The sequence below is a fragment of the Pseudidiomarina sp. genome, from assembly GCF_033722695.1.
Taxonomy (GTDB): Bacteria; Pseudomonadota; Gammaproteobacteria; order Enterobacterales; family Alteromonadaceae; genus Pseudidiomarina.
Map to the genome: position 1 here is coordinate 1 of NZ_JAWVYM010000013.1, position 56,004 is coordinate 56,004.

General features: G+C 51.7%; 61 protein-coding genes and 2 tRNA genes (1 of these 63 only partly in view). 54 read left to right on the forward strand and 9 right to left on the reverse strand.

Going from position 1 to position 56,004, the window contains the following annotated elements; translation table 11 throughout:
• Window positions 1-57: 57 nt before the first annotated feature.
• Complete coding sequence (locus R3196_RS06340; RefSeq protein ID WP_318935889.1) at window positions 58-543, reverse strand: DUF2165 domain-containing protein; 486 nt, start codon at window positions 541-543, stop codon at window positions 58-60.
• 138 nt (window positions 544-681) lie between these two features.
• Here R3196_RS06340 and rnr point away from each other — a divergent pair, with 138 nt between their 5' ends.
• The 11 genes from rnr (at window position 682) to dnaB (ending at window position 9,597) form a co-directional block, all read left to right on the forward strand.
• Entirely contained in the window at window positions 682-3,033 is a 2,352-nt protein-coding gene (gene rnr, locus R3196_RS06345) for a ribonuclease R (RefSeq protein ID WP_318935890.1), read from the forward strand.
• Window positions 3,030-3,794 carry a 23S rRNA (guanosine(2251)-2'-O)-methyltransferase RlmB gene (gene rlmB, locus R3196_RS06350; protein WP_318935892.1) on the forward strand — a complete coding sequence of 255 codons (765 nt, stop codon included), beginning with the start codon at window positions 3,030-3,032 and terminating at the stop codon, window positions 3,792-3,794. The genes rnr and rlmB overlap by 4 nt, the downstream gene beginning before the upstream one ends.
• Complete coding sequence (locus R3196_RS06355; RefSeq protein WP_318935893.1) at window positions 3,791-4,270, forward strand: hypothetical protein; 480 nt, start codon at window positions 3,791-3,793, stop codon at window positions 4,268-4,270. The genes rlmB and R3196_RS06355 overlap by 4 nt, the downstream gene beginning before the upstream one ends.
• A 144-nt stretch (window positions 4,271-4,414) precedes the next feature.
• On the forward strand, window positions 4,415-4,786 hold the full coding sequence (gene rpsF / locus R3196_RS06360) for a 30S ribosomal protein S6 (protein ID WP_318935894.1): 372 nt from the start codon (window positions 4,415-4,417) through the stop codon (window positions 4,784-4,786).
• 25 nt (window positions 4,787-4,811) lie between these two features.
• Window positions 4,812-5,123 (forward strand): primosomal replication protein N, encoded by a 312-nt coding sequence (gene priB / locus R3196_RS06365; protein ID WP_318935896.1) that lies wholly within the window; start codon window positions 4,812-4,814, stop codon window positions 5,121-5,123.
• Window positions 5,124-5,133: 10 nt separating this feature from the next.
• Window positions 5,134-5,361: a 30S ribosomal protein S18 gene (rpsR, locus tag R3196_RS06370; protein ID WP_034776657.1), complete on the forward strand. Its 228-nt coding sequence runs from the start codon at window positions 5,134-5,136 to the stop codon at window positions 5,359-5,361.
• 43 nt (window positions 5,362-5,404) lie between these two features.
• Entirely contained in the window at window positions 5,405-5,860 is a 456-nt protein-coding gene (gene rplI, locus R3196_RS06375; RefSeq protein ID WP_318935898.1) for a 50S ribosomal protein L9, read from the forward strand.
• A 157-nt stretch (window positions 5,861-6,017) separates the two neighbouring features.
• Complete coding sequence (locus R3196_RS06380; protein WP_318935899.1) at window positions 6,018-6,581, forward strand: RNA polymerase sigma factor; 564 nt, start codon at window positions 6,018-6,020, stop codon at window positions 6,579-6,581.
• Window positions 6,568-7,107: a hypothetical protein gene (locus R3196_RS06385; protein WP_318935900.1), complete on the forward strand. Its 540-nt coding sequence runs from the start codon at window positions 6,568-6,570 to the stop codon at window positions 7,105-7,107. The genes R3196_RS06380 and R3196_RS06385 overlap by 14 nt, the downstream gene beginning before the upstream one ends.
• 11 nt (window positions 7,108-7,118) lie before the next feature.
• Window positions 7,119-8,069: a DUF4097 family beta strand repeat-containing protein gene (locus R3196_RS06390; RefSeq protein ID WP_318935901.1), complete on the forward strand. Its 951-nt coding sequence runs from the start codon at window positions 7,119-7,121 to the stop codon at window positions 8,067-8,069.
• Between the two features lie 115 nt (window positions 8,070-8,184).
• The gene (dnaB, locus tag R3196_RS06395; protein WP_318935902.1) at window positions 8,185-9,597 is read left to right on the forward strand and encodes a replicative DNA helicase; all 1,413 of its coding nucleotides are present in this window, start codon (window positions 8,185-8,187) and stop codon (window positions 9,595-9,597) included.
• Window positions 9,598-9,605: 8 nt separating this feature from the next.
• Here dnaB and zur read toward each other — a convergent pair whose 3' ends face one another.
• Complete coding sequence (zur, locus tag R3196_RS06400) at window positions 9,606-10,049, reverse strand: zinc uptake transcriptional repressor Zur (RefSeq protein WP_318935904.1); 444 nt, start codon at window positions 10,047-10,049, stop codon at window positions 9,606-9,608.
• A 79-nt stretch (window positions 10,050-10,128) separates the two neighbouring features.
• Here zur and R3196_RS06405 point away from each other — a divergent pair, with 79 nt between their 5' ends.
• The 24 genes from R3196_RS06405 to R3196_RS06520 all read left to right on the forward strand — a co-directional run bounded on the left by R3196_RS06405 (window position 10,129) and on the right by R3196_RS06520 (window position 30,290).
• Complete coding sequence (locus R3196_RS06405) at window positions 10,129-11,619, forward strand: amidase (protein WP_318935906.1); 1,491 nt, start codon at window positions 10,129-10,131, stop codon at window positions 11,617-11,619.
• Between the two features lie 45 nt (window positions 11,620-11,664).
• Window positions 11,665-12,690, forward strand: a complete 1,026-nt coding sequence (gene dusA / locus R3196_RS06410) for a tRNA dihydrouridine(20/20a) synthase DusA (RefSeq protein ID WP_318935908.1) — start codon at window positions 11,665-11,667, stop codon at window positions 12,688-12,690.
• A gap of 177 nt (window positions 12,691-12,867) precedes the next feature.
• Window positions 12,868-13,146 carry a hypothetical protein gene (locus R3196_RS06415; RefSeq protein ID WP_318935909.1) on the forward strand — a complete coding sequence of 93 codons (279 nt, stop codon included), beginning with the start codon at window positions 12,868-12,870 and terminating at the stop codon, window positions 13,144-13,146.
• A 196-nt stretch (window positions 13,147-13,342) separates the two neighbouring features.
• On the forward strand, window positions 13,343-14,557 hold the full coding sequence (locus R3196_RS06420; protein WP_413242908.1) for a dipeptidase: 1,215 nt from the start codon (window positions 13,343-13,345) through the stop codon (window positions 14,555-14,557).
• 245 nt (window positions 14,558-14,802) lie between these two features.
• Complete coding sequence (gene rpsJ / locus R3196_RS06425) at window positions 14,803-15,114, forward strand: 30S ribosomal protein S10 (RefSeq protein ID WP_034776694.1); 312 nt, start codon at window positions 14,803-14,805, stop codon at window positions 15,112-15,114.
• Between the two features lie 38 nt (window positions 15,115-15,152).
• Window positions 15,153-15,797, forward strand: a complete 645-nt coding sequence (gene rplC / locus R3196_RS06430) for a 50S ribosomal protein L3 (protein ID WP_318935911.1) — start codon at window positions 15,153-15,155, stop codon at window positions 15,795-15,797.
• An 18-nt stretch (window positions 15,798-15,815) separates the two neighbouring features.
• Window positions 15,816-16,421: a 50S ribosomal protein L4 gene (gene rplD, locus R3196_RS06435; protein WP_318935913.1), complete on the forward strand. Its 606-nt coding sequence runs from the start codon at window positions 15,816-15,818 to the stop codon at window positions 16,419-16,421.
• The gene (gene rplW, locus R3196_RS06440; protein WP_034776700.1) at window positions 16,418-16,720 is read left to right on the forward strand and encodes a 50S ribosomal protein L23; all 303 of its coding nucleotides are present in this window, start codon (window positions 16,418-16,420) and stop codon (window positions 16,718-16,720) included. Before rplD ends, rplW begins: the two co-directional genes overlap by 4 nt.
• 14 nt (window positions 16,721-16,734) lie before the next feature.
• On the forward strand, window positions 16,735-17,559 hold the full coding sequence (rplB, locus tag R3196_RS06445; RefSeq protein ID WP_318935916.1) for a 50S ribosomal protein L2: 825 nt from the start codon (window positions 16,735-16,737) through the stop codon (window positions 17,557-17,559).
• A 16-nt stretch (window positions 17,560-17,575) separates the two neighbouring features.
• A complete protein-coding gene (rpsS, locus tag R3196_RS06450; RefSeq protein WP_026860408.1) occupies window positions 17,576-17,854 on the forward strand; it encodes a 30S ribosomal protein S19 in 279 nt (92 codons plus the stop codon).
• Between the two features lie 12 nt (window positions 17,855-17,866).
• A complete protein-coding gene (rplV, locus tag R3196_RS06455; RefSeq protein WP_318935931.1) occupies window positions 17,867-18,199 on the forward strand; it encodes a 50S ribosomal protein L22 in 333 nt (110 codons plus the stop codon).
• 10 nt (window positions 18,200-18,209) lie between these two features.
• The gene (gene rpsC / locus R3196_RS06460) at window positions 18,210-18,896 is read left to right on the forward strand and encodes a 30S ribosomal protein S3 (protein WP_034776707.1); all 687 of its coding nucleotides are present in this window, start codon (window positions 18,210-18,212) and stop codon (window positions 18,894-18,896) included.
• 11 nt (window positions 18,897-18,907) lie between these two features.
• A complete protein-coding gene (gene rplP / locus R3196_RS06465) occupies window positions 18,908-19,321 on the forward strand; it encodes a 50S ribosomal protein L16 (protein ID WP_034776709.1) in 414 nt (137 codons plus the stop codon).
• Window positions 19,321-19,512, forward strand: a complete 192-nt coding sequence (gene rpmC / locus R3196_RS06470) for a 50S ribosomal protein L29 (protein ID WP_034776711.1) — start codon at window positions 19,321-19,323, stop codon at window positions 19,510-19,512. Before rplP ends, rpmC begins: the two co-directional genes overlap by 1 nt.
• Window positions 19,512-19,775, forward strand: a complete 264-nt coding sequence (gene rpsQ, locus R3196_RS06475; RefSeq protein ID WP_318935934.1) for a 30S ribosomal protein S17 — start codon at window positions 19,512-19,514, stop codon at window positions 19,773-19,775. The genes rpmC and rpsQ overlap by 1 nt, the downstream gene beginning before the upstream one ends.
• A 131-nt stretch (window positions 19,776-19,906) precedes the next feature.
• Complete coding sequence (gene betT, locus R3196_RS06480) at window positions 19,907-21,877, forward strand: choline BCCT transporter BetT (RefSeq protein WP_318935935.1); 1,971 nt, start codon at window positions 19,907-19,909, stop codon at window positions 21,875-21,877.
• Between the two features lie 11 nt (window positions 21,878-21,888).
• Complete coding sequence (locus tag R3196_RS06485; RefSeq protein ID WP_318935936.1) at window positions 21,889-23,280, forward strand: porin; 1,392 nt, start codon at window positions 21,889-21,891, stop codon at window positions 23,278-23,280.
• Between the two features lie 74 nt (window positions 23,281-23,354).
• A complete protein-coding gene (locus R3196_RS06490) occupies window positions 23,355-25,376 on the forward strand; it encodes an NADPH-dependent 2,4-dienoyl-CoA reductase (RefSeq protein ID WP_318935937.1) in 2,022 nt (673 codons plus the stop codon).
• A 6-nt stretch (window positions 25,377-25,382) separates the two neighbouring features.
• Window positions 25,383-26,207, forward strand: coding sequence for a PHP domain-containing protein (locus R3196_RS06495; protein ID WP_318935938.1), 825 nt, complete (start codon window positions 25,383-25,385; stop codon window positions 26,205-26,207).
• 29 nt (window positions 26,208-26,236) lie between these two features.
• Window positions 26,237-26,863, forward strand: coding sequence for an L-threonylcarbamoyladenylate synthase (locus R3196_RS06500; protein WP_318935939.1), 627 nt, complete (start codon window positions 26,237-26,239; stop codon window positions 26,861-26,863).
• A gap of 6 nt (window positions 26,864-26,869) precedes the next feature.
• The gene (locus tag R3196_RS06505; protein WP_318935940.1) at window positions 26,870-27,706 is read left to right on the forward strand and encodes a ScpA family protein; all 837 of its coding nucleotides are present in this window, start codon (window positions 26,870-26,872) and stop codon (window positions 27,704-27,706) included.
• Window positions 27,687-28,268 carry an SMC-Scp complex subunit ScpB gene (gene scpB, locus R3196_RS06510; RefSeq protein WP_318935941.1) on the forward strand — a complete coding sequence of 194 codons (582 nt, stop codon included), beginning with the start codon at window positions 27,687-27,689 and terminating at the stop codon, window positions 28,266-28,268. The genes R3196_RS06505 and scpB overlap by 20 nt, the downstream gene beginning before the upstream one ends.
• Before the next feature lie 10 nt (window positions 28,269-28,278).
• Window positions 28,279-29,268 (forward strand): 23S rRNA pseudouridine(2605) synthase RluB, encoded by a 990-nt coding sequence (gene rluB, locus R3196_RS06515; protein WP_318935942.1) that lies wholly within the window; start codon window positions 28,279-28,281, stop codon window positions 29,266-29,268.
• Window positions 29,268-30,290 (forward strand): agmatine deiminase family protein, encoded by a 1,023-nt coding sequence (locus tag R3196_RS06520; protein ID WP_318935943.1) that lies wholly within the window; start codon window positions 29,268-29,270, stop codon window positions 30,288-30,290. Before rluB ends, R3196_RS06520 begins: the two co-directional genes overlap by 1 nt.
• Here the strand turns inward: R3196_RS06520 and R3196_RS06525 are convergent.
• Window positions 30,277-30,963: an SIMPL domain-containing protein gene (locus tag R3196_RS06525; protein WP_318935944.1), complete on the reverse strand. Its 687-nt coding sequence runs from the start codon at window positions 30,961-30,963 to the stop codon at window positions 30,277-30,279. The genes R3196_RS06520 and R3196_RS06525 overlap by 14 nt on opposite strands.
• Window positions 30,964-31,077: 114 nt before the next feature.
• Between R3196_RS06525 and R3196_RS06530 the strand changes: the two genes are divergently transcribed.
• The 8 genes from R3196_RS06530 to R3196_RS06565 all read left to right on the forward strand — a co-directional run bounded on the left by R3196_RS06530 (window position 31,078) and on the right by R3196_RS06565 (window position 38,352).
• Entirely contained in the window at window positions 31,078-31,548 is a 471-nt protein-coding gene (locus tag R3196_RS06530; RefSeq protein ID WP_318935945.1) for a regulatory protein RecX, read from the forward strand.
• Between the two features lie 79 nt (window positions 31,549-31,627).
• Window positions 31,628-34,231: an alanine--tRNA ligase gene (gene alaS / locus R3196_RS06535; RefSeq protein WP_318935946.1), complete on the forward strand. Its 2,604-nt coding sequence runs from the start codon at window positions 31,628-31,630 to the stop codon at window positions 34,229-34,231.
• 220 nt (window positions 34,232-34,451) lie between these two features.
• Window positions 34,452-34,670: a carbon storage regulator CsrA gene (gene csrA, locus R3196_RS06540; protein WP_318935947.1), complete on the forward strand. Its 219-nt coding sequence runs from the start codon at window positions 34,452-34,454 to the stop codon at window positions 34,668-34,670.
• 178 nt (window positions 34,671-34,848) lie between these two features.
• Window positions 34,849-34,941 (forward strand) — tRNA-Ser (locus R3196_RS06545).
• Between the two features lie 14 nt (window positions 34,942-34,955).
• A tRNA-Arg gene (locus R3196_RS06550) sits at window positions 34,956-35,032 on the forward strand.
• A gap of 127 nt (window positions 35,033-35,159) precedes the next feature.
• Window positions 35,160-35,390 carry an OadG family protein gene (locus R3196_RS06555; protein ID WP_318935949.1) on the forward strand — a complete coding sequence of 77 codons (231 nt, stop codon included), beginning with the start codon at window positions 35,160-35,162 and terminating at the stop codon, window positions 35,388-35,390.
• 25 nt (window positions 35,391-35,415) lie between these two features.
• Window positions 35,416-37,215, forward strand: coding sequence for a sodium-extruding oxaloacetate decarboxylase subunit alpha (gene oadA / locus R3196_RS06560; RefSeq protein WP_318935950.1), 1,800 nt, complete (start codon window positions 35,416-35,418; stop codon window positions 37,213-37,215).
• A 6-nt stretch (window positions 37,216-37,221) separates the two neighbouring features.
• Entirely contained in the window at window positions 37,222-38,352 is a 1,131-nt protein-coding gene (locus R3196_RS06565; RefSeq protein WP_318935952.1) for a sodium ion-translocating decarboxylase subunit beta, read from the forward strand.
• 9 nt (window positions 38,353-38,361) lie between these two features.
• Here R3196_RS06565 and R3196_RS06570 read toward each other — a convergent pair whose 3' ends face one another.
• Both R3196_RS06570 and R3196_RS06575 read right to left on the reverse strand, forming a co-directional pair.
• On the reverse strand, window positions 38,362-38,538 hold the full coding sequence (locus tag R3196_RS06570) for a hypothetical protein (RefSeq protein ID WP_318935953.1): 177 nt from the start codon (window positions 38,536-38,538) through the stop codon (window positions 38,362-38,364).
• Window positions 38,535-40,646, reverse strand: a complete 2,112-nt coding sequence (locus tag R3196_RS06575) for a response regulator (protein ID WP_318935955.1) — start codon at window positions 40,644-40,646, stop codon at window positions 38,535-38,537. The genes R3196_RS06570 and R3196_RS06575 overlap by 4 nt, the downstream gene beginning before the upstream one ends.
• Window positions 40,647-40,815: 169 nt before the next feature.
• Between R3196_RS06575 and gshA the strand changes: the two genes are divergently transcribed.
• Both gshA and R3196_RS06585 read left to right on the forward strand, forming a co-directional pair.
• The gene (gene gshA / locus R3196_RS06580; RefSeq protein WP_318935956.1) at window positions 40,816-42,411 is read left to right on the forward strand and encodes a glutamate--cysteine ligase; all 1,596 of its coding nucleotides are present in this window, start codon (window positions 40,816-40,818) and stop codon (window positions 42,409-42,411) included.
• Window positions 42,411-43,043, forward strand: coding sequence for a hypothetical protein (locus R3196_RS06585; protein WP_318935957.1), 633 nt, complete (start codon window positions 42,411-42,413; stop codon window positions 43,041-43,043). Before gshA ends, R3196_RS06585 begins: the two co-directional genes overlap by 1 nt.
• 4 nt (window positions 43,044-43,047) lie before the next feature.
• Here R3196_RS06585 and R3196_RS06590 read toward each other — a convergent pair whose 3' ends face one another.
• Together R3196_RS06590 and R3196_RS06595 are read right to left on the reverse strand one after the other, a co-directional pair.
• Complete coding sequence (locus R3196_RS06590; RefSeq protein ID WP_318935958.1) at window positions 43,048-44,334, reverse strand: HlyC/CorC family transporter; 1,287 nt, start codon at window positions 44,332-44,334, stop codon at window positions 43,048-43,050.
• An 88-nt stretch (window positions 44,335-44,422) separates the two neighbouring features.
• The gene (locus R3196_RS06595; RefSeq protein WP_318935959.1) at window positions 44,423-45,214 is read right to left on the reverse strand and encodes an inner membrane protein YpjD; all 792 of its coding nucleotides are present in this window, start codon (window positions 45,212-45,214) and stop codon (window positions 44,423-44,425) included.
• A gap of 146 nt (window positions 45,215-45,360) precedes the next feature.
• On the opposite strand from R3196_RS06595, the gene ffh reads away from it, so the two are divergent.
• The 6 genes from ffh (at window position 45,361) to tyrA (ending at window position 50,078) form a co-directional block, all read left to right on the forward strand.
• Window positions 45,361-46,734 (forward strand): signal recognition particle protein, encoded by a 1,374-nt coding sequence (ffh, locus tag R3196_RS06600; RefSeq protein ID WP_318935960.1) that lies wholly within the window; start codon window positions 45,361-45,363, stop codon window positions 46,732-46,734.
• Between the two features lie 150 nt (window positions 46,735-46,884).
• Window positions 46,885-47,133 carry a 30S ribosomal protein S16 gene (gene rpsP, locus R3196_RS06605; protein ID WP_034776758.1) on the forward strand — a complete coding sequence of 83 codons (249 nt, stop codon included), beginning with the start codon at window positions 46,885-46,887 and terminating at the stop codon, window positions 47,131-47,133.
• Between the two features lie 27 nt (window positions 47,134-47,160).
• On the forward strand, window positions 47,161-47,691 hold the full coding sequence (gene rimM, locus R3196_RS06610) for a ribosome maturation factor RimM (protein ID WP_318935961.1): 531 nt from the start codon (window positions 47,161-47,163) through the stop codon (window positions 47,689-47,691).
• Window positions 47,691-48,464, forward strand: coding sequence for a tRNA (guanosine(37)-N1)-methyltransferase TrmD (gene trmD, locus R3196_RS06615; RefSeq protein ID WP_318935962.1), 774 nt, complete (start codon window positions 47,691-47,693; stop codon window positions 48,462-48,464). The genes rimM and trmD overlap by 1 nt, the downstream gene beginning before the upstream one ends.
• A 20-nt stretch (window positions 48,465-48,484) precedes the next feature.
• Entirely contained in the window at window positions 48,485-48,847 is a 363-nt protein-coding gene (gene rplS, locus R3196_RS06620) for a 50S ribosomal protein L19 (RefSeq protein ID WP_318935963.1), read from the forward strand.
• A gap of 106 nt (window positions 48,848-48,953) precedes the next feature.
• Entirely contained in the window at window positions 48,954-50,078 is a 1,125-nt protein-coding gene (tyrA, locus tag R3196_RS06625) for a bifunctional chorismate mutase/prephenate dehydrogenase (RefSeq protein WP_318935964.1), read from the forward strand.
• On the opposite strand, the gene R3196_RS06630 is transcribed toward tyrA, so the two are convergent.
• A complete protein-coding gene (locus R3196_RS06630) occupies window positions 50,040-50,420 on the reverse strand; it encodes a response regulator (protein ID WP_318935966.1) in 381 nt (126 codons plus the stop codon). The two genes, tyrA and R3196_RS06630, sit on opposite strands and share 39 nt — an antisense overlap.
• A 73-nt stretch (window positions 50,421-50,493) precedes the next feature.
• Between R3196_RS06630 and R3196_RS06635 the strand changes: the two genes are divergently transcribed.
• On the forward strand, window positions 50,494-51,144 hold the full coding sequence (locus R3196_RS06635; RefSeq protein ID WP_318935967.1) for a cytochrome b/b6 domain-containing protein: 651 nt from the start codon (window positions 50,494-50,496) through the stop codon (window positions 51,142-51,144).
• On the opposite strand, the gene R3196_RS06640 is transcribed toward R3196_RS06635, so the two are convergent.
• Window positions 51,141-51,611 carry a cytochrome c gene (locus R3196_RS06640; protein ID WP_318935968.1) on the reverse strand — a complete coding sequence of 157 codons (471 nt, stop codon included), beginning with the start codon at window positions 51,609-51,611 and terminating at the stop codon, window positions 51,141-51,143. The genes R3196_RS06635 and R3196_RS06640 overlap by 4 nt on opposite strands.
• 147 nt (window positions 51,612-51,758) lie before the next feature.
• Here R3196_RS06640 and R3196_RS06645 point away from each other — a divergent pair, with 147 nt between their 5' ends.
• Together R3196_RS06645 and R3196_RS06650 are read left to right on the forward strand one after the other, a co-directional pair.
• Complete coding sequence (locus R3196_RS06645) at window positions 51,759-54,851, forward strand: amidohydrolase family protein (RefSeq protein WP_318935969.1); 3,093 nt, start codon at window positions 51,759-51,761, stop codon at window positions 54,849-54,851.
• Window positions 54,848-56,004, forward strand: the 5' portion of a protein-coding gene (locus R3196_RS06650; RefSeq protein WP_318935971.1) for an amidohydrolase family protein. The gene runs 127 nt beyond the window's last position; only the first 1,157 of its 1,284 coding nucleotides appear in the window; the start codon lies at window positions 54,848-54,850; its stop codon lies off the right edge, out of view. The genes R3196_RS06645 and R3196_RS06650 overlap by 4 nt, the downstream gene beginning before the upstream one ends.

Below are 56,004 nucleotides of genomic sequence, written 5' to 3' on the forward strand. Positions count from 1 at the left end.
ATTCAAAATCCGCCGCTGGTAACAGCGTGGGGGTTCAAGTCCCCCCTTCGGCACCATTTAATCCCGCATAGCAACAATCAGCATGACCAGTCCGCCGGTTATGGCATAAGCGAAAGCACCGTTAAACGAGTTTCCGCCCACTTGTGTTTGCCACATCTGAAACAGTGCGCCACCGATGACAATGAAGCCGCCAAACCAGACCACCATCGCCATACCCGGGCCGATCAGGGCAAAAGTCTTGGCTTGATTGAATACGTCTGCACTCGCGTTTCTGACCTTCCATAGATCCCATGCACCTTTAAACGAAAAAGCGCCGACCAGAAACTCACCGGTCAGGACGATCAGAAAGGCCGCCGTCACCAGCGCAGGATTGGTAACAGCAGGGAAAATCGCTGTACTGTAAACCTGATGATCCGCCATGCTCAGTACATAGCCAATGGCTCCTACTGCGGCATCCCAGTTAGCAATGTTGCCAGCTACATAGAGCCATCCCTGTAGACCAACAAAAATGACCAGAATAATCTTAATATAACGTACACCCATGACTCGCCCCTTATTTTTGGTTGTTATTTGACCAAGTCATTATAGTGCAGGAATCAAAAAGGCATTAACCCGAATTTCTGTTATTATTAGTGCTAATGAAAACAACACAATGGGGTGTTGTAAAGCCATTGAGGATTTATGACAGAACCGACTAAACCAGACACCAACGAACAGCCTGAATACGAGGTTGAAATTCCATCACGTGAAGAGCTGCTTGAAGCGGTGACCGCTCGCCTGAAGCCCATAACGTTCGAGGAGCTGGTTGAGCGCTTTGATTTGCAGGATGAACGTCAGCTGATTGGTCTGAAACGTCGGCTGCGCGCTATGGAGCGGGATGGTCAACTGATTTATACCAAAGCCAACGCTTATGGCCTGCCTGATCGGATGAACCTGATCAAGGGCCGTATTATTGGCCATCGCGATGGCTTTGGCTTTTGTAAGCCTGAGGAAGATGGTGACGATTTATTCATCCCTCATCACCAGATGTATAGTGTGCTTCATGGTGACCGGGTGTTGGTGCAGGAACATGGCACTGACGCCAAAGGGCGGCGCGAAGGGCGCATCGTCCGGGTTATCGAGCCAAACGAGAGCGACATCGTTGGGCGTTATTTTGTTGATCATGATATTGGTATGGTGGTTCCCGACGACAGCCGCCTGAGCCAGGATATTCTTATTCCGGAAGCCGACAAAGGCGGAGCCCGCCATGGCCAGATCGTCATGGTTCGCATTACCCGCCGGCCCAACCGCCGTACCAGCCCTATCGGTGAAGTGATTGAAGTGCTGGGCGACCACATGGCGCCGGGGATGGAGATCGACATCGCTATCCGTGAACACGACATTCCTACTGAGTGGTCAAAAGCGACGGAACAGGAACTGACCCGTTACAGCGAAGTCGTGCCTGAGGAAGCCTATAAAGGGCGCAAGGATCTACGGGATCTGCCACTTATCACTATTGACGGCGAGGATTCACGGGATTTCGATGACGCGGTTCATGCCGAGCCGGATGGCGATGGCTGGCGGCTCTGGGTCGCGATCGCTGATGTAAGTTATTACGTACGGCCGAATACGGCGCTGGATAAAGACGCGCTGGAGCGGGGTAACTCAGTTTATTTCCCGAATTATGTTGTGCCCATGCTACCGGAGAAACTATCCAACGGTCTGTGCTCGCTGAATCCTGATGTCGACCGCCTCTGTATGGTCGCTGAGATGCACATCTCGGCCAAAGGTAAGCTGGGGAAAGCAAAATTTTATCCGGCAGTAATGAAGTCCCATGCTCGTCTGACCTACACCAAGGTGGCAGCGATTCTGGATGGGGATGCTAAGCTGCGGGAAGACTATTCGCGGGTTCTGACCAATATTGAAAATCTGCACGCGCTGTTCCGGGTACTTAAAAAAGCCCGTAAGCAACGCGCGGCAATTGAATTTGAGACCCTTGAAACCCGGTTTATTTTCAATGCTCAGCGTAAAATTGAGCGGATTGAGCCGGTGCGCCGTAACGTCGCCCATACCATCATTGAAGAATGCATGATTATGGCGAACGTAGCGACGGCCCGCTTTATTGAAGAACACGAAGAAGTCGGCGCCTTATTCCGGGTTCATGAACCGCCTTCTGATGAACGGCGAAAAGCCTTCCGCACCTATTTGGCGGAACTGGGTATTACCATGAAAGGCGGCGAAGAGCCCAGCCCGCAGGATTATGCGGATGTGCTTGAGCAGGCAGCAGATCGGCCTGATGCCGAATTAATTCAGACGATGTTGCTGCGCTCAATGCAGCAGGCTATTTATAGCCCGGATAATGCCGGTCATTTCGGCCTGGCGCTGGATGAGTATGCGCATTTCACATCGCCAATTCGCCGTTATCCTGACTTAATTTTACACCGGGCGATAAAAGCGCTGGTGAAAAAGCAGGAGGGTGACTCCGCAGCATTGGCTGGGGCCTGGACCTATCCGGATGATCAGCTTGATCAGCTGGGTGAACACTGTTCGACCACCGAGCGTCGCGCCGATGACGCCACCCGTCAGGTGGCCGACTGGCTTAAGTGCGAATACATGCAGGATCACGTTGGCAGCGAGTTCACTGGGGTGATTGCTTCGGTCACCAGTTTTGGTCTCTTTGTCCGCATCGACGATATGCAAATTGACGGCCTGGTGCACATCAGCAATCTGGATAATGACTACTACAAATATGACAGTGAGCGTAACTTACTTATCGGCGAAAACAGCCGTCGGGTATACCGGCTGGGTGATAAAGTGAAAGTGAAGGTCCGTTCAGTGAATCTTGACGAACGCAAAATCGATCTGACCCTGCTCGCTGCTGAGAGCCCGTCGGGAAAGGAGCGTCTGGCAGAATCTGACAGCTCAGATAAGGACGGAAAGAAAGGCGCGGGCAAGAAGAAGCGCGGTGATAGTAAAGGGAAACGCGGACCCGCCAAAAAAGGCAGCAAACGCGGTAAAAGTGGCAAGCCAGCAGCGAAGAAAAAGAAAACATGAGTAAGAAAATCAGTATTTTTGGATTGCACTCCGTCCGTGCACTTTTAGAACAGCATCCTGAGCGTCTGGTTGAGGTTTATGCCACGCGCGAGCGCCAGGATGCCGCTTTGCAGGAACTCGTTCAGCAAGCCCAGCGGTTAGGCGTGCGGCCTCAGTTCGTCCCCAAAGCGACGCTGGATAAGCGGGCCGAAGGCGGTAATCACCAGGGCATAGTGGTAACGGCCCTGGAGGCTCCGCAGCTTACAGAGAATGACTTGCCCGGCTTAGTTGAACAGGCAGGTGATCGCACGTTATTCCTGATCCTCGATGGCGTGACAGATCCCCACAACCTCGGTGCCTGCCTGCGAACCGCTGATGCGGCGGGCGTAACTGCAGTGATTGTCCCTAAGGATAAATCAGCCTCAGTAAACCCGACAGTCAGAAAAGTTGCCAGTGGCGCCGCTGAAACAGTCCCGCTGGTACAGGTCACCAACCTGGCGCGGGCGCTGCGTGAACTGCAGGAACTGCATGTGTGGATTATCGGCACTGCCGGTGAGGCGACTAAGACTCTTTATGAAGTTGAATATCGCGGGCCGACTGCAATTGTTATGGGCGCCGAAGGTGACGGTATGAGACGGCTTACCCGCGAAACCTGCGATGAACTGATTAAGATTCCGCTGTCAGGCACAGTCAGTAGTTTAAATGTGTCAGTTGCCACCGGCGTTTGTCTGTATGAGGTTGTGCGGCAGCGTTTAATTTCTCAGCAGGGCGCGCAGCAATGATGATACCCCGACTGGGCGGAATGCGTTGGCGACCAGTCATTTTGGTTCTGGTGATTATGGTGATGCTGGCGCTGGCCTGGTTACCAACCGGCTCATTATTGCCAGAACAGCGCAGCAATAAACCCCAGTTGTACGTTACTTATGCTATTGAGAATGCGGATTCTGAGTTGCTGAACAATCTGCAGTTCGACTTGCAGCAGCGGCTGGAACAACGCCACGAATGGCGCATTATTGAATCAACCGAACCCTATATCTGGCGGTTGAATATTACTTTTAGCCGTCCTGACCAGCTGGTTATCCATGGTGAGCTCACAGCGCCGCTGATGGAGACCATCGCTGATACCGATACCCGTACTGTACAGCGCTTTAAAGTGCAGGGTCCGGCCGAAGCTTCGGGGGCTTTACCGGCACAATTCGTGAAAGTATTGATCGATTTGGTCGAGTCCGGTGAAGCCGCTGCAGCACAAAAGCAGTGATTTTGGCTTGTGATTACGGCCTGATTCGGTTACACTCCCGCCGCTTAAATCAGTCTGAAGTTTTTTAACTAAAAACCAAAAGCGTTCCTTGCTGCTGAGGGTGTGACTGAGCCGGACAGTAGCTATGAACCATAAGGAGCAGAAATGCGTCATTATGAAATCGTATTCATGGTCCATCCGGACCAGAGCGAGCAAGTCCCGGGTATGATCGAGCGTTACAGCGAAACGATCAAACAGGGTGAAGGTACTATTCATCGTCTGGAAGACTGGGGCCGTCGTCAACTGGCTTACCCAATCAACAAGTTGCACAAAGCACACTACGTATTGATGAATATCGAAGCGTCTGCCGAAGTTGTCGAAGAGCTGGAAACTGCTTTCCGTTACAACGATGCTGTTCTGCGCAACATGATTATGCGTACGAAAGAAGCGATCACTGAAGCCTCGGTATTTACCAAGAAAGAAGAGCGCAAAGGCGATAGCCGTCACGAAGAACAAGACGACAGCGACGCGGCGTAAGCCAGCGACGTAACGTCTATCCGTTGTGGAAACGCTGCAGAATCAATTTGTTATTAGCGGTCAGCTTACTAAGCCGCCGCAATTGACTCGCAGTCCGGCTGGCATCAGCCACCTGAGATTTGTTCTCGAACATGTTTCGGAGCAGCTCGAAGCCGGATTACCACGCCGCAGTTATGTTCGCATACAGGTGGTATTAAGTGGTAACGAAGCACCGCATTGGGCAACTGAATTAGCCGTTGGAAGTGCAGTACAGGTAACCGGATTTTTGAACCGTCAGGAAGATAAAAACGGTTTAGCTAAACTGGTACTACATGCCCAGCAACTTGTGAAGATTTGAGGAGACCATCATGGCTCGTTTTTTCCGTCGCCGTAAATTCTGCCGGTTTAAAGCAGAAGGCGTAAAAGAAATTGATTATAAAGATATCGCTTGCCTGAAGAACTACATTACTGAGAGTGGCAAGATCGTTCCTAGCCGTATTACCGGTACTTCAGCGAAGTATCAGCGGCAATTGGCGCGGGCTATCAAGCGTGCCCGTTATTTGTCACTGCTGCCTTATACTGATTCACATCAGTAAGCCAGCGTTGCGAACGATTTTAAGAAATCAGAGGTAGCGAACAATGGAAATTATTCTGTTAGACAAAGTCGCCAACTTAGGCGGCCTGGGTGACCAGGTTGCAGTAAAGTCTGGCTACGCACGTAACTTTTTGTTCCCGCAAGGTAAAGCAGTTCCTGCAACCGAAGTGAACAAGCAGAAGTTTGAAGAGCGTCGCGCTGAATTAGAAGCGAAAATTGCTGGTGATCTGGCTGCTGCTAAAGACCGTGCTGCGAAAGTTGAAGCCTTAAGTGCTATCGTAATCAGCTCTAAAGCTGGTGACGAAGGTAAACTGTTCGGCTCTATTGGTACTCGCGACATCGCTGAAGCAGTTTCTGCTGCTGGTGTTGAAGTAACTAAGAGCGAAGTTATCATGCCGCATGGCACGTTACGCGAAGTTGGTGAATACGAAATCGAACTGCATTTGCACGCCGATGTATTCGCGACAATTACAGTTAAAGTGGTTGCTGCGCAAGACTAAGCGACAGGCTTTAGTATCTGTTATAGAAAAAGCTGCCTCCGGGCAGCTTTTTTTTTGCGTTAAATTTAGCCTCGATGTAAACCTTTGGGTATTCAGTTTAGTCTTATACTGCAACCACATGATTTAAGCTGTATCTGACTATTTATAAGGACATCCAGTGACAGCAGCGATTCTAACATCAGCGGCGTTTGAAGATCCGGACCAGGTATTGGTCCGGCAGGCCGCTGCCGGCGACGTGAAAGCTTTCCAGCGTTTGTTCGAGCAACATCATCGACGGGTATATGGATTGGTCCTGCGCCTGGCCGGCGATGTCGATACCGCGCAGGATCTTACCCAGGACGTGTTTATCCAGCTTTGGAATAACTTGCGCAGCTTTCGCGGTGAAAGCAAGTTCAGTACCTGGCTGCACACGGTTGCAACGCGGGTAGCTATCACCGAGTTACGGAAGCACCGGCGCTGGTTCAGGGCTTTGAGCTTCAGCGATGACGATGGTTATCAGCAGAGTCTGGTGCATGAAGATAGCGCTGATTTAGGTGAACTGGATAGCCTTATCCGGCGCCTGCCGCCGCAGACGCGCTGGGTGTTTGTTTTGCACTGTCTGGAAGGCATGCGGCATGAGGATATTGCCAGAGAATTGGGAATTGCAGTAGGTACCAGTAAGGCCCAGGTACATCGGGCCAGAAGTTTACTTGAGGGGTGGCTAAGCCATGACAGCGAATAAGACCGAAGTAGCTAAAAAGCTCGACGCACTGATTGCCGATACGGTGCAACAGGACGCCGAAAAGACGCCACCAAAAGACCTGTGGCGCGGTATTGAACACAGCCTGACCCGGCAGCAGCAACGACCCGCCAGCTGGTTTAACTGGGCCTGGGCAAGCGCTGCCAGTATGGTGGTAGCGGTAGGCGTGATGACTGCTATCCAGGTCGCCCCGCAGCAGCCCGGTGAACTGGTGGCAGGTCAACAGCCCCAGCAGATGTATCAGTTGGTTACCGCACTCAACGCGCATCAACAGCAGCAGCGTGAATTGATGCTGGCGAGTTATGAACAGGCGGGCTTAACCCGTGAGCTTGATCAGCTTGAACCTGAACTGCTCGAGTTACGTGAAGCCTCGCGGCAGATTACCGAACAACTGCGACAGGATCCGAACAACCAGGCGCTGTGGGATTTATTGCAGTGGGTGCATCAGCAAGAACTTGATTTAATCCGAACCAGTTATGAAACGACACCAAAATGGCAACAAGCCTGAAGGAGTAAGATATGAATATGGCAAACATTAAACTATTGGGGCTGACCCTGGCTTTGCTGCCAGCCTTAGCGTTCGCCCAGGGCCGCGACATTAATGAGAAGATGACGATCAATGCCGATACCCGGGTGGTTATTGATAACATGCGGGGCAGCGTTGAAGTGAGCGGCTGGAGTGAAAATCAGGCCACGGTAACAGGCACACTGGATAAGTATGCCGAGGACTTCATCTTTTCATTGAGCGGTGACACCCTGACAATCAAAGTGAAGATGCCCAAGCGCGGGAGTTATGACGACGATGATGGCTCTGATCTGAAGATCCGGTTACCACGGGGGGTAGCACTTGATGTAAAAGGTGTATCCAGTGATTTCACCGTTAAGCAGTTTGAAGGCGGTGCCAAAGTGCGGTCGGTCAGCGGTGATCTGGATGTCCGCAAGGTCGCTGGCGGCGTTATCCTGAACTCAGTAAGTGGTGATATATTCAGCCGCGAATTGGGCGGCAGCATTGAGCTAAAGACGGTTAGCGGCGATATCGACGATGCTGATGCGGCCAGTGACGAAATTAGCTATCAGGCTGTGAGCGGTGACATCAAAGGATTCTCAAAAGCGACCCGCGTGCAGGCCGAGACGGTATCAGGTGATTTAACTCTGAATGTTAAGCAGGTTGAAAACCTGAAGGTTAATACCGTCAGCGGCGATTTGGAAACCCGGTTAGAGTTACTGCCGCGCGGGCAGGTCCGGGCCAGCTCGGTCAGTGGCGAAATCAGCTTAATTTTCGGCGGTGCACTGAATTTTGAAGTTGACGCCGAAGCCAACGCTGGCGGCGGCATCCACAACCGGTTGACTGATGACAAACCTCAGCGGCCACGTTTCGGCCCGGGTGAAAGTCTTAATTTTCAGGTTGGTGACGGCAATGGGTCGGTCCGCCTGACCACCGTCAGCGGCGATATTAACTTACGAAATTAAATCTATTAAATCAGTCGTTTAAGCGGAACACCCTGGTGTTCCGCTTCCCTCGCGCGACAACCTTTTGTATAGTCTCTGCAGCGAACAGATAATTTACCCCAAATTTGAGATTTAAATGCCTGCAAACCGCCCGGAAAAGCAAGTGCGCCGAGACGCAAAACTTGACGCAATTAAGACTCCCCCACACTCGATTGAAGCCGAACAGTCGGTGCTGGGCGGTCTGATGCTTGATAACCAGGCGTGGGATACCATTGCTGGCGAATTAATCGGTGATGATTTTTATCACCGCGGGCACCGGCTGATTTTTCAGGCCATGCATCACCTGTCAGAGCGTAACCTACCGATCGATCTCGTGACAGTTTCAGAGACCCTTGAAACCACAGGCGAGCTGCAGGACGTTGGTGGCTTTGCGTACCTTGGGGAAATTGCCAAGAATACCCCGAGCGCGGCTAACATCCGCGCTTATGCGCAAATCGTGCGCGAGCGGGCGGTGGTGCGTGAGATGATAGCTGTGGCCAACGAAATAGCCGAGTCGGGATTTGACACTCAGAACCGGACCAGCTCTGAGCTGCTGGATCTGGCCGAGAGTAAAGTGTTTAAAATTGCCGAAAAACGTACTAATGAGAATGAAGGTCCGCAGTCGATAGCGCCAATACTGCAACGCACGGTAGACCGTATTGATCAACTCAGTCGCAGCAAAAATCCAAACGGCATTACCGGTATTTCCAGTGGTTTTTACGATTTAGATCGGATGACGTCCGGCCTGCAACCGGCGGACCTAATTATTGTGGCGGCCCGACCCTCTATGGGTAAAACCACTTTTGCGATGAATTTGTGTGAAAACGTCGCGTTAAAGAATGATAAACCGGTACTGGTATTCAGCCTTGAGATGCCATCTGAGCAGATCATGATGCGGATGCTGGCGTCGCTGAGCCATGTCGATCAGACCCGTATCCGTAACGGCCAACTAAAAGATGAAGACTGGACGCGCATCGCTTCCACCATCAACATCTTGAAAGAGCGAAACAATATATTTATTGATGACTCGTCGGGACTGACGCCGACGGAAGTTCGCTCGCGGGCACGCCGGGTATTTCGTGAAGCCGGTGGACTATCGATGATCATGGTGGATTATCTGCAGTTAATGACAGTACCCGGTAATAATGAAAACCGGACTCTGGAAATTGCTGAAATTTCGCGCTCGCTGAAGTCGCTGGCAAAAGAGCTTAGTATTCCGGTGGTCGCACTCTCTCAGCTTAACCGCTCTCTTGAGCAACGCTCAAATCGCCGGCCGATTAATTCGGATCTACGGGAGTCAGGCTCGATCGAGCAGGACGCCGATGTCATCATGTTTATTTACCGGGATGAAGTGTACAATCCTGAAACCGACGAGCAGGGCGTCGCTGAAGTGATTATAGGTAAACAGCGGAATGGTCCGATAGGCACAGTAAAACTTAAATTCCAGGGCAGCCTGTCACGCTTTGACAACCTCGCCCTCAGCGAACCGGACGGACACTCCGGCTACTAAAGCGCGATTCAGATATCACACTGCTGACACAAGCCATGTGCTTCTATGGTCTGGCTGGCAACTTTAAAACCCTGTTCTTCAGCCTGCTTACGCAGCGCATCATAAACGCCATCAGACTGTATTTCCTGCACGGATCCACAGGCTTCGCAAATCAGCATTTGTACGGGATGCTGATGGTCAAAATGGCTACACAACACATAGCTGTTGGACGAGCTGATCTTGTGGACAAAGCCCTGTTCCTGCAGAAAGTCGAGTGCCCGGTAGATAGTGGGTGGCTTCGCATTGGGTACAGCCGACTTAAGTTTATCGAGCAAGTCATAAGCGCCAATAGCGCCAGTCTCCGCTGCCAGGATCTCAAACACTTCACGGCGGGCAGGAGTAAGCCGTGCGCCACGGTGCTCACAGAGTTTTTCGGCCTTAGCGACCAGTCGTTTGGTTTCTTTTTGATTCATGCCGCTAGTTTACCACGGCCTTTAAAAATCGGATAGGCTGCTATAATAGCTTTAACGTTAAGCAGTTAGGGACGCACTGATGGATTTTTTTGAGGCTGATGTGGACCAGCTTCAGCAAGCTATGGCTAAGGGTGATCTTAGTGCAGCTGATTTAACCTGGTACTACTTGCAGCAGATCGCACAGCATAACTACAGCAATACTAACCTGCATGCTTTTATTACGGTGCAGGACGCGGATTTGTTGATGGAGCAGGCCCACCAGCTCGATCGCGAACGGCAGCAGGGAAAAATTCGTTCTTGTCTGCACGGTATCCCGGTTGCCATCAAAGACAATATCGATACGGGTGACGGTATGCCGACGACTACCGGATCCTGGTTGCTGCGTGAGCATCGCGCTCCGGATGATGCTCATGTGGTAAAACAGCTGCGCCAGGCCGGCGCTATTGTCCTCGGGAAGACCAATCTCAGCGAATGGGCGAACTTCCGCTCTACGGCTTCGAGTTCGGGTTGGAGCAGCCTCGGTGGCCAGACCCGAAATCCCTATGACACCACGCGTTCGACTTGTGGTTCCAGTTCCGGCTCAGCTGTTGCAGTAAGCGCTAATCTGGTCGCGCTGGCCATTGGTACTGAAACCGACGGTTCCCTGACGATGCCCGCGTCAACTACCGGTATTGTGGCAATTAAGCCCACCCGCGGGCTTATCAGCCGCGACGGTATCATTCCTATTGCCCGCAGTCAGGATACTGCGGGGCCGCTGGCGCGGACAGTGCGAGATGCCGTCTATATGCTGCAAGTGATGGCGGATAACGATGGGCGGGACGACGACAGTTACAGTGATAAGCGGGACTTTACCGACTATCTGGACGAGCAGGGGCTGGTGGGAAAACGCATCGGTGTAGTGCGCGAGCTTACCGGCTATCATGCCGCCGTAGATGGTATTTTCGATCAGCAGTTGCCGCTACTCGAGCAAGCTGGCGCAACAGTAGTTGACGGGTTACGCTTTCCCGCTGACGCAAACTGGGCGCGTGACGAATTTGAGTTACTGCTGCACGAGTTTAAGCAGGACATTGCTTACTATTTAGCGCAGACCTCAGATACGGGATTTAACTCTCTGGAGGATCTTATCGTTGCCAATTCTAAATACGCTGACACCATTTTGCCCTGGTTTGGTCAGGAAATGTTTTTACTGGCTGAGGCGCGCAACGACGAATTGCAGAAACAGTATGAAGCAGCTGTGCGGCGGGCTAAGCAGGCCGCCGGCCCGGATACTATTGACGCGTTACTGAAAGAACATAACCTGGACCTGTTGATAGCACCGACCTCAGGGCCAGCGTGGAAAATTGATCTGATCAACGGGGATAATTTGCTCGGCAGCGCTAGCAGTGCCCCAGCGGTGGCCGGTTATCCGCATATTACAGTACCTATGGGGTTCGTTCATCAGTTGCCCGTTGGCCTTAGTTTTATTGGCACAGCTCGTTCAGAAGAAAAGCTCATTGCTGCTGCTTATGCTTATGAGCAACTTAGTAAAGCCCGGCGCGCGCCGGGGCAGAACTTGCAAAACCGGGCCTGATGAGTAGACTATGGCGTCCTTTTTTAACCGGTGAACGACGATTTTATGAACAGAGCAAAGCTGTCCTCTCCTTATCTGGCCGTGGCTCCCATGCTGGACTGGACCGATCGTCATTGTCGGTATTTTCATCGGTTATTTACTAAAAAAACCGCGCTTTACACTGAAATGGTAACAACGGGCGCACTTATTCACGGCAAACAGGACTTTATCCAGTATCATCCTGCAGAACAGCCTGTGGTCTTACAACTGGGAGGCAGCGATCCTGCAGCTATGGCCGAGTGCACTGCCAGGGCCGCTGAACGGGGTTATCAGGAAGTTAATATTAATGTGGGCTGTCCGTCGGATCGGGTGCAGAACGGTAGCTTTGGGGCCTGCCTGATGGCGACCCCGGAAACCGTTGCTGAATGTGTTGCTGCTATGCGCGCAGCTGCTCCTGTCCGGATTTCGGTTAAGACCCGTCTCGGTATTGATGAGCACGACAGTGATAGCTTTTTACAAGGCTTTATTGAAACAGTCGCTGCTGCAGGCTGTGAACATTTTACTTTGCATGCCCGCACGGCCTGGCTGAAAGGCCTGAGCCCGAAGCAGAACCGCGAAATACCACCGCTGAATTACGAGCGAGTCTACCGCATGAAAGATCGTTATCCGCAGTTACATGTTACGGTTAACGGCGGCATCACTAGTGTCAGCGACATCGCCCAGCATTTGCAGCATGTTGATGGGGTCATGATTGGCCGTGAAGCCTACCAGAACCCGGCGTTTCTGAGCCAGTTTGACCCGTTTTTCGAAGGCGAAAGTGGTACAATAACCGACGAAGAAGCGGTGCGACTGATGATTCCCTATATCAACCAGCACGTTGCTGCAGGGGGTCGTTGCTGGCATGTAGTGCGCCATATGCTCGGTTTGTTCCAGGGTGCGCCCGGAGCTAAGCGTTGGCGCCAGGTGCTTAGTCAGCGCGGGCCTTCGGCAACAGACGCCAGCGAACTACTGGAGCAGGCTTTAGCTGAAATCAGCATTGCTCGTAGTAAATATGCCGAAAATGTAGCCAATTTCACCACTCCAACTTCATAAACCATCCCGGCGCCGACGATGCGCACACGACCAGGCATTTAACCCCGACTTTTTGGTAAATAAATTATTTTTAAATTCAACGTTTTGCGGAAATACATGTAAAACTGGCACAACCTTCGCATAACTCCTGTCGACTTAACTGGTAATTCATTACCCAACTAAAACAGGAGCCTTACCATGAACACTAAACTTGCCACAATTTTTGTTGCTGCTGCATTGACTCTGAGTAGTAACGTTGCCCGCGCTGATGCCGGCGACAGCAGTCAAACCCTTAACTATCTGAGCGAAGCGCTAACGCAGCAAGTTGACTCAGTGACTACTGAACTGGCAAATGCGACGCGCTATGCCTTACAGCAGACCCTGACTGAACTCAAACTGGCGTTCAGCTCGGCAGAAGCCAGCGTCGAAGTTGCTTCAGTAGATACCAAGACCTTAGCGACTGACAACAAGGAATAAGTTGATGCTGCTGAACCCCTTGATGTACACGCTAATCATGATAGCGCCCGTACTTGGGACCCTGGTCGCTGGTACGGTCGTTGTCGTTTCCACTGCGATGAGCGGCAGGAAATCCGGATGACCCGCTGAAGCAGTTATGATAGGCTGCACTTCGTCTGAAGCTCGTTTAGAGTTGTCAATTAAAAGAGGAAGTTGCATCGTGAATAAGCAGGTATTGCTGGGTTTGGTCGGCGCCATAAGCCTGACTTCTGCAGCTATTGCAGATGAACAAAAACCGCCGTATCCGGCGAGTGAGAAAGCGCATGAACTGGCGCAGAAACATCTTATTATTGATACCCATATCGACGTTCCCTACCGTCTGAAGAAAGATTGGGAAGACGTTACCGTAGCAACTGAACGTGGTGATTTTGATTATCCCCGTGCTAAAGCGGGCGGACTCAACGTTCCTTTCATGTCGATCTATATCCCCGCTAATCTTGAGCAAACGCCTGGCGCCAGCTATCAGCTTGCCCATGAGCTCATCGATAGCATGGAAGCCCTGGCCTGGCGTGCACCGGATAAGTTTGCCATGGCCTATAGCGTCGATGACGTGATGACCCAGTATGAAAAAGGCCTGATCTCTATCGCTATGGGTATGGAAAACGGCTCACCTATTGAAGGTGATCTGGATAACCTGACCAAATTTTATAACCGCGGCATCCGCTACATTACTCTCGCCCATTCTGAATCGAACCACATTGCTGACTCGTCATACGACATTCGTAAACAGTGGAATGGTTTGAGCCCGTTCGGTAAAGAACTGGTGGTGGCAATGAATAATATCGGCGTGATGGTGGATATTTCCCACGTTTCTGATGAAGCTTTCTGGCAGACGCTGGAAGTAACTAAAGTACCGGTAATCGCATCACATTCATCACTGCGCCAATATACACCTGGTTTTGAGCGTAATATGAGTGATGAGATGATCAAAGGCCTGGCCAAAAACGGCGGCGTGATCATGATTAACTTTGGTTCATCGTTCGTAACCCAGCAAGCTAACCGGTACAACGCCATGATTGCGAAGCAGGCGGAGAAGATTCGTGAAGAGCTCGGCGCTGATTCAGAAGAAGCAAAAGCCCGTATTGCGACTCTTCGTGCGAGCAACCCTTACCCATTCGCGACTTTGGAGCAGGTACTTGACCACATCGACCACGTCGTCGATCTGGTGGGTATCGATTATGTTGGTATAGGCTCCGACTATGATGGCGTAGGCGACTCGTTGCCGGTTGGTCTGAAAGACGTTTCGACCTATCCGAACCTGATTCAGGGACTGCTGGATCGTGGTTACAACGAAGCTGAGATCGAACAGATTCTGTATCAGAACCTGATACGGGTTTGGCGTGCTACTGAAAACTACGCAGCTAACCATTAACCCGCGTTTTATCCCACCGAAACCGTTGACAAGTGGCCGCGAAAGCGTATAATTCGCGGCCACAATTGTTGAACTTCCCTGTTTTTTAAACACAGTTCTGACAGTTGGTAGTTGGTTGCCACAGCAGTCCCGATAGGGGATTGAATGGATTTTCGTTGAAAATACCTCGCCCGGTATGTGCCAGGGTGTAGGTTTTTTTCTGTGCTCTTTTTTAAATGCTCTTTATTTTGAGGCTTTGATTTTTTATGGCTAATCAAAGAATTCGGATTCGATTGAAAGCGTTCGATCACCGTCTGATTGACCAGTCAACTGCAGAGATCGTAGAGACTGCAAAGCGCACTGGTGCTCAGGTACGTGGTCCAATCCCACTGCCTACGCGCAAAGAACGTTTCACTGTGCTGATTTCTCCGCACGCAAACAAAGACGCGCGTGACCAGTACGAAATCCGTACCCACAAACGTCTGATCGACATCATGGACCCAACTGACAAGACCGTAGACGCGTTAATGCGTTTGGATCTGGCAGCTGGTGTTGATGTACAGATCAGCCTGGGTTAAGCGGGCAGTAATAGGATTACACACGAGAGGTTTTAACAATGGCTATTGGTCTAGTCGGTCGTAAAGTAGGAATGACGCGTGTCTTCCAGGAAGACGGCGCTTCTGTACCTGTTACTGTGATTGAAGTGAATGCAAACCGTGTGACTCAGATTAAAACTGAGGAAACAGACGGGTATCGCGCGCTTCAAGTAACAGCAGGCGAGAAAAAAGCTAACCGCGTTACTAAACCACTTGCTGGTCACTATGCGAAAGCTGGTGTAGAAGCAGGTCGGGGACTCTGGGAGTTTCGCCTGGAGAACGGTGAAGGTGAAGATTATTCAGTTGGTTCTGAAATCACTGTAGAAATCTTCGCAGACACCAAAAAAGTAGACGTTACCGGCACTTCGAAAGGTAAAGGTTTTCAAGGTGCTATCAAGCGCTGGAATTTCCGTACTCAGGACGCTACCCATGGTAACTCGCTGTCGCATCGTGCGCCGGGTTCTATCGGTCAGAACCAGTCTCCGGGTCGGGTTTTCAAGGGCAAAAAGATGGCAGGTCAGATGGGTAACAAGCAGATTACCGTGCAAACTTTAGAGGTAGTACGTGTAGACGCAGAGCGTGGCTTGTTGCTGATTCGTGGCGCTGTCCCTGGTGCTATTGGCGGCGATGTCATCATCAAGCCAGCAGTCAAGGCAAAGGCGTAACGTCTGAGGAGAATGGTGATGGAATTAACATTTAAAGACGCAACAGGCGCTCTTGAGGTTTCCGAAGCTACCTTTGGACGTGAGTTCAATGAAGCCTTGGTTCATCAGGTAGTAGTCGCTTATGCAGCAGGCGCCCGTCAGGGTAGCCGTGCACAGAAAACGCGTTCTGAAGTATCTGGCGGCGGCAAAAAGCCGTGGCGCCAAAAGGGTACTGGTCGTGCCCGTGCTGGTACGATTCGTAGCCCAATCTGGCGTAGTGGTGGTGTAACTTTCGCAGCGAAACCACAGAGCCACGCACAGAAAGTAAACAAGAAAATGTATCGGGGTGCTCTGAAGAGCATTCTGTCAGAATTGGTTCGTCAGGACCGTCTGATCGTAGTCGAGAGCTTCGGTGTTGATTCACCTAAGACGAAAGAATTGGCCAGCAAACTGAAGTCTATGGATCTGAACGACGTTCTGATCGTGACTAAAGATGTTGATGAGAACCTGTTCCTGTCTGCGCGTAACCTGCATAAGGTTGATGTGCGGGACGTACAGGGTATCGACCCGGTTAGTCTGATTGCTTTTGACAAGGTTCTGATGACTGCTGAAGCAGTGAAGCAACTTGAGGAGGTATTGTCATGATGCGCGAAGAACGTTTGCTCCAAGTGATTCTTGCCCCTCACGTTTCTGAAAAGTCGACTATGACTGCAGAAAACATGAACACGGTTGTGTTCAAAGTTGCAACGAATGCCAAGAAATCTGAAATTAAAGCAGCTGTTGAAAAGCTGTTTGAAGTTGAAGTTGAAGGCGTTCGCACTGTAAACGTAAAAGGCAAAACCAAACGTACCGGCCAGCGCTTCGGTAAGCGCAGCGACTGGAAAAAAGCGTATGTCACCCTGAAAGAAGGTGCGGACATCGACTTCGTCGGCGGCGCTGAGTAACAGGAGGAATTCACATGGCATTAGTTAAGTGTAAGCCTACGTCTCCAGGTCGTCGCCACTTAGTGAAAGTGGTCAACGAAGATCTGTATAAAGGCAAGCCTTATGCCCCGTTGCTGGATAAAAACAGCAAGAACGGTGGTCGTAACAATAACGGTCGCATTACTGTGCGTCATATCGGCGGTGGTCATAAGCATCACTACCGGATGATTGACTTTAAACGTGACAAAGACAATATCCCGGCAAAAGTTGAGCGTCTGGAATATGATCCAAACCGTTCAGCAAACATCGCTCTGGTTCTGTATGCAGACGGCGAGCGCCGCTACATTCTTGCCCCTAAAGGCATGAAAGCCGGTGATAAAATCCAATCAGGTTCAGAAGCACCAATCAAAGCAGGTAACTGCTTACCACTGCGCAATATCCCAGTGGGTGCAACTGTTCACGCGATTGAAATGAAACCTGGCAAAGGTGCCCAGCTGGCTCGTTCAGCCGGTGCTTATGCTCAGATCCTGGCACGCGATGGCGCGTACGTAACTGTACGTCTGCGTTCTGGTGAAGTTCGTCGGGTTCAATCCGAAGGTCGTGCAACCATCGGTGAAGTAGGCAACGCAGAACACATGCTGCGTCAACTGGGTAAAGCTGGTGCAGTGCGCTGGCGTGGCGTTCGCCCAACCGTTCGCGGTGTGGCAATGAACCCGGTTGATCACCCACATGGTGGTGGTGAAGGTCGTACTTCAGGTGGTCGTCATCCGGTTACTCCTTGGGGTACACCGACTAAGGGTTATAAGACCCGTAAGAACAAGCGTACCGATAAATTCATCGTACGTCGTCGCAACAAATAAGAGTTGAGGATTAAACATGCCACGTTCTCTTAAAAAAGGTCCATTTATCGACCTTCACCTATTGAATAAGGTGGAGAAAGCGTTGGAAGCCGGGGACAAAAAGCCAATTAAAACCTGGTCCCGTCGTTCAATGATTATCCCTGATATGATCGGCTTAACTATCGCTGTTCATAACGGTCGCCAGCACGTGCCAGTTTTCGTTTCTGACGAAATGATTGGTCACAAGTTAGGCGAATTTGCACCAACCCGCACTTATCGTGGCCACGCCGCTGATAAGAAAGCGAAGAAACGGTAAGGGAGAGACAAGATGGAAGCTATTGCTATTCACAAGTTTGCCCGCCTTTCTCCGCAAAAAGGCCGGTTGGTTGCTGACCAGATTCGCGGTTTACCAGTAGCGAAAGCTCTGGATATTCTGAAGTACAGCCCGAAGGACGCAGCTGGTCTGCTGAAAAAGGTGCTTGAAACAGCTATCGCGAATGCTGAACACAACGAAGGTGCCGACATTGACGAGCTTAAAGTCGCTAAAATCATGGTAGACGAAGGTCCAACTATGAAGCGTATTAAGCCTCGTGCAAAAGGTCGTGCTGATCGTATCTTGAAGCGTACCAGCCACATTACTGTGGTTGTATCAGATAGCTAGGAGATAAGTTATGGGTCAGAAAGTACATCCTAATGGTATTCGCCTAGGTATCACCAAACCATGGAATGCAACCTGGTTCGCGAATACAAAAGATTTTGCTGATAACCTGCACAGCGATCATCTGGTTCGCAAGATGCTGAAGAAAGAGCTGAGCAATGCATCAGTTTCCCGAATCGTCATCGAGCGTCCGGCGAAAAGCATCCGGGTTACCATTCACACTGCACGCCCAGGCGTGGTGATTGGTAAGAAAGGTGAAGATGTTGAGAAACTGCGTCAGGCAATTTCTAAACTGACTGGCGTACCAGCTCAGATCAACATCTCAGAAGTGCGTAAGCCTGAACTGGACGCACAGCTGGTTGCTGAAAACATCGCTGGTCAGCTGGAACGCCGTGTTATGTTCCGTCGCGCTATGAAGCGTGCGGTACAGAACGCCATGCGTCTTGGCGCCCAGGGTATCAAAGTAGAAGTCAGCGGTCGTTTAGGCGGCGCCGAAATTGCACGTACCGAATGGTACCGTGAAGGACGCGTTCCTCTGCACACTTTGCGTGCGGATATCGACTATGCAACAGCAGAAGCAGGCACTACGTACGGTATCATCGGTGTGAAGGTCTGGGTTTTCCGTGGTGAAGTTCTCGGCGGCATGCCTGTCGAAGAGAAGCCTGCGGCTCCAGCAAAACGCCCTAAAGGCCGTAAGTAAGGAGAGACTAAATGTTACAACCAAAGCGTACAAAATTCCGTAAGGTACATAAAGGCCGTAATCGTGGCCTCGCGCAAGCAGGTAACAAAGTCAGCTTCGGTACTTTCGGTCTGAAAGCAATTGACCGTGGTCGTATGACTGCTCGTCAAATCGAAGCGGCTCGTCGTGCTATGACGCGTCACGTAAAACGTCAGGGTAAAATTTGGATCCGCGTATTCCCTGACAAGCCGATTACTCAGAAGCCTCTTGAAGTGCGGATGGGTAAAGGTAAAGGTAACGTGGAATACTGGGTAGCTCAGATTCAGCCAGGTCGTGTCCTGTATGAAATCGACGGTGTATCAGAAGAGCTGGCGCGTGAAGCCTTCACTCTTGCTGCACGTAAGCTGCCATTCAAAACCATCTTTGTATCCCGGACGGTGATGTAATGAAAGCTAACGAACTGAAAGATAAAACCGTTGAGCAGCTGCAAGAAGAGTTGTTGGGTTTGCGTCGTGAGCAGTTTAACTATCGCATGCAAGCGGCAACTGGTCAGCTGAATCAAACTCACATGTTGAAGCAAGTGCGTCGTAATATCGCACGTGTGAAAACAATTCTGAATGACAAGGCGGGTGCGTAATGAGTCAAGAGAAGCGTATACGTACTCTGCAAGGTCGTGTGACCAGTGACAAGATGGATAAGTCTATCACTGTAGCGGTTGAGCGTCGGGTCAAGCACCCTGTGTACGGTAAATACATTACCCGTACTACTAAACTGCACGCACATGACGAAGAAAATCAGTGCAAAATGGGCGATACCGTGATTGTTCGCGAAACGCGTCCATTGTCTAAGACGAAGTCTTGGGCCCTGGTTGAAATTGTAGAGCGCGCAGAAGTAATTTAATTAATTACTGACTGACAGACAAACGGCTCCCGTTAAGGGGGCCGTTTTTTTTTGTATTTTTTATCTGTAAATTCGCGAAATGCTGAGGATTTTCTATACTTCGTTGAAATACTAATAACGAAGAGGACAGCATGGAGCAAAAACAAAATCAAGCTCGACTGAATCCCGCAGTATTTTACCCGGCGGCAGGACTAATCGTACTCATCCTGCTTTTTGCCGCCATCTTGCCTGATATCGCTGACAGCTGGTTCCAGGGTTTACAGGGCGCAATTATTACCAATGCCAGCTGGTTCTATGTGCTGGCAGTGGCACTGATTTTGTTGGTGGTGGTGTATCTGGGTTTCTCACGATTCGGGAGTATTAAACTCGGACCCGACCATTCGATTCCTGATTACTCCAAGCTGACCTGGTTCTCGATGCTGTTCTCGGCTGGTATGGGTATCGGCCTGATGTTCTTCGGTGTCGCCGAGCCGGTCATGCACTACTTAGACCCACCGGTAGCTGAAACCGGCACCGTTGAGGCAGCGCGGGCGGCGATGAACCTGACCTTCTTCCACTGGGGTCTGCATGCCTGGGCTATTTATGCCATCGTGGCTTTAATTCTCGCCTTTTTCGCCTATCGGCATGGCTTACCCTTAACGATGCGCTCTGCGTTATTCCCGATCATTGGTAACCGAATCTATGGTCCGATTGGCCACGCCGTCGATATTTTTGCTGTCATAGGAACGGTGTTTGGCGTCGCGACCTCTCTCGGTTACGGTGTTACTCAGATTAATGCAGGTATTAATTATCTGTTTGACGTACCCATTACCACGACGGTTCAGGTGATGCTGATTGTCGGCGTAACCCTGTTAGCCATCATCTCTGTTACCACCGGCCTGGATAAAGGCATCCGCCGGCTATCGGAGCTGAATATGGGGCTGGCAGTATTACTGCTGTTGTTCGTGCTATTACTGGGGCCAACGGTGTTTCTGCTGCAAGCCTTTGTGCAGAATACCGGGGCTTATATTTCGAGCATTGTGGGTAATACCTTTAATCTGTTCGCCTATGAAAAAACCGACTGGATTGGTGGCTGGACAGTTTTCTACTGGGGTTGGTGGTTAAGCTGGGCGCCTTTCGTTGGCTTATTCATCGCCCGGGTATCACGCGGTCGCACTATTGGCGAGTTCGTTGCCGGTGTATTACTTATTCCGGCTGGCTTTACCATGATGTGGATGACATTCTTTGGTAATACCGCTATTGATCTGATTATGAACCAGGGCGCGGACCGGCTCGCTGAACTGGTGCAAAGTGATGTATCGGTGGCCTTGTTTGCTTTCCTTGAAGCCTTCCCCTTTAGTTCAGTGCTGTCGATGATTGCTACGCTGATGGTGGTGGTATTCTTTGTTACCTCATCGGATTCAGGCTCCATGGTCGTCGATATGCTGTGCTCTGACGGCCGCGACGATACGCCCGCCTGGCAACGCATATTCTGGGCTGGTGGCGAAGGAGCAGTGGCTATCATACTCCTTCTGGCCGGCGGCTTGGGCGCACTGCAAACCATGACGATTGCCGCAGCATTGCCGTTCACTATTGTACTGCTAATTGCCACGTACGGGTTGATCAAGGCACTGCGCATTGATGTGCACAAGCGCGATACGCTGCAAAACAGCGCCTTGCTGACTAGCGGTAGTAGTGTTAAGAACTGGCGTGAGCGGCTGAACAATATTGTCGATTTCCCCACCCGTGAAGTCGGCCAGCGATTCCTCGATAAAGTGGTTTTTCCCGCTTATAAAGAGGTTGCCGCAGAGATGCGGGAGAAAGGCCTGACGGTGGAGTTAACCGGCGCAAATGAAGGCCAGGTTATCTATCGCGTCATCCATGGCGATGAGATTGATTTCATCTACAGCGTGCAACTGGCAGGTCACATTCGCCCCGCATTCTTAGAGGGTGAAAAGCATGTCGAGAATGTTGCTGAGGAAGAAAAATATTATCGCGCTGAGGTGCACTTGCGCGAAGGCGGCCAGGATTATGACATCCTGGGCTGGTCACGCGAAGCCGTTATCGGCGACATAATTGACCATTATCACAAGCACATGCATTTTCTGCATATTCTGCGGTAATCGGAGGTGACATGAAGATTCATTCTTTAGCTCTTTGCGTGGCGGCTACTTTAAGTACGTCCGCCATCGCGCAGCAATCGTCGACTGAGCCAGTCTCGGCAGAAGAGGTTCGGGCGCTGCTCAACCAGGTTGAAGCCTTGCAACAGCGGGTCGCTGAACTTGAGGCCCGTGCGCAGGCCTCGGAAGAACGTGACGAGGCAGAGCAACAGGTGGCGGTCGCTGAAGACGGCGCCGAAGAACCTCCTGAGGAAGTGACAACCCTATCGAGACGGGAAATTAACAGTGCCGCACTGGCCGCGCGGGTTGATAAACTGGAACAGGATATAAAAACCGCAGAAAACGCGCCGATAAATATTGGCGGTGCGGTGCGTACCCAGTATGTCTGGCAGGATTATAACGAAGGCAATAAAGATCGTGGCGGTGACTTCGATTTCGATTTGCTGCGGATTGATTATACGGGTTCAATCGGCGACGTTATTTTGTCAGCACAATACCGCTGGTTTGAGTATATGGAAGCGGTGCAACATGCCTGGGTCGGTTATGATTTTAACGATCAATGGCAGGGACAGGTCGGCATCACCACGGTGCCCTTCGGTAACATGCCTTATAACTCGAATAACTATTTCTTTAGTTCCAATTTCTATATCGGTTTAGAAGATGATCATGATACGGGTCTTAAGTTGCTCTATCGCACCGATGACTGGGACTTTGATATTGGCTTCTTCAAAAATGATGAACAGGGCGGTGTCGACGGCGCGGTGCGCAGCCGTACCAATCGTTATGCCTATGATCCTCTTGGGGTTCGTCTTGCTGGTGAGGGTATTTATGACGACCCATCGCTGGCAGTAGCCGAGTCTAATAGCTGGGCGTTTCGTGGCGCGCGTAAGTTTAATCTGGGCGAAGCTCAAAATGCCGAAGTCGGGGTTTCGGGTCAGTGGGGCAGTATGCATGATGGTCAGAATGATGTTGGCGATCGCATGGCCTGGGCCGCGCATGGCGTATATAACATTGATCGCTGGACCTTTATGGGTCAGGTAGCGCAGTACGACTACGATATGGATATGGCAAACCAGGGAATTGTGGTAGGTGCTTACGCGTACTATGACACTATTCCTTCCGAAGCCACTATGTACACCGCCAACATTGCTTATAGCATGCCGGTTCAAATTGGGCCGATCAGTAACCTGACGTTCTACAATGACTTCAGCCTGATGACCGATAAACGCGGTTACGATGAAGACACCATGATGAATGTACTGGGGATGGCGGTTACGGCTGGCGGTTTATACACGTACTTTGATCTGGTGACCGCACGTAATCAGCCATTTATCGGCGGCTCGATGGTGGGTGAATCAGAACAAACCAATACCCGCTTTAACATCAATATTGGTTATTACTTCTGATAGGGCTACTTGTCGGTTGTGCATGAAACAAGTACAGTGATCTCATTCAAACACCTGTTTAAGTTGAGGTCACTGTGACAAGCCCCTATACCTGCTTACTGGAACCTTTGGATCTTGGTTTTACGCGACTTAAAAACCGCGTACTGATGGGATCTATGCATACCGGCCTGGAAGAAGAACGGCACGGCTTTGAAAAGCTCGCAGCTTTTTATGAGGAGCGTGCGAAAGGTGGTGTAGGTTTAATTGTTACTGGTGGTATCAGCCCGAACTTTCGGGGGCGTCTGAGCCCTTTTGGCAGTGAGCTCAGCCGCTTCTGGCATGTGAACAAGCACCGGCAGGTCACCGAAGCCGTGCATCGGCATGACGGTAAAATTTGTCTGCAGATTCTGCATGCCGGTCGTTACGGTTATCATCCGTTCTCTCTCGCCCCCAGCAAAATAAAATCACCGATCACGCCGTTTACACCCAGCGCGATGAGTGAGCGGCAGATTAAAAAAACGATTAAGCACTTTGCCCGGGCCGCCCGTCTGGCGAAAAAAGCCGGATATGACGGCGTTGAGGTAATGGGCTCAGAAGGCTATCTGATCAACCAGTTCGTCTGCCCCCGTACCAATAAGCGGACCGATCGCTGGGGTGGTTCGTTTGAAAATCGCGTCCGGCTGCCACTGGAAATTATTAAAGCTATTCGCGCCGAAGTTGGCGATGATTTTATTCTGATTTACCGGCTATCGATGCTGGATCTGGTTCCTGAAGGTAACCAGTACGACGAGGTTATCGCTTTAGGTAAGGCGGCAGAGGCCGCTGGGGTTACTATTATTAATAGCGGCATTGGCTGGCATGAAGCGCGGGTACCCACCATAGTGACCTCGGTGCCCAGAGCGGCGTTTAGTTGGATCACCGCACGGGTTCGAAAAGAACTGTCGATACCTGTGGTGGCGGTAAATCGCATTAACACGCCGGAAGTTGCCGAGAAAATTCTTGCTGACGGCGAGGCGGATATGGTTTCTATGGCCCGGCCGCTGCTGGCTGATCCTGATTTTGTCAATAAGTCGGCAAATAATCAGGCCGATCGTATTAATACCTGCATCGCCTGTAACCAGGCCTGTCTGGATCATGTTTTTGAAAATAAACGGGCAAGTTGCCTGGTTAATCCGCGCGCCTGTTACGAAACTGAATTGGTAGTTAGCCCTGTGACTGAGCCCCGTAAACTGGCGGTGGTGGGGGCGGGACCTGCAGGCCTGGCATTTTCCTGTATCGCTGCCGAACGCGGTCATGAAGTGCATCTGTTTGAGGGCAGCAGTGAAATCGGCGGACAGTTTAATTACGCCAAACAGATACCGGGTAAGGAAGAGTTTTACGAAACCATTCGCTATTTTAATAAACGGTTGCAGGACACCGGCGTGCATTTACATCTGAACAGCCGGCAAAGTGCCGCCAGTTTGCAGGAAGCAGGCTTTAATGAAGTGGTACTGGCAACTGGTGTGTTACCACGTCAGGTTGAGCTACCTGGCATCGATTCGGATAAGGTGCTTGGCTATATTGATGTGCTGCGGGATCACAAAAAAGTCGGTAACAAAGTCGCTCTTATTGGCGCCGGCGGTATTGGCTTTGATGTTGCAGAATACCTGACCACTGAGATGTCTCCAACCCTGGTACCTGAAGACTGGCACGAAATCTGGGGAGTGGATAAAGACTATGAGCATCGCGGCGCGCTGAAGCCGCAAGCGCCTGAGCGCTCCGCTCGTGAAGTCTATTTATTGCAGCGTAAAGCCAGTAAAGTCGGTGCCGGCCTGGGTAAAACCTCTGGCTGGGTACATCGCGCTACCTTGAAGAAAAAAGGCGTCAACATGATCCCGGCTGTGACCTATCAGCGCATCACAGAGCAGGGTCTTGAAGTGCTCGTCGATGATAAAGAACTGCTGCTTGAAGTGGATACTATAGTAACCTGTGCCGGACAAGTGCCGCAGCGGGAACTGGTCGAAGAGCTGGAACAAGCGGGGGTTACTGTTCATTTGATTGGTGGTGCTTTTGTGGCCGCTGAGCTGGACGCCAAGCGCGCTATCCGCCAAGGCGTTGAATTAGCAACGAGGATATAATTAAGGGTGTCTGAAGTTTACGATTTGCATTGTCACAGCAACTTTTCCGACGGCGCGCTAAGCCCATCGGATCTGGTTTTACGTGCCGCAGAAAAAGGCGTGACCCATCTGGCTATTACCGACCATGACACCATTGCCGGTTTGCCAGAGGCACGTGCTGCAATTAGCAGACATCAACTCCCACTGCGTCTGATAAACGGCGTCGAGCTAACCTGTCGCTGGCAACAGCATGAGATTCACGTAGTGGGTCTGAACATGGACACCGCTCATCCAGCTATCACTGCGTTACTGGCCGAGCAGCAGCAACGTCGCCGTGATCGCTATGCCGAGATGGTCACCAGGCTACAGCGGGCTGGGATTGAGGTTAAGCCACCACTGGCACAGGAACTGACCATGCCAACCCGTAAGCATCTTGCTGATGCATTGGTTGAGCAAGGCTGGGTATCATCGTTTGAAACGGCTTTCCGGCGTTACCTTGGCAAAGGCCAGCAAGCTTATGTGGCGGCCGAGTGGTGCGATCTGGATACAGCCACTAAGGTCGTCCAGCAGGCAGGAGGGGTAGCTGTGCTCGCTCATCCGCATGCCTATCAGTTTAGCAATAAATGGCTGCGCCGGCTGTTACAGGAAGGCAAAGAGCTTGGCCTGAATGGTGTGGAAGTTGCTATCGGCCAGCAACCCCCGGGACACCGCGAAGCGCTGGCTACTTTTGCTTGTGAGATCGGCCTGAAGGCCTCGGCGGGCTCGGATTTTCACGCCCCCAAGCCATGGCGGGAACTGGGCAAAAACCTTTGTCTGCCTGCCGCCTGTGTGCCAATATGGAGTGACTGGTAGCTAATTAAGAAGAGGGCAGAACAGAACCTATGAGTCAGTATTTCAAAATCCACCCTGATAATCCGCAAACTCGTTTAGTTCAGCAGGCCGCGCAGATCATTCTGAACGGCGGCGTGGCGGTTTACCCGACCGACTCAGGTTATGCCATTGGCTGCCGGATTGGCGAGAAAAACGCGATGGAGCGTATCTGCCGCATCCGGGAAATAGATAAAGACCATCATTTTACGCTGATGTGCCGTGACCTGTCGGAGCTGTCCGACTATGCGCGGGTAGATAATCAGGCGTTTCGCCTACTGAAAAATAATACTCCAGGTCGTTACACTTTCATCCTTAAAGGAACTAAAGAAGTCCCTAAACGCCTGTTGAATAGCAAACGTAAAACCATCGGCATCCGTGTTTCAGATGATCCTATTATAGTCGCTTTACTGGCGGCACTTGGTGAACCTCTGATGTCGACCAGTCTGGTGCTGGGAGATCATGATTTTGCCGAATCGGATCCGGATGATATTCGGGAGCAACTGGAGCGCCAGGTGGATGTTATTATTGACGGGGGGCACCGCGGTGAAGCACCAACCACAGTGGTTGATATGGCTGATGACGAAGTGAAGATCACCAGGGAAGGCTCCGGTGATGTGTCACCCTTTAGCAATGGCTGAGCGATTATGAGCGCGAGTGGATCTGGTTCCAGTCCGCAGCAGCAGTCGTTGCCATTAGGGTTTGTGCGTGGCGAGCCGTTGCTTGATAAACCCGAAGATTTGTATATTCCGCCTGATGCACTGGAGCTTATTCTCGATAGCTTTTCCGGGCCTATGGATCTGCTGTTGTACCTCATTCGCCGGCAGAAGCTAGAGATCGTTGACTTACCTATACTGCCGATAACCCGACAGTATATGGAATATGTCGACATGATGAAAAACCTTAAGCTTGAACTGGCTGCGGATTACCTGGTCATGGCGGCCATGCTGGCGGAGATTAAAAGCCGCATGCTGCTGCCCCGGCCACCGGCTGAGGAAGAGGAAGAAATGGACCCCCGCGCCGAGTTGGTGCGCCGGCTGCAGGAATATGAAGCCATTCGTGAGGGCGCTCAGTATCTTGACGAACTGCCGCAGACAGGCCGGGATAACTTTGTCGCCCGCACCGCGACCGATGCGCGCCAGTATGTGGAGCAGCCGCTGCCCGATATCACGCTGTCCGAACTGGCACTGGCATTTAGTCAGGCGCTGGCGCAAGCCGAACTGCAGCACCACCATCAGGTTCATCGTGAAAAGCTATCAACCCGGGCCCGTATGAGCCGCATTATGGATATGTTGCAGCAGCACCAGCGTTTACGGTTTGCCGATTTATTTGATGTCAGTGAAGGAAAGCCGGGCGTAGTCGTGAGTTTTCTTGCGATCCTTGAACTGGTGAAAGAAGCTTTAATAGAGATTGTGCAGGTGGATTCCTTCAGTGAGATCCACGTTACCAACCGGGACCCTGTTTATGCAGAACCAACAGCTTAAACAAATTGTCGAGGCAATGCTGTTTGTGGCCGAGCAACCGCTCAGCGACACTCAGTTACTTGAACACCTGCAAGACCAGCAGGTCAGCCGGCGTCAGTTGGGTGCGATTCTTGATGAAATCGCGGCAGACTATCAGGAACGCGGGGTGCAATTACAGAAAGTTGCCAGTGGTTACAGATTTCAGACGCGGCCGGAATTGGGTGGTATAATAAGCAGGCTGTGGCAGGAAAAGCCGCCCCGTTATTCGCAAGCATTATTAGAAACGCTCGCTCTGATTGCCTACCGGCAACCTATCACCCGTGGTGATATCGAAGAAATTCGCGGGGTCAGCGTGAGCTCTCAGATGATGAAGACCTTGCAGGAGCGTAATTGGGTGAAAGTGGTCGGACACCGTGAAGTACCGGGCCGACCCCAGTTATATGCCACCACAGCCGAGTTTCTGGACTATTTTAGTTTACAGGATTTATCCGAGTTACCTGCTATTCCTGCGCCTGCTGAAAAGGCTAAGGATACAGGGCAAACCGCTCAGACAACCGCTGAGACAGCGACAGCTACAGAGTAAAAGTGCCCCCATGAGTGAAAAATTACAGAAAGTATTGGCCCGTTCCGGACATGGTTCACGGCGTGAGCTGGAAGCAAAAATTGCCGCTGGCCGGATCAGTGTAAATGGCCAGGTTGCGACCCTGGGTGAGCGGATCGAAGCCGATGCCACCGTCCGCATTGATGGTCATGAAGTATCTATTAAACCAGTTGAAGATGTGGTTTGTCGGGTGCTGATGTACCACAAACCTGAAGGTGAGCTGTGTACCCGCCGCGATCCGGAAGGACGCCCGACGGTTTATGATCGTCTGCCACGTATGCAAGGAGCGCGCTGGGTTGCTGTTGGCCGCCTTGATGTGAACACCTCCGGTTTGCTGCTATTCACGACCGACGGTGAGCTGGCTAACCGCCTGATGCATCCGGGCCACCAGATTGAACGTGAGTATGCAGTCCGTGTATTTGGTGACGTCACCGATGAAATGCTGCGTAAATTAAAGAAAGGTGTGCAGCTGGAAGACGGTCCAGCAGCCTTTAAGGAAATTAAGCGCGGTGGCGGCGAAGGCATTAATCAGTGGTTTCATGTGGTCCTGACGGAAGGTCGTAATCGCGAAGTCCGGCGTTTGTGGGAATCTCAGGGCGTACAGGTCAGTCGTCTGATGCGGGTTCGTTATGGTTCAATTCCGCTCGAGCAGGGCCTGCCACAAAGCGGCTGGGGCGAGTTACCCCTTGATAAGGTCAATTATTTACGTGATTTAGTCGGATTACCGCCGGAAGATCGTAGTTTTATTGACCCTCTGCGTGCAGAATCCCGGCAAAAGCGTTATTCACGGGCACGGCGCAATCAGGCGCAGCGGATGCAACCAGCTCCGGTGGCACGATCTGAAGCCGCGCCGTCGAAAAAGCCGGCAGCGACTAGTCGTAAGCCGGCTGGAAAACCGGCCGGTAAGCCGCCCCGCAAACCGACAAATAAACCAGGCTCGCGGGCCGGAACAGGTCGTACTAACCGCAAATCGCGCGGCTGATGCTACTTGCTGACTGGCAGCTGAAAGGCCCTCTTTTGGCACTCTGGCCCACTCGTGCTGATGTCTGGCGTGAGCAGGGTCGGCCGGCTCAGCAGCAGTTAATTGAACTGCTACTCGCAGTGCAATCCTTCCATCCGGTGCTGCTTGGCGCCACTCCGCGTGACCTCGTTCGGGTCAGGGCTAATGTTCCTGCTGAAATTCCGTTATTGCCGATCAACTATAACGATGCCTGGCCGCGTGATATTGGTCCGCTTTGGTGTCAGCCCCCTTCCTCAGGGTTGGTGGCGCAGGGGTTCGGCTTTACGGCATGGGGCGGGCTCTACCAGGAACATCAGCACGACCGGCAGTTTGCCCGGGGGCTGGCTCGTCAACTGGCCGTGCGCTATCAGGCTGATGCATTGGTGTTAGAGGGCGGTGCCATTACACACGACGGGCAGGGCACCGTTATTGTTCACGCCCGTAGTGTGGCGCGGAATAATCCACAGCTGCGCAGAGCGCAGTTGGAATACAAGTTAAAACAGCTGCTGGATGTGAAGCAAGTGCACTGGCTGGAATGGGCTCATCCGGCCGATGAAACTGGTGGTCATGTTGACAATCAGATGCTCTTTGCCGATGAGCGCAGTTTGGTCTGTGCCTGTCCGCCGCCGGAATCGCCCTTTTATCGGCATTATCAGAGCACAATTGACGCAGTGCGGCAGTTACGTGGGGGCGACGGGCGGCCCTATCGTATCATTGAACTACCACAACCCGGGCCGCTGGCGTTGCCGCCGGAATATTTTGTTACCGTGCGACGGCACGTCGGGGTACGTCGCCGCGGAGAACTGCCGGTGCTGCCGAGTTATGTAAATTTTATCCGCTTACCACAGGCGATTCTGGTACCACAGTTTGGTCTGGCTAGCGATAAGCAAGCACTGACAACCATGCGAAGCGCGTTTCCTGAGTTGCAGGTTAGTGGCATTGCCGCCAGTGAGTTCATCATGGCTGGCGGTGGGCCGCACTGTATGACGCTTAATTTACCGTGAACACAACCTCTACCTGAGCTCTCACATCCTGCTGACCGGGTAAGGAGACTTTATCGCTTTGCATCCGCATTGCGCTCATTTCCATACCCGCCGCCGGCGCGCCGGTTTGTTCACGAATATGCTGTATACCGGTTAGCGTCAGTTTACCTTCGACCGCCAGGGCTGTTGCCTTACTACGGGCATCGGCCAGAGCAGCGTTTAGCGCCTGCTGATAAAGCTCACGGGCATTACTGATTTCATAAACCGGTGAACCCACATTAGTAACACCTTGTTGCAGGGCGAAGTTGAGAATGGCGTCGTAAAGTTGCGGGTTACGTAAGGTGAGGTTGATCTGCCGTTGCACATTGTATTCAGTCAGCTGGCGTTCGCCATCGTCGTAGCGGTATTCAGGATGAACCTGCACCTCGTACGAACTGATATCCTTCGCATCGACGCCTTGCTCAGTTAAATAGTCCAGCAGACGGGAGGTGGTCAGGTCGACCTGAGTTTTCAGTTCAGGCACAGTGGCGCCGCGTTCAACCACTCGCAAATCAAGTTTCATCATGTCAGGAACCGCACTGATATCGCTGCTGCCACTTACTGTAATGGTATGTTCCGGGGCGCTCGTTACCGGTATACAGCCGGCCAGGGTGAGCAGAGCAAGTGTGATAAATAATCCGGATAGCGCGCGCATAAGATAGTCCTTGGTTTTTTGTGGTTAATGTTTTTGCTTATCGCAGGTGGTTTCTCTTAGAGTATAGAATATGCGGTTAATTCAGCGGTTGTCGAAAAGAAGTCAGGAGCATCTATGAGTGACAGTGATGAACAGGTTCAGGCGAACGAGGTGTTACTGCGATTACTCGGCCGCCGGGAGCACAGTGTGCGTGAACTTGAACAAAAGCTCAGTCAGCGCGGCTTCACTGCCAGTATTATCCGGGTGGTCATAAACGAAGCGATTGCGCGCGGCTGGCAGAGTGATGAACGCTACGCCGAACTATGGACGCGCCACTGCCTGCAACGGGGCGATGGCATCAATAAAATAAAAGCCAGCGCTAATATTAAAGGTATCAGCGCTGAACTGCTGGAACAGGCACTGGCCGCTGAAGAGCCGGATTGGGCTGGACTATGCTTTGTGCGGCTTTGTAAAAAGTTTGGTCCGGAGCCCCCCGCAACCCCAAAAGATCGCGATCGGCGCATTCGTCATCTGCTGCAACGCGGCTTTACTTATTCGGATATAAAACAGGCGCTGGAACGTCAATCTGATCCCCTTGCAGACTAGTCGGCAAGGTGCTTTCATGGTACGCTTTCGCGCTATTCATTTGCTGTTCGTTTAACCGTTTTCTCGTAGGAAGTTGTTCATGACTATGACCAGTGCCGATATCCGTGAAGCATTTTTAGCGTTCTTTGCCGAGCGCGGCCACCAGCGTGTTGCATCGGGATCACTGATTCCGGGCAATGATCCCACATTGCTATTTACCAACGCCGGCATGGTGCCTTTTAAAGATGTTTTTCTGGGTGATGAACAACGTGACTACAACCGTGCGACCTCGTCGCAGCGGTGCTTGCGCGCCGGTGGTAAGCACAACGATCTCGAGAACGTTGGCTACACTGCCCGCCATCATACGTTCTTTGAAATGCTGGGTAACTTCAGCTTCGGCGATTACTTCAAACGTCAAGCCATTCAGTATGCATGGGAATTTTTGACAGAAGTGCTAAAGCTGCCCAAAGACAAGCTCTGGGTAACGGTATTTACGGAAGACGATGAAGCGTATGACATCTGGGCCGAAGAAATTGGTGTTCCAGAGAGCCGCATTTCGCGCATCGGTGCTAAAGACAACTTCTGGGCAATGGGTGATACTGGTCCGTGCGGCCCGTGTTCAGAGATATTCTTTGATCACGGTGAAGACGTCTGGGGTGGCCCACCGGGCACCCCGGAAGAAGATGGCGATCGTTATATTGAGATCTGGAACCTGGTCTTTATGCAGTACAACCGGCAGGCCGACGGCGAATTGCGGCCGCTGCCAAAGCCCTCGGTTGATACTGGCATGGGGCTCGAGCGCATCGCAGCGGTTATGCAGCATGTACACAGCAACTACGAAATTGATTTATTTAAGGCCCTGATTGAAGCTGCGGCTAAAGTCATCGGTACCGACGACTGGGAAAACAAATCCCTGCGCGTTATTGCCGATCATATCCGCTCATGCAGCTTCCTGATCGCTGACGGTGTACAACCCTCCAACGAAGGCCGTGGTTATGTGCTGCGCCGGATTATCCGCCGGGCGGTTCGTCATGGCAATTTGCTGGGTGCCACCGATGTGTTCTTTTATAAGTTAGTGCCTGAGCTGGTAAAACAAATGGGCGCGGCTTACCCGGAACTTAAAGAGAAAGAAAAAGTAATCGCGCAGGCATTATTGCGTGAGGAAGAACAGTTCAGTAAGACCCTTGATCGGGGGCTGTCGATTCTGCAGGACGCGTTATCTGGTCTCAGCGGTAATGTGCTGCCGGGCGACCTGGTATTTAAACTCTATGATACTTACGGCTTTCCGGTTGATTTGACCGCGGACATCGCCCGCGAACAGGGGCTGACGGTGGACGAGGCAGGCTTTGCGGCTGCGATGGAACAGCAGCGGCAACGAGCTCAGCAGGCTTCGCAGTTTGGGGTCGATTATAATGAGCGGCTGAAGTCCTCTCAGCGTAGCGAATTTACCGGTTACCAGTTACTAGGCGACCAGAGCGAAGTAATTGAATTATTCTCTCAGGGCGAGTCGGTCACTGAATTACCTGCGGGACAGGCGGGTATAGTCGTATTGTCCCGCACTCCTTTTTACGCCGAAAGCGGTGGTCAGGTTGGTGATACCGGCAAACTGCTGGCGGCTGATGGCCAGTTTACCGTCGAAGATACCCAGTACATAGGCAAAGCCATTGCCCACCACGGGCAGGCCGATGTGACCCTGAAAGTCGGCGATCAGCTGACGGCACAGGTTGACGCTGAACGCCGTGAAGCGATAAAACGCAATCATTCTGCCACTCATTTATTGCACGCCGCACTGCGCAACCTGCTTGGTGAGCATGTTACGCAAAAAGGCTCTCTGGTGAGTCCTGAGCGCCTGCGTTTCGACTTTTCACATTATGAAGCAGTCAGTGCTGAGCAACTCGATACGCTGGAACGTCAGGTGAACGAAGAAATTGTCAGGAACCACGAGCTGGCCACCGAGTTGATGCCCATTGAAGCGGCGAAGCAGGCAGGAGCCATGGCTCTGTTCGGCGAGAAGTATGATGAACAGGTCCGGGTGGTGCAGATGGGGAACTATTCGCTGGAACTGTGTGGCGGTACGCACGTTCATCAGACCGGTGACATCGGTTTATTCCGGATTGTCAGTGAAGCCGGTATCGCCTCGGGTGTGCGGCGCATTGACGCCATGACGGGCAGCAGTGCTATAAGCTTTACTCAGCAGCAAACCAAACAACTGCGCCAGGCGGCCAGTTTGTTAAAGGCGGAACCGGCGCATCTGACCGAGCGCCTGCAACAACAATTAGACCGCAGTAAATCACTTGAGCGCACCATCAGTGAACTGAACCAGAAACTGGCTGCCCATGCTGGCGGCGATCTGGTGAAATCAGCGAAAAATATCGGCGGCAATAAAGTGATCCTGGCGCAACTGGAAAACGTAGATTCAAAAGCTTTACGTCCTATGGTTGATGATCTTAAGAATCAGTTAGGTAGTGGAATTGTGGTGCTGGCCGTTGCGACGGAAGATAAAGTAAGCCTGATTGCCGGCGTGACCACGAATCTGACTGGCCAGATTAAAGCCGGCGATCTGATTAATCTGGCGGCCGCTGAAGTAGGCGGTAAAGGCGGTGGTCGGCCGGATATGGCGATGGCCGGCGGCACGGCGCCGGAGCGTATTCCGGCAGCATTGGCAGTTGCACAGCGGCATATAGAAAGCTTACTGAGTAGTTGATTAGTCAGTCTGTTGTAAGTGTTTTAATTTACGGCTTTGCTAGACAGCGAAGCCGGACTGCAATAATCTGGCTGTCGATTACTTCACGCTCTTGTGTGCGATGGCTGAACAGACTACCATAACAATAGTGATATTTATTTAAACGAGAGCTGGATGTGTAGTTACACCGTTATTGAACGGTTGTCACGGCTGCGCTGAGCTAAAGGGAAGGAGCAGGATAATGTTGATCTTAACCCGCAGAGTGGGTGAGACCTTAATGATAGGCGATGAGGTCACAGTGACGGTACTGGGTGTTAAAGGCAACCAGGTCCGCATTGGTGTCAATGCGCCTAAAGATGTTTCAGTGCATCGGGAAGAAATCTATATGCGCATTCAGGCTGAGCATCAGGAAGGTTCGGCTGACTCGCAGGATGACGACGATAGCTCTGATCAGAAATAAGTCCCACCCGAAAAGCGGATAGTAATGTATTAGGCGCTGCACGGATTTCTTATAGAAATAGACCTTTGTGTGGGAATTTTAAGCGAGATGTTTAAAAATCCCACAAACGCACGTTAAAATCAAAAAAATCGTTTGACATTATTGGCGGTGCCGCTATCATTCATCGCCACAAGTAAGTGGAGAGGTGGCCGAGTGGCTGAAGGCGCTCCCCTGCTAAGGGAGTATAGGGTTTATAGCCCTATCGAGGGTTCGAATCCCTCCCTCTCCGCCATTTACTGTCGATACGCACTCGTAGCTCAACTGGATAGAGTACCTGGCTACGAACCAGGCGGTTGGAGGTTCGAGTCCTCCCGAGTGCGCCATCTTTTATTACCATTCCCCTGATGAATACCTGCTATATACCGACGTGTTCGAACCCCGCCGGCGATTGTGTTATTCTGGCTTTCAGCTAAGATTATTAACAAAACTACCACAAAGCGGCGATTTTCAATGAACGAACTACTCTCAGAAGCGCTATCTATAATGCTCATCGGCATGGTGACCGTATTTGGCTTTTTGACCGTGCTCATTGGCGCCATGGCGTTATTACGCTGGTTTACCGCCGGTTCCGATCAGGTGCCTGCGAGTACTGCAGCAACCCCGACAGCACAACCTGATGCACCGCTGATGGCAGCTGTGGCCGCGGCCGTTCATAAATATCATCGCCGCGACCGGCGCTAACCCCACTTCATATAGGAGCTTACGGATGGCTAACCCATTAAAAATAACTGAACTGGTGCTGCGCGACGCGCATCAGTCGCTGTTAGCAACGCGTATGCGGCTTGACGACATGTTGCCGATTGCCGCACAACTCGATGAAGTCGGGTACTGGTCGATGGAGTCGTGGGGCGGAGCGACTTTTGACTCCTGTATCCGCTATTTAGGTGAAGATCCCTGGGAGCGCATACGAGAAATAAAAAAAGCCATGCCCAAAACACCCCAGCAAATGTTGCTACGCGGGCAGAATCTTCTGGGTTACCGGCATTATGCTGATGACGTGGTCACACGCTTCGTTGAGCGCGCGCGTGAAAACGGCGTCGATGTGTTCCGGATTTTTGATGCCATGAATGATGTGCGTAATCTGCGTACAGCAATCAAGGCCGCCAAAGCGGTTGATGGCCACGCCCAAGGCACCATGTCTTACACGGTCAGCCCGGTGCATACCCTGGAGAAGTGGGTGGCCATGGCAGAAGAGCTGGCTGATTTAGGTTGTGATTCGATCTGTATTAAGGATATGGCCGGCTTATTACGTCCGCAGGCTGCTTACGAGCTCATTACCGCCCTTAAACAGGCTGTTAACGTGCCTATCGCGATGCAATGTCACGCCACCACAGGGTTAAGTACTGCGACCTATCAGAAGGCCATTGACGCCGGTATTGATATGCTGGATACCGCGATCTCGTCAATGAGTATGACCTACGGGCATTCAGCGACGGAAACCCTGGTCGCGATGACCGAAGATACTGACCGGGATACCGGCCTGGATCTGGCCCGGCTGGAGGAAATCGCCAGCTATTTCCGTGAGGTGAGAAAGAAATACGCACGCTTTGAAGGATCACTTAAGGGCGTTGATGCCCGGATCCTGCTGGCGCAGGTGCCTGGTGGTATGTTAACCAACATGGAAAATCAGCTGCGCGAACAGGGCGCCGCTGATAAATTTGATGACGTGTTGGCAGAAATCCCTAAAGTCCGCGAAGATTTAGGTTTTATCCCGTTAGTAACCCCGACGTCACAAATTGTCGGTACCCAGGCGGTGTTGAATGTTCTCAGTGGCGAACGCTATAAATCGATTTCAAAAGAAACCAAAGGCGTTTTGCGGGGCGAGTATGGTGCTACAGCAGCGCCGGTGAATAAAGAGTTGCAGCAACAAGTGCTGGACGGCAAAGAACCTATTACCGTGCGCCCGGCTGATTTAATTGATGATGAACTCGATAGTCTGACTAGCGAACTGAAACAAAAAGCGAAAGAAGACGATATTCGTTTAGCTGACAATGAAATTGATGACGTACTGACGTACGCCTTGTTTCCCCAGATTGGTCTGAAATTTCTTAAGAACCGCGACGATCCTTCGGCGTTTGAGCCGGTGCCAACAGCGACTGATGAGCATCCGGCGGCCACTGCCGATAAACAAACTGCAGCTGCTGGCCCGAACGAGCCAGCCAGTTATCAGGTAAAGGTTGAAGGCAAGGTCTTTCATGTTGAAGTCGGGCCGGCAGGCGATATGACGTCGACCACTGAGACGACCGATTCACCAGCTGGCGAAAAGACCGCCCAGCCATCAGCGGCGGATGCCCCGACTACGATCAAAGCCCCGCTGGCCGGTAACGTCTTCAAGATTTTGGTTAAGCCGGGACAGCAAGTCGCTGCTGGCGAAGTCGTGATTATTCTCGAAGCCATGAAAATGGAGACGGATATAAAAGCCGAGCAGGATGGCACTGTTAAAGAATTACTGGTTCGCGACGGCGACAGCGTCAATGTCGGCGATGTCTTGTTGATGATGGAGTAAGCGCCGATGGAACGGTGGATGATATTATGGAACAGCACGGCGCTCTCAGCTTTTACCTGGGGCCAGGCCGCCATGATGTTGGTGGGCGCTACTCTGCTTTATCTTGCGATCAGTAAGAAGTTTGAGCCTTTGCTGCTGTTGCCAATCGGCTTTGGCGCTATTCTCGCCAATATCCCCCTGGCCGGTTTAAACGAACCGGGTGGACTGCTGTACTATATTTATCTGGTCGGTATCGAAACGGGGATTTTTCCGCTGCTGATATTTATGGGCGTAGGCGCGCTGACGGATTTTGGGCCGTTACTCGCCAATCCCCGCACACTGTTGCTAGGCGCAGCGGCACAGTTTGGCATCTTTGCGACCCTGCTCGGTGCAATTGCCCTCAACGCGTTACCCGGCTTTAATTTTACGCTGGCCGATGCTTCTGCGATCGCGATTATCGGTGGTGCTGATGGTCCCACGGCAATTTTCCTTGCCTCGCGGCTGGCCCCTGAATTACTTGGTGCTATAGCGGTAGCGGCTTATTCCTATATGGCGCTAGTCCCCATCATTCAGCCGCCCATTATGAAATTGCTGACCACCAAAGAAGAGCGCGCGGTAAAAATGGAACAGTTACGGCCGGTGGGCCGGCGTGAGAAAATCCTATTTCCGTTGGCGGTACTCTTTTTGACCCTGCTGGTGCTACCCACAGCCACACCACTGATAGGTATGTTCTGTCTGGGCAACCTGATGCGTGAAGCCGGAGTTGTTGACCGGCTGAGCAAGACGGCCCAGAACGAGTTGATTAACATAGTTACTATTTTCCTCGGGCTGGCGGTTGGCTCCAAACTATCCGCAGCAGAGTTTTTGTCAGTGCAAACGCTGGGGATTCTGGCACTTGGTGCAGTTGCGTTCGGGGTGGGTACGGCTTCGGGCGTGCTGATGGCCAAGGTTATGGCGCGCTTTAGCAGTAAACCGATTAACCCGTTAATCGGTGCAGCTGGTGTTTCGGCGGTCCCAATGGCAGCACGCGTGGTTAATAAAGTCGGGCTGGAGGCAAATCCCAGTAATTTCCTGCTGATGCATGCGATGGGGCCGAACGTTGCCGGCGTACTGGGGTCGGCAGTTGCTGCCGGCCTGCTATTAGCGCTGGTCGGCTAGGGCGCTCCCTCAGGAGCGTCCGGTGAGAAACAATAAAAGTGTATAGACCACCGCAATAAAACCGCTGATCACCGCGATATAAATGAATCCACGCAGCCCCTGGCGCAGTGTTTGCCCGTTAGAAAATAAATAAACTATCCATAACACGGACAGCACCAGGGGTATTAAAAATAAAAAACGCGTCATGATGAATTCCTGTTTTGTTGCTGGCGTTGATGCCAGAGTGCTAAATCCGAGGCAGCCTGTCGGGCCTGTTCCAACAAAGGATCAAGCCGGGTGATGTGATCAGCCAGCAAATCAACTTGTCCTTCTTTCATATATTGCTCCAGCGTACTCGCTGCTGCCTGCAGGCGCGTCAGACCAAGGTTGGCTGCAGCGCCCTTTAGCGAGTGAAAAAAGCGCCGGGCCTGATCGTGCTGGCCTTTAGCCAGAAAGTCTACCACCCGCAGTGGTGCTTCCTGATACTCCCGATGCAGACGTTCCACCAACGATACATATAAAGCGACATTGTGCTGCAGCCGGTTCATGGCGCCGGCGAAATCGATATCACGATGATGAGGATAGCTAATCTCCGTTGCGGTTGCAGGCTGCTGCGGTTCTGCCGCGCTGTTGTCAGGGGTTTTGTCGTAATTACCGCGTAAACACCACTTGTCTACCGCCTGATAAAGCAGTTGCTCATCAATGGGCTTGCTGAGGTGATCCTGCATACCCGCGGCCAGCGAGCTCTCAACATCCTCGGGGCTGGTATTGGCAGTCATCGCGATAATGGGTAACTGCCGGTATGAATATCGTGAGCGAATGCGCTGTGCTGCTGTGAGACCGTCCATTACCGGCATCTGAATATCCATAAATATGAGCGCGTAGTCGCGCTTCGCTACGCGTGCGAGCGCTTCTTCACCATGTTTGGCTATGTCAACCTGTAAACCGGCCTGCTCAAGCATTTCGCGCGCGATATGCTGATTAATATCGTTGTCCTCAACCAGCAATACCGGTGCGCCGCGCAGCTCACCAGGCAAGCCGAGCGGATCCCGGCGCTGTTCCTGCGCGGTAATGGTAAGTGCTGAACAGAGCACTCTGATGACTGCCGAGCTGGTATAAGGCTTGACTAAGTGGTCCGCGACCCCCGCCTGATGGGCTGCACTGATGAGTTCGCTGGCGTGAAAGCTGGTAGCCAGAATAAGGCGGGGTGCATCCTCATACCCCTGCATCTCGCGACAGAAATCGAGGCCGCTAATTCCGGGCAGCTGCCAGTCGACAATACAGACATCAAATTGCTGTTGTCGGATCAGTTCGAAGCCTTCTTCGGCTGTGCGACAGGTACGGATATCGACCTGGTAACTACGCAGCAGTTCGGTCAGCATTTCGCGGGTAGTCAGGTTATCTTCTATCGCCAGAACCCGCTTGCCAGCCAGGCGCGGAAGTAACAGACTGTGGCCACTGGTATCCTGCTCCTGCTGTAGTGGTAATTTGAGTTCGAGGAAAAAGGTCGAGCCCTGACCGAGGCTGCTGATTACCCCCAGTCCGTGTTGGTTCATTAACTTGACGATGCGCTGGCTGATGGCCAGGCCCAGGCCGGTTCCGCCGAACTTGCGGGTGGTTGAACTGTCCGCCTGAGAAAAGGCCTGAAAAAGACGTGCGCGTTGCTCTTCATCCATACCTATGCCGGTATCGGTTACGGATAAGCGCAGGTAGACTTCTTCGGAATCAAAATCAAGCAGCGTGGCCGAGACGACAATTTCGCCGTGCTCAGTAAACTTTATCGCGTTACTGACGAGGTTAACCAGCACCTGATTGATCCGCAGCGGGTCACCAATAAGACGGGTGGGAATATTGGTGGGTAAACTGATGATAAATTCCAGGTCTTTATCATGAGCGCGGTAGGCAAACATATCCGCAAGGTTAGCGAGTACTTCTTCCAGGTCAAAAGGAATTGCCTCAATCGTCAGCTTATCGGCTTCGAGCTTTGAAAAGTCCAGCAGATCATTAATGATGCCAAGCAACATCCGCGAAGAGCTTTCAATCGATTTTAAGTAACCCCGTTGCTTTTCGTTTAGATCGGTTTTTAAGGACAGTTGCGTCATGCCCAGAATGGCATTGATCGGGGTACGGATCTCATGGCTCATGTTGGCCAGAAACTCACTTTTAGCCTGGTTGGCTTGTTCAGCGCTGCGGATCGCCCGCTGCATTTCCTCCAATTGAGCAAGTTCGGTCGCCGACGGAGTCGGCGAACCTGATTGTGCCTGATGCTTGCTAAAGCGGCTGCGGAGCCAGTTCCAAACTGAGCTAACGGACATAGTTGGGCATTTTACCTTATAAAGTATCGGGCTATCATGCCATGCGTAGTGCCTGACGCCAAGTCACGAAATTACTGCTTTTTGCCGTTGCTGGCATGGACTAGCGGGTTATTTCCCAGTAAGCTTTCGGCATTAGTTACCGAATTGCGTTATAAGGCAGGATATACTTTTGCAGTCACCATTTTCCAGTTCGTTGAAGCTTCTCGCTGAACCCGCTAACCGTGAGGCGTTAACGCAAATCAGCCGGGGTATTGAGCGCGAGTGCCTGCGTATTACTCCGCAGGGGAAACTGGCCGTTACTGAGCATCCTCCGGCCTTGGGCGCGGCGTTAACACACCCGTATATTACTACTGACTATGCGGAAATGTTAATGGAGTTTATTACGCCGGTAGCGCAAAGCATTACGGTGACGTTGCAACAGCTTGAAGATATTCATAAGTACAGCTATCGCCATTTAGGTGAGGATTTGTTGTGGCCACTGAGTATGCCATGCTTTGTCGGCGATGTGGGCGATATCCATATTGCCCGTTACGGTAGTTCCCATATAGGTCAGATGAAGACCCTTTATCGCAAGGGGTTAACCCAACGCTATGGCGGTGGCATGCAGATAATCTCCGGCGTGCACTACAATTTTTCCGTACCCCAAGCGATTTGGGAGCAGTTGGCTGCCGCCGATAACACCACCGCCGATGCGCATTATATTTCGCGCCGTTACTTTGATTTAATCCGCAACTACAAACGTATTTGCTGGGTTATTCCGTATTTGTTCGGTGCGTCGCCGGCGGTGTGTAAATCCTTCCTGAAGCACGCCGAAGGTGATATCGAGTTTAAAGAGCATGGCAAAGGTACTCTGTACCGGCCTTACAGTACGTCGTTACGGATGAGTGATTTAGGCTATACCAATCGCGAACAGGCAGATTTGAAAATCACCTATAACTCGGTCGAAGAGTATATACATGGTCTGCGCCGGGCAATTACCACCCCCTCCCGTGTGTTTGGCAAGCTGGGAATAAAAGTTGACGGCGAATATCAGCAATTGAACGACAGTATTCTGCAGATTGAGAATGAGTTCTACGCACCGATCAGACCAAAGCGGGTCGCGCGAGCAGGCGAAACGCCAACCCAGGCGCTTGAGCGTGGCGGGGTTGAGTATATCGAAGTGCGGGCGTTGGATGTCAATCCGTTTAGCCCGATCGGCATTACCGCGCAGCAGATCCGGCTGCTTGACCTGCTGCTAATGTACTGTCTGTTGCGGCCCAGCCCGCGTCTCAGCCTGGAACAGCAACAGGAAGCTGATCGTAATTTCAACCGGGTGGTACTGGATGGCCGTAATCCTCGTCTGAGCTTGTTGACCGAGGGGTATGAGCGACCGATCGCCGACTGGCTGGAAGAGCTTTTTGCGGATTTCCAGGATATTGCCGCAGCATTCGATGGAGCGCACGGTAGCAAGGATTACCAACAAACCGTAGCTGAGCAGTACCGCGCGGTGCTGAATCCGGAGCTAACCCTCTCGGGTCAGTTTTTGCGGATACTGAAACAAGAGAACATCGATAATAACGAGCTGGGAATGCAGCTTGCCCGTCAGTATCGGGACGCTATGGCTCAGCCTCTGAGCTATTACAGTGAGGCGGACTTTTCTGGCTGGACCGAATTATCATTGCAGCAGCAAAGGGAGCGCGAACAAGCGGATGCCGGCAGCTCATTTGATGATTTCCTGACTGAATATTTTCGTCGCGCTGCCTGCGCCAGTCCGGAGTGTCTCTGATGAACGGCGGATTGCTCCAGCAGGCCGTGCGGATCGCTCTGTTGAGTAGTGTGGTTGTGCTAATGGGTTGCAGTACCGCGCCACCACAAAAACCTGACGACCTCTGTGAAGTGTTTTTTGAAAAGCGTGACTGGTACGATGCGGCTAACCGGATGAGTAAGAAATACGGGGTGCCGATACAAGTACCCATGGCTATGATGTATCAGGAAAGCTCGTTTAAGCATGACGCTAAGCCGCCGCGGGACTATATCTTATGGGTGATCCCCTGGGGCCGGGTCAGCAGCGCTTATGGTTACTCCCAGGCCAAGACGCCAACCTGGGCTGATTATCAACGGGAAACCGGTAATAACTGGGCCTCGCGCGACAGTTTTGATGATGCGATTGATTTCATGGGCTGGTTTATTGCTAAAAGTGCAAAAGTAAACGGTGTTTCCAAGTGGGACGCTTATGCCCAGTATCTTAACTACCATGAAGGCTGGGGCGGCTACCGTCGCCAGACTTACCTTAAAAAGCCCTGGTTAATTAAGGTCGCGCGCCGGGTTAAGCAGCGCGCGGGCACATACGGGGCACAATTACGGGGCTGTGAGGAAGACCTGCAGCGCAGCTGGCTGTGGCACATATTTTTCGACTGACAGGTTAGTCGGACCCCGACAAGAAATAATCCGGCAAAAACCGCACCAGCTTGACCATATGCTCACCGCTCTCAATCACCTCGAGGGCATAACTTTCAATACGCATGCAAAGCGGTTGACGGGGAATATCGCCTAACTGCTCTATTATCAGTCCGCTGACGGTTTTAGGTCCATCTGTTGGTAAATTCCAGTTCAGTTCTTTATTTAAGTCTCGAATGTTGGCAACGCCTTCAACCAATACAGAGCCGTCCGGCTGAATAATCACTGACTCACTTGGTGGGGGTGAAATGCTGGTGGTGAAATCGCCGACGATCTCTTCCAGAATATCTTCCAGCGTTACCAGGCCCTGAATATCGCCGTACTCATCGACCACCAGGCCAATGCGTTCTTTGCTGCGCTGGAACTTGAGCAACTGGACATTCAGTGGTGTTCCTTCGGGAATGTAATAGATATCCCGAGCTGCACGTATCACCTCAGCCTTATCAATTTCGCTACTGGCCTTAGTCACCAGTTGCATGATGTCGCGAGCATGTAAAAAGCCAATCGCATCGTCAATCTCGTTTCGATAAAGCAACAGACGGGTATGTTGGGCTTGAGATAGCTGCCGGATAATAACTTTCAGATCATCCTGCGCATCGATGCCGCTGATTTCCGCGCGCGGAATCATCACGTCTTCAACGGTCACTTTTTCAAGGTCCAGAATGCTGATAAGCATTTCCTGGTGGCCGCGGGGAATCATTGAGTTTGCTTCATTAACCACAGTGCGGAGTTCTTCACTGCTCAGTGCGTCACGCCCGGCCACGTTGCGGGGATTTATACCAAGCAGGCGCATAAAGCCATTCGTGATGAAATTAATCGCAGCAACCAGTGGATACATGATTGTCAGCAACGGCTTGAGGATCACGGAACTGGGAAAAGCCACCCGCTCGGGGTGCAGCGCAGCTATTGTTTTTGGCGTGATTTCGGCAAAAATAAGCACCACCACTGTTAATCCTAAGGTCGCTACCAGAATACCGGCATCGCCGAACCAACGTAAACAGAGGATAGTCGCTATCGCTGAAGCAGCGATATTCACCAGGTTATTGCCGATTAGTATCAAGCCAATAAGGCGATCCGGACGATCCAGCAGATATTGTACCCGCTTGGCACCTTTATGGTCCTGCTGCGCCAGATGGCGCAATCGGTAGCGGTTCACCGACATCATGCCCGTTTCGGAACCCGAGAAATATGCAGAGAGGAACAAGAGCACGCCGAGTATAATCAGCAGCGTCGAAGTGGCTATTTCGTCCAAAAATGATACCTGTAGTAGAAGTTCAGTTGCTTAATGTAATCAGCCTGACCGCCAAGTCAAGTAAACCGCGATAAAATCACGCCGGATGTCAGGCTGCCAGCAGTACATCCTTGACGAAACGGCTGCCAAAATAGGCGAGGGTCAGGATAACACTGGCAACAACACTGGCAATGACCAGGCTCCGCCCGCGGATACCACGAACTCCGTGCAGATAGACCACTGCAAGATAAATGATGGCGGCAATACTACTTAAAATCGTTTTATGGGATTGGCCCTGAATAAACATATTATCAAGAAAAACAAAGCCGCTTACTAAGGCCGCAATTAACATCAGGGTGCCGGTACTGACCAGTCGGAAAAAATAACGCTCCACCGTCATTAGCGGCGGCAGGTAACTGGCGACAGCATTTATTTTGTGTTGTTTGAGCAAGTAAGTCAGATAAAGTAACTGCACTGCATAAAGGGTTGCTAATAGCAGTACTGCATACGCGATCAACGAAAGTACAATGTGAATTGCCAGGCCATAATCATTATCCAGTTGCGCACCCCAGCTCACCGGGCTGATCAACAGTAATACGCTGGTTACTGCGGCAAACAGATAGATCACTGGACGTAACAGTAAGCCACCGGATTTGTTCTGGCGGACCAGCGATAACAGCGCCAGAAAGAAAGCGACGCAACTCAGGCTACTGGTAATATTAAGGTGGTCAAAGTCATCAGCGCCAAGATACTGCCAGAGCAGTAAGCCGTGGCTGAGCACAGCGGCGAAAGGGAGTAACTGTTGCCATACCAGAGGACCCGTACGATGAGCCAGGCGGCGCCACAGCACCAGCGCACTGGCGAGATATAATAACAGCGTGATAAGCAGCAATATCAACATGACCTAACCTGACTCGGTAAAATGTTAAGCAAGTATATGCATTGTCACAATGAAACCCAATAGGGGCAAGAAACTTTGCTTGATTTAAGGTATACTGGTCGCGATATAAATTGGACTAATTAACGCAGTAGATTGGATGCATCGGCATGTTTGAAAACTTAAGCCAACGACTGACACAGTCACTCAAATCAATCGGTGGTCGCGGCCGGCTGACAGAAGACAATATTAAAGATACCTTGCGTGAAGTGCGCATGGCATTGCTCGAAGCTGACGTGGCACTGCCCGTGGTGCGCGATTTTATTAGTCGCGTCAAAGAGCGGGCGATTGGCGCTGAGGTGAATAAGAGCCTTACCCCTGGCCAGGTGTTTATTAAAATCGTACAGCAGGAACTCGAGCACGCAATGGGCGAGGGGAATGTTCCTCTTAACCTGAGCACGCAGCCACCTGCGGTGATTCTGATGGCGGGGCTGCAGGGCGCGGGTAAAACCACCAGCGTGGGTAAGCTGGCGCGCCATCTGCGCGAAAAGCACAAGAAGAAAGTTCTGGTAGTGAGCGCGGACGTATACCGTCCGGCGGCAATCAAACAATTGCAGACACTCGCCGCCGAAGTTGATGTTGAGTTTTTCCCCTCGTCCACAGAACAGAAGCCCGTGGCTATTGCCCAGGCCGCAATTGATTACGCCCGCAAGAAGTTCCTTGATGTGGTGCTGGTAGATACCGCCGGCCGTACTGCTATTGATGAAGTCATGATGACTGAAATCCAGCAGTTACATAGCGCCGTAAAGCCAATTGAAACCCTGTTTGTGGTTGATGCCATGACGGGTCAGGATGCTGCCAATACGGCGAAAGCATTCAGTGAAGCCTTACCGCTAACCGGTGTCATTCTGACTAAAGTCGATGGCGACGCACGTGGTGGCGCGGCATTGTCAATCCGCCATATTACCGGTCAGCCGATCAAATTCCTCGGTGTTGGCGAAAAGAACAGTGCACTGGAGCCGTTCCATCCTGAGCGGGTCGCTTCGCGTATCCTTGGTATGGGTGATGTGCTGTCGCTGATTGATGAGCTGGAAACCAAGGTCGATCGCGACAAAGCTGAGAAAGTAGCCCGCAAAGTAATGAAGCAGGGTAAATTCTCGCTGGAAGATTTCCGCGATCAGCTGGCGCAGATGCGCGATATGGGCGGCATGATGGGCCTGATGGATAAAATGCCGGGCATGGGCAACATCAGCTCACAGGTGAAAGGCCAGCTGGACGACAAAATGACCGTGCGCATGGAAGCTATTATTAATTCCATGACCCCGAAAGAGCGTGAACACCCTGATTTAATTAAAGGTTCACGTAAGCGTCGGATCGCCGCAGGGTCGGGCACTCAGGTGCAGGATGTGAATAAACTGCTGAAGCAATTTATGCAGATGCAGAAGATGATGAAAAAAATGAAAGGCGGTGGCATGGCAAAAATGATGCGCGGCCTTGGCGGTATGGGTGGCAAAATGCCTCCGGGGATGCTCCCAAAACGGTAGGCAGTCTGCTGACTGAGGCAAGGCTCCACGCCAGAGAAAACTTGCATTCAGGCAAAAAATCAGTAGAATTGCCGGGCTCTCTGACTCAGGCTCGTCCGTGTCGGAGGCTTTTTTATTTACTTAACATTAAAAACTGTATCGAGGAACGTAATGGTAACCATTCGTTTACAACGTGGCGGCGCTAAAAAGCGCCCATTCTACCAGATGGTAGTAACTGACAGTCGCAATGCCCGCGACGGTCGTTTTATTGAAAATGTCGGCTTTTTTAATCCGCTTGCCCGCGGCCAGGAAGAAAAATTGCGTGTTGATTTAGATCGTGTTGACCACTGGGTGGGCAACGGCGCAACTTTATCTGAGCGCGTAAACAAGCTGATCAAAGATGCGCGTAGCGCAGCTTAAGTATTAATTTAAACGCATCTGGTGGCTATGAACTCAACATCTGAAACCGTCGTTATTGGCCAGCTTGGCGCAGTTTACGGCGTAAAGGGTTGGCTTAAAGTTCAAAGCTATACCGATGATGCGGAAGCCATTTTTGATTACAGCCCCTGGCAGATTATTAAGCAGGGCAAACCGCAAACAGTTCAGGTCGAAGAATGGCGTCGGCATAATAAAGGACTGATTGCGAAACTGGCGGGTGTTGATGATCGCGATAAAGCTCAGGTGTATACAGGTGCTGATATTGTGATTGAGGCCGCACAGTTACCTGAGTTGCCAGAGGATGAGTTTTACTGGCGCGATCTCATTGGGATGACCGTGGTAAATACCGAAGGTTATAACATGGGTATTGTCGACCAGCTAATGGCCACAGCATCGAATGATGTGATGGTGGTGAAAGCGAACAGCAATGATGCGTTTGGCAGGTCAGAGCGCCTGATTCCGTTTATTCAGAGTCAGTATGTGCAATCTGTAGACCGCGCAGCAAAACGTATTGTTGTTGACTGGCCGTCGGATTTTTAATGGCTGCACAACTGCAGGTAGGGGTAATAAGCCTTTTTCCTGAAATGTTTCAGGCCATTACAGATAACGGTGTGACCGGTAGGGCAGTACGTGACGGGCTTCTTGAGCTTAAACTCATTAATCCCCGCGACTTTACCCACGACCGGCATCGCACTGTCGATGACCGCCCTTATGGCGGTGGCCCGGGAATGCTGATGATGGTGCAACCGCTCACTGATGCGATTGCGGCAGCAAAGCAGGAACTGGGAGCCAGTACTAAGGTGATTTATTTGTCACCTCAGGGTCGCAGGCTAGATCATGCCGGCGCTAAGCAATTAGCAGAGCATGACAAGCTAATCCTGATTGCCGGTCGCTATGAAGGCATTGATGAGCGGGTTATTACCCGTCATGTTGATGAAGAATGGTCGATTGGTGATTACGTGTTAAGTGGGGGCGAGTTACCGGCCATGGTATTGATTGATGCAGTAGCGCGATTAATACCCGGGGTACTTGGCCATCAGGATTCTGCCAGTGAAGATTCGTTCGCTGAAGGATTACTGGATTGTCCTCATTACACACGGCCGGAAGTTTTAGATGGTGAGCAGGTTCCCTCAGTATTGCTGAGTGGTAACCATGAAAAAATTCGTCGGTGGCGATTGCAGCAGGCTCTGGGCAGAACCTGGTTACGACGTCCCGAATTATTAAACAACCTAGCTCTGACTGGCGAGCAGCAGGCTTTACTGGATGAATTCATTCAACAGTATCAGGCCACTGACAACAACTCGGGCGGTTAATCTAGGCAAGTGAGGCTATCATGGCAAAAGTAAGTCAAAATTTGATCAAAGCGATCGAAGATGAGCAGTTAAAAAGTGACCTTCCGGTTTATGCACCGGGCGATACAGTGGTCGTTAATGTTAAGGTTAAAGAAGGTAACCGTGAGCGTGTTCAGGCATTTGAAGGCGTGGTTATCGGTAAGCGTAATCGTGGACTGCACTCAGCTGTTACCGTTCGTAAAGTGTCGAATGGTGAAGGTGTTGAGCGTTCCTTCCAGGTACACAGCCCGATTATCGACAGCATTGTTGTGAAGCGTAAAGGTGCGGTTCGTCGCGCTAAGCTTTACTACCTTCGCGAGCGTTCAGGCCGTTCTGCGCGTATCCGCGAAAAACTGGGCGCATAATTTTGCGTGCAGTCAAAAAACCCGCCTCTGGCGGGTTTTTTTATGTCTGAAGTCAGGCACAATAGCAGCAGCTTGCTAAACATCCTGGCTAAGTGATGGAGTAATAATGGACGAGCAGCGACAACTAGAGCAGTTACGAACTGAGATTGACGCAACCGATGGCGAATTGGTTGAACTGTTGCTGCGTCGGCGTCGGCTGGCGGCCGAGGTGGGCAAAGTGAAACGGCAACTGGGCCAGCCCCTTTATGTGCCGGATCGTGAAGCAAAAATGCTTGAGGACCGCCGGCAACAGGCGGCCGCTGTCGGGTTGTCACCTGATTTAATCGAAGATGTGCTGCGCCGGGTTATTCGTGAATCCTATCAGCAACAACAAGCCGCCGATGTACACCTGCAGGACAAAAATATTGTGGTGGTCGGTGGTGCTGGCGCTCTTGGCCAGCTGTTCGTCCGCTTGTTTGAATCGGCCGGTGCCAGCGTTGCTATTCTGGATAAAGATGACTGGCCGCGGGCAGCCGATATTGTCGCCGGTGCCGACCTGGTTCTCGTCAGTGTGCCTATTGCTATTACCCCTCAGGTTATCGCTGATCTTCCTGAATTACCTGCGCGTTGTGTGTTGGCGGATGTCACCAGTATCAAGCAGACGCCGCTGCAGGCTATGCTGGATAAGCACCAGGGCCCCGTGGTCGGGCTGCATCCGATGTTCGGCCCACAGCAGCAGACGCTGGCTAAGCAGCTTATCGTGGTCAGTCACGGCCGCGGCCAGGAGCATTACCAGTGGTTGCTTGAGAGTATTGTCCGCTGGGGCGCTAATTTACAGGAATTTGAAGCAAGCGCCCATGACCAGGCCATGGCTTTTATTCAGGTTATGCGGCACTTATCCACCTTCGTATATGGTGTTCACCTTGCCCGCGAACGGGTTGACCTGCAGCAGCTACTTGAGCTGAGCTCACCGATTTACCGGCTGGAGCTCATGATGGTAGGCCGGCTGTTTGCCCAGAATGCTGAGCTCTATGCCGATATTATTTTATCGCAGCCGCAGAACTTTGCGATGATGCGCCGTTACCTGCAGCGTTTTGACACTATTATTGGTGAGCTGGAAGCAGGTGATAAGGCTGCTTTTTTGCGGGAGTTCGCTGAGGTTGCAGCCTATTTCGGCCAGTTTTCGACTGACTTTCTGAATGATTCCCAGCGACTACTCAGCCTTGCCGGCGATACGCATCAGATTCGTTAAATCGGTTACCGAAAGAGGTTTGCTCAACTGTTGCTCAATACCAGCAGCAGTGCAGCGTTCTTTAATTTCTTCATCATCATGACCGGTTATCAGGCCGGCGGGCGGAGTGCCCTCGCCCAGCTCGTCATGGATCCGACAATAGACTTCAATGCCATTGAAGTCGGGCAGCTCATAATCAAGTAATAGCAGCTGGGGCCGCTCTGCCAGCGCTTTTTCGACCGCCTCGGCACCGCACTCGGCAGTAATTACCTGCGACGGGTAATGGCTAAGCATAGATTTAATCACTTCCAGTGACACAAAATCGTCATCAACTACTAATATTTTCGGACCTTTATCACTCATAATTTTTATCCTAGACTAAATCTGGTGAAACCCTAGCAAATTCGTGACAACGGGTAAACAGAAGGACAATAAAATGAGCCGGGTGAAGATTTGGGACAGCTTTATTCGCATTTATCACTGGCTGATGGTGCTGCTCATCATTGCTCAGCTATGGACCGCCAGTCAGGGTTATATGGAGTGGCACCAGCGTGGGGCATTTATCCTGGCAGCGCTAATTGTAGCGCGTCTTATCTGGGGCTTTATCGGTAGTGAATCGGCCCGCTTCAGTGCTTTTTTACGCGGCCCGCGGGCGGTCATAGAGCATTTCCGCGAGTTGCGGGACGGGCGCCATCAAAAAGAAACCACCCACAATGCTGCTGGGGGGTGGTCGGTGCTCTTAATTTTGCTGGCGTTACTGATTCAGATTGGTACCGGGCTGTTTGCGACTGACGATATTCTGTTCGACGGGCCGCTGGCGTATTTAGTCAGTGATTCAACCCAGGATATGCTGACCACCATCCATCATCTTAATGTCTATTTTATCTTTGCTATTGTTGGTTTGCATGTTCTGGCAATTATTGGCTACCGGCTGATCGGCATCGGGCTGACCATGGCCATGATTCACGGCTACCAGACTTTTGAAGATGAACGCGCTCACCGTAAAGCCCCCCGGCTTCGCAATGGTATCTGGGGCTTGTTAATAGCCGGGGTGATAGCCAGCGCGCTTTATTATTTTGGGGCTTAGTCGGCGCGATAGTCGTCGTGACAGCCCTTACAGCTCTCGGCCGCGGTTTTTACTGCCTGACCAAGCTCAGTGCGCGAAGCGCCGGCGGTGGCAAGCTGCTTCAAGTTTTGCGCGTCAGTCTGTAATTGTTCATAGTGCTGTTTAAAGTCATCCCAGTTTTGCCAGATTTCCGGCAGCGCATCAGTATTGGTGCCGGGCATGGCACCTTCAACCTGAAAGCCGGCCCAGGGAATGGCTGTCATGGCGGCAAAGTCACTGGCGCGCTCGGCGAAAATCTCTGACTCGAAAGGTACATCGCCTTTGATCATATCGCCCATGGTTTTAAAGTTGTGGTACATCACATTTAAGGCATTCTGCCGGTAGGTAACAGCCTTTTCGGCGTCATAAAAGGCCGTTTTTGCCGTCACTGTGTCGGCAAAAAGGCTGACAGGTAGTGATATCATCGTTAACGCGAATAACCGTTTCATGGACTTTCTCCGTTTTATTCTTCATTGTCTGACGGTTTAACGTTTTCACTGCGCTTTTCATCCCTTAACGGATTGCGTCTATAGTGCAGTTACCTTTACTGTAGTCCAGGATAACAATACTACAAAATCTCACAGAGGATATTCCAGATGAGCAGGAGTAAGCACCTGAGCAAACTGGCGTTAGCGCTCTATGCAGTGATACCCGCGGTATCATTGGCATCGCAGACCACGCCAGTTCAAGGGTTACATGATAATACCCCGACATTCGTCGCATTGCAGAATGCCACCATTGTTACGGAGCCCGGTAAACAGCTGAAAAATGCGACCCTGGTTATCCGCGATGGTAAAGTTGTCGCCGTTGATGCGAACAACCAGGCGCCTGCCGGAGCCCGCATCATTGACGCCAGCGGGCATACCATTTATCCCGGCTTTATTGATGCTTATAGTAATTATGGCTTACCAGAGGTCGAAGAGCCGAAACGCGCGCCTTATCGCAGCGAAGCACCGCAATATAATAATAAGCGCGAAGGTGGTAACGCGGCGAATGACGCTATCCATGCTCAGAAGCGCTGGGTTGACGAGTACGCCAATAACCAGAAAGCGGCCAAAACTTATATTGAACAAGGTTTTACTGCCGTGCAAAGCGCGCGTCTGGACGGTATATTTCAGGGTCAGGGCGTGACAGTGTCACTGGCAGATAAGATCCCCAACGATACCATCTACCGGGCCGAAGCCCGCCACTTTGGTTCATTTGATAAGGGCACTTCGAAGCAGCAGTATCCATCTTCGTTGATGGGCTCTATTGCGCTGATCCGGCAAACCCTGTCTGATGCTAACTGGTACGAACAAGCATTTGGTAAACAGGCTCATAACGGTCCGGTTGAATACAATGCGGCGCTGGCTGAGTTAGGGCCGGTGGAGCAGGAAGGTGTTGTCTTTAAAATCAGCGATGATAAATCCTTGCTGCGTGCCCACGATGTTTTCTCCAACTTTAACGTGCCGGTTACTTACCTGGGTTCAGGCTATGAATATGCACGCTTGGCGGCAATAAAAGCCACCAACTCGTCGATCATTTTACCGCTCAATTTTCCGGCGGCGCCTGAAGTTAATGGTGTCGATGATCATCTGGATGTGAGTCTGGCAGATTTACGGCACTGGGAGCGCGCTCCTGGTAACGCCGCGGCGTTGGCGCAGGCCGGCATTGATTTCTCTTTTACGCTGCATGAACTGAAGAAAGCAGATGACTTCTGGCCAAATGTACGCAAAGCGGTGCGCCATGGCCTGGACAAAGACCGTGCCTTAGCGGCGTTAACGACAGTGCCGGCACTTATCGCGGGTGTTGCTGATAAAGCCGGTAAACTGGCGCCAGGTTATGCCGCTGACTTCGTGATTGCCCAAGGGGATTTGTTCACCAACGGTGAAATCAAATCAGTCTGGTTACAGGGTCTGGAGGTTGAACTGGAGCCTTTACGCCAGGCAGACTTCGGTGGCAAGTTCGATCTCAACATTGCCAACCAGCAAATCGAACTTTCGATTAAAGGCGATAAAGCTCTTTCCGGTGAACTCGAATATGCTGGCACCAGTCAGAAACTGCGCAACCTGAGCCGTGATGAAGAAAGCCTGCAGTTTGTTGTGGACGGCGAATTTGCCGCGGTTAACGGCGCCTGGCGTTTTCGTTTAGAACAGCAAACCGAAACCGGTTATCGCGGTGTAGCCGTTGGCCCGGATGGACGTGAGTTAGCGATAACGGCACAACGTTCAGCTGCAGCGGATTCAAATAAAGAAGCAGACTCCGCTGAGACAGCAGTGAGCTATGTCAGCAAGGTAACTTTCCCGAATGTGGCCTATGGCCTGGATGGCCTGCCGGAGCGGCAGAACCTGCACATCAAAAATGCTACGGTCTGGACCGCCGACAATGAAGGCGTATTAGAACATACCGATATCCTGATTAAAGATGGTAATTTCGAACGCGTCGGTAAAAATCTGCGCACGCCTTCTGGCTATCTCGAAATTGATGCCACCGGTATGCATGTCACGCCGGGTATTATCGATGAGCATTCGCACATCGCCATTGATCGCGGTGTTAACGAAGGCTCGGAAGCCATCACCTCTGAAGTACGTATCGGGGACGTGGTTAACCCCGAAGATATTCATATTTACCGTTCACTAGCCGGCGGCACCACCACCGCGCAGCTACTGCATGGTTCTGCTAACCCGATTGGCGGCCAGGCGCAGGTGATTAAACTGCGTTGGGGTGGTACGGCCAACGACATTAAGTTTGACGCCGCGCCACCGAGCATTAAGTTTGCGCTGGGCGAAAACGTCAAACAGAGCAACTGGGGCAGCAACTACAGTGTGCGCTATCCGCAAACCCGCATGGGTGTGGAAACGATCATGCGTGATGGCTTTCTTGCCGCCCACGAGTACCGGGCACGACAGCTGGCTTATGACAAGCTGAGCAAGAGTGAACAGGCCAGAATCGCACCACCTCGTCCCGATTATCGTCTGGATACGCTGCTTGAGATCCTGAACAGCGAACGCTTTGTTCACGCCCATTCTTATGTGCAGTCAGAGATCCTGATGTTGTTAAGGCTGGCAGAAGATTTCGATTTTACCCTGACTACTTTTACCCACATTCTGGAAGGGTACAAAGTGGCTACCGAGATGGCGAAGCACGGTGCCGGAGCATCATCTTTTGCGGACTGGTGGGCTTATAAATTCGAAGTCTATGATGCCATTCCGCACAATGCCTGCCTGATGGCAGAAAAAGGCGTACTGACGAGTATCAACTCAGATAGTAATGACCTGCAGCGGCGGCTGAATACCGAGGCGGCTAAATCAGTCACCTACTGCGGTATGGGTGAGCACGAAGCGTTGCAGATGGTTACGCTGAATCCGGCTAAACAGCTGAAAATTGATGCGTACGTGGGCAGCATCAAAGCCGGTAAACATGCCGATTTTGTTCTGTGGAACGCGCATCCGCTGACTTCATATGCACGTCCGGAGCAAACCTGGATCAATGGTCGTAAATATTTTGACCGACAGCAGGATCAACAGGCCCGGCTGGCAGTGGAGCAAGAGAAGCAGCAGTTGATTCAGAAACTATTGCAGAGCCCTGACAGCGAGCGCGCTGGTGCCAGCAATGGCTACAAGCCGCAGCAGCCGACCTGGCATTGTGAAGATAACCATGATATCTGGACCGATGGCCACGCCCATCTGCACGGAGGACAGCACGAATGAAAAAGTTAATGAGTGCGGTGTTGGCCGCAGGTTTTGCGCTGAGCGCGTCGGCCCATGACATGGTGCCGGGCGAGCCGCAGCAGCAGCCGATTTTGCTGCAGGGTGGCACCCTTTATACCATCACTGACGGTATAAAGGCGCAAACTGATCTGCTATTCGAGAACGGCGTTATTACTGCAATCGGTAAAAATATTGAACTGCCTGAGAATACCCGGGTGATCAATATTGATGGTCGCCATGTATATCCTGGGCTGATCGCCATGGATACGACTCTGGGGCTGGTTGAGATTGAAGCCGTCCGGGCGACTGACGATCAGGAGGAAGTAGGCACGATTACCCCAGAGGTGAGTGGTCACACTGCCTACAACCCGGATTCGGAAGTTATTCCGACGGTGCGCTTCAACGGCATTACCCATGCGCAGATTGTTCCTCAGGGCGATCTGATTCGCGGTCGCTCAAGCTTATTACAAACCGACGGCTGGACCTTTGAAGACGCTGCTGAAGCGCTGGATATGGGTGTGCATCTGAGCTGGCCACGGGTAGGCCTTAACACCGCCTGGTGGGAACGCCGGAGCCCGGAAGAGCAGCGCAAAGCAAATGCCGAAGCCCTGAAAAAGCTTCATGGCGCATTTATAGACGCTCAGGCCTATTACGAAGCCAAACTGGCTGGAGAGTTGCAGGGCACAGATCTACGCTGGGAAGCCATGACTGGTTTGTTTGATGGAAGTAGTAAGCTCTATATCCATGCTCAGGATAAGCGCCAGATTGAACAGGCGCTGGATTTCAGCCGTGAGTATGGTTTTGACATGGTACTTATGGGCGCCCGGGATGCCTGGCGGCTGGCAACTGAGTTGGCAGCGGCAGAGGTTGACGTAGTTTACGGCGCCCCTTATGGTCTGCCTACCCGTCATGATGAAGCCTATGACCAGGCGTATTCCACGCCCGCGATACTGGCGCAAGCCGGTGTGAACTTTGCGATAAGCTATCCCGGTTACTGGGATATCCGCAATCTTGCTTTTGCGGCCGGTAATAGCGTAGCTTATGGTCTGGATCAGCAACAGGCGCTGGCGGCTATCACGCTGAAGCCTGCTGAGATAATGGGTGTGGCTGATAAAATTGGCTCACTGGAAGTAGGTAAGCAGGCTTCGCTTAT

What these genes read in the sequence shown, in the direction of transcription:
- R3196_RS06340 (WP_318935889.1), bottom strand. Translation starts at nt 543, where the DNA reads ATGGGTGTACGTTATATTAAGATTATTCTGGTCATTTTTGTTGGTCTA.
- rnr (WP_318935890.1), top strand. Translation starts at nt 682, where the DNA reads ATGACAGAACCGACTAAACCAGACACCAACGAACAGCCTGAATACGAG.
- rlmB (WP_318935892.1), top strand. Translation starts at nt 3,030, where the DNA reads ATGAGTAAGAAAATCAGTATTTTTGGATTGCACTCCGTCCGTGCACTT.
- R3196_RS06355 (WP_318935893.1), top strand. Translation starts at nt 3,791, where the DNA reads ATGATGATACCCCGACTGGGCGGAATGCGTTGGCGACCAGTCATTTTG.
- rpsF (WP_318935894.1), top strand. Translation starts at nt 4,415, where the DNA reads ATGCGTCATTATGAAATCGTATTCATGGTCCATCCGGACCAGAGCGAG.
- rpsR (WP_034776657.1), top strand. Translation starts at nt 5,134, where the DNA reads ATGGCTCGTTTTTTCCGTCGCCGTAAATTCTGCCGGTTTAAAGCAGAA.
- rplI (WP_318935898.1), top strand. Translation starts at nt 5,405, where the DNA reads ATGGAAATTATTCTGTTAGACAAAGTCGCCAACTTAGGCGGCCTGGGT.
- R3196_RS06385 (WP_318935900.1), top strand. Translation starts at nt 6,568, where the DNA reads ATGACAGCGAATAAGACCGAAGTAGCTAAAAAGCTCGACGCACTGATT.
- R3196_RS06390 (WP_318935901.1), top strand. Translation starts at nt 7,119, where the DNA reads ATGAATATGGCAAACATTAAACTATTGGGGCTGACCCTGGCTTTGCTG.
- dnaB (WP_318935902.1), top strand. Translation starts at nt 8,185, where the DNA reads ATGCCTGCAAACCGCCCGGAAAAGCAAGTGCGCCGAGACGCAAAACTT.
- zur (WP_318935904.1), bottom strand. Translation starts at nt 10,049, where the DNA reads ATGAATCAAAAAGAAACCAAACGACTGGTCGCTAAGGCCGAAAAACTC.
- R3196_RS06405 (WP_318935906.1), top strand. Translation starts at nt 10,129, where the DNA reads ATGGATTTTTTTGAGGCTGATGTGGACCAGCTTCAGCAAGCTATGGCT.
- dusA (WP_318935908.1), top strand. Translation starts at nt 11,665, where the DNA reads ATGAACAGAGCAAAGCTGTCCTCTCCTTATCTGGCCGTGGCTCCCATG.
- R3196_RS06415 (WP_318935909.1), top strand. Translation starts at nt 12,868, where the DNA reads ATGAACACTAAACTTGCCACAATTTTTGTTGCTGCTGCATTGACTCTG.
- rpsJ (WP_034776694.1), top strand. Translation starts at nt 14,803, where the DNA reads ATGGCTAATCAAAGAATTCGGATTCGATTGAAAGCGTTCGATCACCGT.
- rplC (WP_318935911.1), top strand. Translation starts at nt 15,153, where the DNA reads ATGGCTATTGGTCTAGTCGGTCGTAAAGTAGGAATGACGCGTGTCTTC.
- rplD (WP_318935913.1), top strand. Translation starts at nt 15,816, where the DNA reads ATGGAATTAACATTTAAAGACGCAACAGGCGCTCTTGAGGTTTCCGAA.
- rplW (WP_034776700.1), top strand. Translation starts at nt 16,418, where the DNA reads ATGATGCGCGAAGAACGTTTGCTCCAAGTGATTCTTGCCCCTCACGTT.
- rplB (WP_318935916.1), top strand. Translation starts at nt 16,735, where the DNA reads ATGGCATTAGTTAAGTGTAAGCCTACGTCTCCAGGTCGTCGCCACTTA.
- rpsS (WP_026860408.1), top strand. Translation starts at nt 17,576, where the DNA reads ATGCCACGTTCTCTTAAAAAAGGTCCATTTATCGACCTTCACCTATTG.
- rplV (WP_318935931.1), top strand. Translation starts at nt 17,867, where the DNA reads ATGGAAGCTATTGCTATTCACAAGTTTGCCCGCCTTTCTCCGCAAAAA.
- rpsC (WP_034776707.1), top strand. Translation starts at nt 18,210, where the DNA reads ATGGGTCAGAAAGTACATCCTAATGGTATTCGCCTAGGTATCACCAAA.
- rplP (WP_034776709.1), top strand. Translation starts at nt 18,908, where the DNA reads ATGTTACAACCAAAGCGTACAAAATTCCGTAAGGTACATAAAGGCCGT.
- rpmC (WP_034776711.1), top strand. Translation starts at nt 19,321, where the DNA reads ATGAAAGCTAACGAACTGAAAGATAAAACCGTTGAGCAGCTGCAAGAA.
- rpsQ (WP_318935934.1), top strand. Translation starts at nt 19,512, where the DNA reads ATGAGTCAAGAGAAGCGTATACGTACTCTGCAAGGTCGTGTGACCAGT.
- betT (WP_318935935.1), top strand. Translation starts at nt 19,907, where the DNA reads ATGGAGCAAAAACAAAATCAAGCTCGACTGAATCCCGCAGTATTTTAC.
- R3196_RS06485 (WP_318935936.1), top strand. Translation starts at nt 21,889, where the DNA reads ATGAAGATTCATTCTTTAGCTCTTTGCGTGGCGGCTACTTTAAGTACG.
- R3196_RS06500 (WP_318935939.1), top strand. Translation starts at nt 26,237, where the DNA reads ATGAGTCAGTATTTCAAAATCCACCCTGATAATCCGCAAACTCGTTTA.
- R3196_RS06505 (WP_318935940.1), top strand. Translation starts at nt 26,870, where the DNA reads ATGAGCGCGAGTGGATCTGGTTCCAGTCCGCAGCAGCAGTCGTTGCCA.
- scpB (WP_318935941.1), top strand. Translation starts at nt 27,687, where the DNA reads ATGCAGAACCAACAGCTTAAACAAATTGTCGAGGCAATGCTGTTTGTG.
- rluB (WP_318935942.1), top strand. Translation starts at nt 28,279, where the DNA reads ATGAGTGAAAAATTACAGAAAGTATTGGCCCGTTCCGGACATGGTTCA.
- R3196_RS06520 (WP_318935943.1), top strand. Translation starts at nt 29,268, where the DNA reads ATGCTACTTGCTGACTGGCAGCTGAAAGGCCCTCTTTTGGCACTCTGG.
- R3196_RS06525 (WP_318935944.1), bottom strand. Translation starts at nt 30,963, where the DNA reads ATGCGCGCGCTATCCGGATTATTTATCACACTTGCTCTGCTCACCCTG.
- R3196_RS06530 (WP_318935945.1), top strand. Translation starts at nt 31,078, where the DNA reads ATGAGTGACAGTGATGAACAGGTTCAGGCGAACGAGGTGTTACTGCGA.
- alaS (WP_318935946.1), top strand. Translation starts at nt 31,628, where the DNA reads ATGACTATGACCAGTGCCGATATCCGTGAAGCATTTTTAGCGTTCTTT.
- csrA (WP_318935947.1), top strand. Translation starts at nt 34,452, where the DNA reads ATGTTGATCTTAACCCGCAGAGTGGGTGAGACCTTAATGATAGGCGAT.
- R3196_RS06555 (WP_318935949.1), top strand. Translation starts at nt 35,160, where the DNA reads ATGAACGAACTACTCTCAGAAGCGCTATCTATAATGCTCATCGGCATG.
- oadA (WP_318935950.1), top strand. Translation starts at nt 35,416, where the DNA reads ATGGCTAACCCATTAAAAATAACTGAACTGGTGCTGCGCGACGCGCAT.
- R3196_RS06565 (WP_318935952.1), top strand. Translation starts at nt 37,222, where the DNA reads ATGGAACGGTGGATGATATTATGGAACAGCACGGCGCTCTCAGCTTTT.
- R3196_RS06570 (WP_318935953.1), bottom strand. Translation starts at nt 38,538, where the DNA reads ATGACGCGTTTTTTATTTTTAATACCCCTGGTGCTGTCCGTGTTATGG.
- R3196_RS06575 (WP_318935955.1), bottom strand. Translation starts at nt 40,646, where the DNA reads ATGTCCGTTAGCTCAGTTTGGAACTGGCTCCGCAGCCGCTTTAGCAAG.
- R3196_RS06585 (WP_318935957.1), top strand. Translation starts at nt 42,411, where the DNA reads ATGAACGGCGGATTGCTCCAGCAGGCCGTGCGGATCGCTCTGTTGAGT.
- R3196_RS06595 (WP_318935959.1), bottom strand. Translation starts at nt 45,214, where the DNA reads ATGTTGATATTGCTGCTTATCACGCTGTTATTATATCTCGCCAGTGCG.
- ffh (WP_318935960.1), top strand. Translation starts at nt 45,361, where the DNA reads ATGTTTGAAAACTTAAGCCAACGACTGACACAGTCACTCAAATCAATC.
- rpsP (WP_034776758.1), top strand. Translation starts at nt 46,885, where the DNA reads ATGGTAACCATTCGTTTACAACGTGGCGGCGCTAAAAAGCGCCCATTC.
- rimM (WP_318935961.1), top strand. Translation starts at nt 47,161, where the DNA reads ATGAACTCAACATCTGAAACCGTCGTTATTGGCCAGCTTGGCGCAGTT.
- trmD (WP_318935962.1), top strand. Translation starts at nt 47,691, where the DNA reads ATGGCTGCACAACTGCAGGTAGGGGTAATAAGCCTTTTTCCTGAAATG.
- rplS (WP_318935963.1), top strand. Translation starts at nt 48,485, where the DNA reads ATGGCAAAAGTAAGTCAAAATTTGATCAAAGCGATCGAAGATGAGCAG.
- tyrA (WP_318935964.1), top strand. Translation starts at nt 48,954, where the DNA reads ATGGACGAGCAGCGACAACTAGAGCAGTTACGAACTGAGATTGACGCA.
- R3196_RS06630 (WP_318935966.1), bottom strand. Translation starts at nt 50,420, where the DNA reads ATGAGTGATAAAGGTCCGAAAATATTAGTAGTTGATGACGATTTTGTG.
- R3196_RS06635 (WP_318935967.1), top strand. Translation starts at nt 50,494, where the DNA reads ATGAGCCGGGTGAAGATTTGGGACAGCTTTATTCGCATTTATCACTGG.
- R3196_RS06640 (WP_318935968.1), bottom strand. Translation starts at nt 51,611, where the DNA reads ATGAAACGGTTATTCGCGTTAACGATGATATCACTACCTGTCAGCCTT.
- R3196_RS06645 (WP_318935969.1), top strand. Translation starts at nt 51,759, where the DNA reads ATGAGCAGGAGTAAGCACCTGAGCAAACTGGCGTTAGCGCTCTATGCA.